Raw genomic sequence first — 57,671 nt, forward strand, 5'->3', positions numbered from 1 at the left:
GTACTCATCACGCTCTGAAGCGGCACAAGGTTCTACCCTCGACGAGTTTGCCGAAGTGTATTTTGTGCCGTTTTACTTTAGATCATAACAAAACAAGCTTTCCATTTTTACAGCTTATTTGTGGGGGCACTTTCAGCATGCAATCCGAAATAATTCCGTTCAGCTGATTGAATTTTGCCATGGCTTGGTTGTAGATTTTTATTTCGTGCAGCAATTGTTTTTCATCGCTGTCTTTATGGTAGGCAATATATTCTGTGGGACCGCCACAGGCTTTTGACCCAATCCCGATAATTTTCCAATCGCTGCTATGGTGACATACGGTGTCCATCTTTGCGAGTTTCAATAGCTTAGCTCTTTGTTTTTGCAGACTTTCTCGCGTGGGCTGTGTTTCGATGTTCGAAGATAAAATTGCTTTAGAGCTTTGGCAATTCCAGGTAATTCCCATCAAAATCAAAATTCCAATTGTATAGATTTTTTCTTTTAGCATGGCGTAAAAAAAATAGTTTTAGTTTTATTCGATAAAGATACTTATTTTTGTGCGAAAATCGAAAGGGGTGCTATTTTTTATAATGGCTGAGATTATACCCATAGAACCTGGGCAGATAATGCTGCCAAGGGATGGATTCTTCACACGTACAACTGCGCGCGTAATTTTAAATAGTTCAACGTGTCCCTTTCATATTATAATTTAATTTTTTATTATGAAAAGGTCGATTATTTTAGTGTCTTTATTAGCACACGCTTTGCTTCAGGCTCAAGAACAAGACAGCATTGAAGCGGATTCTATTCAACTCGAAACGGTGAGTATCATCGAAAAACTACCAATTTCGGTCGAAAAAATTTCTAAATCAAAACTCAACGAACGTAATCTCGGGCAAGACATTCCGTCGTTATTGGGAAATGCGACATCGGTTTTGCATTCGTCTGATACGGGTAATGGAATCGGGTATTCTACCATTCGCGTAAGAGGTCTTGGCGAGTCTTCGATCAACGTTACACTCAATGGTGTGCAGCTGAATAATAGCGAATCGCAAGGCGTTTTTTGGGTCAATTTGCCAGATTTGGCTTCGTCTACTAGTGCCATTTACATTCAACGAGGTGTAGGAACCTCGACTAATGGTATGGCGACTTTTGGTGCGAGTGTCAACATCGAAACACAAAATCCATCCCCAACTGCTTACGGAGATTTGGCTTTGTCGTATGGGAGCTTCAATACTCAAAAATATACCCTACAAGGCGGAACTGGTAAAATTCTCGACAATCGTTTGCAACTAGATCTTCGTTTGTCGCATTTGGCTTCAGACGGATACATCGATCGCGCTTGGAGTGATCTTTGGTCTTATGATGTGAATGCGTTATACGAGCTGAACTCCAAAACATCTTTCCGTTTCCAGAATATGTTTGGTAAAGAAAAAACCTACCAAGCATGGTATGGGATAGACCGTGAAACTTATGAAAAGGATAGAAGATACAACCCTGCGGGAGCAATTTATCACGAGGATGGTCGAATTACGTTCTACGATAACCAGACCGATAATTATCAGCAAAATCATTACTTTTTGATTTGGAATCAGAAGTATAACAACGATTGGAAATCTCGTTTTACGCTTCATTATACCAAAGGAAAAGGATATTATGAAGATTACCGTCAAAATGATCGCTTGTCGAAATATAAATTGGAACATTTGGGAAGCCGAGCAGATTTAATTCGGCAGAAACACCTCGATAATGATTTTTATGGTGTGAATATCGATGTGGAGAATCAGCGATTAGGTCTATTTAAATTTTTTGCAGGATTATCTGTAAATCAGTACGTTGGAGATCATTTTGGAAGAGTTAAGTGGATTCAGAATATAGACTGGAACGATCTTAAATATAATTACTATTTGAATAGAGCAACCAAAAATCAGCTTTCGTCTTATGTGAAATTGATGTATACGGTTGATCAATGGGAGTTTTTTGGAGATGTACAATATCGAATGGTAGACTACAAGACGAAATATTTACCAAATGGCGAAAACGACAGTGATGATTTCAGACCTTTCGAAGCGCAACATCATTTTGTAAATCCTAAAGTCGGAATCAATTTCAATATCGACCCTTACCAACAATTGTATGCGTTTTATGGGATTTCGCAACGCGAACCTAAGCGAGTAGATTACGAAGGAATTACCGATGAAAAAGACAATCCGAAGGTAGAAAAATTGAACAACGTAGAATTGGGATACAAGCGCATAGGCGATTGGAATTTCACAGCAAATGCTTTCTACATGGGATACAAAAATCAGTTGGTTGCCACTGGACAATTGAACGATGTGGGAACAGCATTGAGAAAAAATATTGGTGAAAGTTACCGTACAGGTGTCGAACTCGATTTGCAAGTGCCAATCATCCATCAACGATTGAACGCTTTCGGAAATGTAACGTGGAGCAAAAACATCAATCAAAATTATCGATTCGAAAACGAGCAAGGCGAGTTGGTAACTAAAGATACCCAAACGGCATATTCGCCCGAATGGATCAGTGCTGTTGGCTTGTCGGTAATGCCGTTCAAAAACTTCAATATCGTGTTGAACAACAAATTTGTGTCTGAACAATACCTATCGAACGAGGAGCCAGCAGACGGGCTATTGGATTCGTATTGGGTAACCGATGCCATGTTGAAGTATAGCGTATCAACAAAATGGCTCAAAAATCTAGAATTTACATTGCTCTTGCAGAATCTTTTCGACAAAGAATATGTGTCATACGGTTCGTACTACGGAGAACCTTATTATTTTCCGCAAGCTGGATTCAATTTTATTGGTGGGATGAATTTTAGATTCTAATCAGAAAATTGAAAAATAATGAAAAAATGCCGCTCCTTTGAGTGGCATTTTTTTAGAAATTTTTTTCAATCATTTATAACTATGAATACAAAAAATGAAAGTCGATTTAATGCATTTAAAAAGCGACTACCTTATTTGGAGTCGCTTTTTTACTTATTATTCTATAAAATAGATTATTTCACAAAATCTTCCACTTGCTTCAATGCTGCATCCAATCCGTTTGCATCTTTTCCGCCCGCAGTCGCCAAGAATGGTTGTCCGCCACCGCCACCGTTGATGTGTTTGGCGATTTCTTTCACGATATTGCCGGCGTGCAAACCTCTTTCTGTCGCCAAATTTTTGGCAATAGCAATGGTAAGAGATGGTTTTACCGCGTCATTAGTTCCGACCACGATGAATGCGTTTTGGATTTCGTTGCTCAGATCAATTGCGTTTTGTTTCGCAGTGTTGGTGTCTAAATTTGTTTTGATTGCTAAGAAATTTATACCGTTGATTTCTCTGATCGCTGCTTTCCAAGTTGCTTTTTCTGCGGCTGCTTGTTGCGCCAAGAATTTTTCGACTTGTTTCTTCAATGCTGCATTTTCGTCTAGTAGCGATTGAACCGCTTTTACTGCGTCGTTTTTGGTTTTCAAGGCAACTAAAACTTCGTGGTAATTTTGTTCAGCTTTTTTCAACACATCAATTGCTTTGTTAGCAGTAATGGCTTCTATACGACGAATTCCAGCGGCAGTCGAAGATTCGGATAAAATCTTGAACAAACGGATATCGGCCGTATTTTTTACATGTGTACCACCACATAATTCAACAGACGAACCGAAGCGGATCACCCGAACTTTGTCACCATATTTCTCTCCAAACAACGCCATAGCACCTTCGGCCAAAGCCTCGTCCATGTTGCAGTCTCTTTTTTCGATCAATGGTAGTGCTTCCACAATTTTTTCGTTTACCTTTTGTTCAACAGTTGCAATTTCTTCTTCGGTCATTTTAGCAAAATGTGAGAAGTCGAAACGCAGGTAATCATCGCCTACATACGAACCTTTTTGTTCAACATGTGGACCCAAAACTTCGCGTAAAGCCTCGTGCAACAAGTGCGTTGCCGAGTGGTTTTTGGTTGTCGCGTTGCGTTTGGCAACATCTACTTTGGCTTGAAAACTACCTTCGATGTTTTCTGGTAAAGTTTCAACGAAGTGAATGATGAGGTTGTTTTCTTTTTTGGTATCAACAACTTCGATTGTTTCGTTTGGCGAAATCATCACACCTCGATCACCGATTTGTCCTCCAGACTCGGCATAGAAAGGCGTTTGATCGAAAACCAGTTGGTAGAATTCACCTTTTTTATTTTTTACTTTACGGTAACGCGTCACTTTTACTTCGGCCTCGGTATTATCGTAAGCAATTGATTTTTCGTTTCCAGAATCGTCCAAAATTACCCAATCGTCGGTCACCAATTCGGTAGCTTTTTTTGAGCGTTCTTTTTGTTTAGCCATTTCGGTTTCGAAACCAGCTTCGTCAATGGTAAATCCGTGGTCTTCTACCACAATGCGCGACAAATCGGCTGGGAAACCGTAGGTGTCGTATAGTTCGAAAACAACATCGCCCGGAACCACTTTAGAATCGCCCAATTGTTCGATGATTTGGTTCAGTCGGTTCAATCCTTGTTCGATTGTTCTCAAGAAAGAAGCCTCTTCTTCACGAATTACTCCCGTTACAATTGCTTCTTGTTTTATCAATTCTGGAAAGAAATCACCCATTTCAGCTTTCAAGATTGGATACAATTGATAGATAAACGGTTCGTCTAGTCCCAAAAAGCGGTATCCGTAAGAAATTGCTCGACGCAAAATGCGACGAATGACATAGCCTGCGCCAGTGTTCGACGGTAGTTGCCCATCTGCAATAGCAAAAGCTACAGCACGCAAGTGGTCTACCACAACACGAATGGCGATATCTGTTTTTTCTGATGCACCGTATTTTACACCAGAAATTTCTTCTAATTTATGGATGATCGGTTGGAAAACATCGGTATCGTAGTTCGATGTTTTGCCTTGTAATACCATTGCCAAACGTTCGAATCCCATACCCGTATCGATATGTTTTGCGGGTAATTGTACCAATGTGCCGTCGGCTTTGCGTTGGTATTGCATAAATACCAGATTCCAAATCTCGACCACTTGCGGATGGTCCATATTGACCAATGTTTTGCCATCAATTTTGGTGCGTTCTTCGGCAGGGCGAATGTCTACATGAATCTCAGAACATGGACCGCAAGGTCCGATATCACCCATTTCCCAGAAATTGTCTTTTTTGTTTCCGAATAAGATATGATCTTCATCTACATGTTCTTTCCATAAATCTAAAGCCTCTTGATCCAACTCGGTTCCGTCTTCTCTGTCGCCTTCGAAAACCGTTACATAGAGCTGATCTTTGGGAATTCCATAAACAACGGTGAGCAATTCCCATGCCCAAGCAATGGCTTCTTTCTTGAAGTAATCGCCAAAAGACCAGTTGCCCAGCATTTCGAACATCGTATGGTGGTAAGTGTCTTTCCCTACATCGTCTAAATCGTTATGTTTTCCAGAGACACGCAAACATTTTTGAGTATCGGCTATGCGTTTACTCTTGGGAGTTCCATTGCCCAAAAAGAATTCTTTGAACTGCGCCATACCCGAATTGTTGAACATCAGCGTTGGATCATCTTTAAGTACAATGGGTGCAGAATCAACAATCAAATGCGCTCTCTGTTGAAAAAAATCTAGGAATTCTTTTCTTATCTGTTTGGACTTCATTATAGTTTATAATATTTTTATCGTTTGATTAACATATTCGCAAACACAATATTCTTTACTTTGCAAACGTTTACAAAGATAGAGAAAACTAAGAAATTAGATAAAACGAAATGGAAAATAAACAGATAGATTTAGAACCGACAAATCAAACCTATACTCAGAAAAAGTCCATCTTCAAACAACCCAAATACAAAGCTTTAGTCTATGGTTTGGCTTTTATTCTTACAGCAGTCTTATCGGGTAGTTTTACGTCTTATATTTATACCAAAAATATTTCTTTGCCCTCTGAACAACAAATGTTGACTGAGCTGAATCAAAACAAAAAAGATTTCAAAAAATTAGAAAAAGAATACAAAAATTTAGTTTCTAAAATGGCTGAAGCTCAACACGCTTTAGAAGCTTTGGTAGAGAAAGACGAAGAAATTTACCGCTCGGTTTATGGTTTAGAATCTTTGCCAAGCGAAGTGCGATTGGCAGGATTTGGAGGTAGTGATCGATATAGTGATTTACGAAAATTACCAAACGGAAAATTTGTCGCAGAAGTGGCTCAGAATATGGATGTTTTACTGAAAAAATTAGAATTCCAAGCCAAGTCGATGGCCGATATCAAAGCAGTAGCCGATGGGAAGGAAAAAGAGTATGCGAGCATTCCTGCGATACAGCCAATTGCAGACAAATCGATGTCGCGCGTAGCCTCTGGTTTTGGCGTTCGTTTTCATCCGATTCTGAAAATTCATAAAATGCACAACGGATTGGATTTTGCCGCGCCCGTTGGTACTCCAATTTATGCGACAGCAGACGGCGTAGTCAGCATGGCAGGATCTGGAAATGGCTATGGGAATATGGTAAAATTGAACCATGGCAACGGCTACGAAACTTTGTATGCACACATGAGTAAAATAAAAGTTCGCAACGGACAACGAATAAAACGCGGCGATGTGATTGGGAATGTCGGCAATACAGGAATGTCTACCGGTGCGCATCTGCATTACGAGATTCATCATCACGGAAAAGTAATCAATCCGATTGACTTTTTTTACAAAGATTTGAGTCCAGACGAGTTTGTAAAAATGTACGAAGAAACTCAAAAAACTGTCGTATCTTTGGACTAATGCATATCGAATTACCAGATAAATTATACTATTCTATTGGCGAAGTTTCACGAGCCTTTCAGGTGAATCCTTCGCTTATTCGCTTTTGGGAAAAAGAATTTGATGTGATTCAACCCAAAAAAAACAAGAAGGGAAACCGTTTTTTCACTCCAAAAGATATCAAGAATCTGAAGCTGATTTATCATTTGGTTAAAGAAAGAGGCTACACGCTAGAAGGAGCCAAAATCGCCTTGAAAGAACAAGAAGGAATTGTTGAAGAAATAGAAATCATTGCACGCTTAGAAAACATTCGAGCCGAATTGCTGAAGATAAAATCGAGTTTAGACGATACAGAAGATGAGTAGTAACTCATCTTTTTTTATGCAAAAAAAATCGTAAATTTAGACTTCCAAAAAACAAAAAAACTCCATGTACTTAATCTTTGATACAGAGACAACTGGTCTTCCAAAAGACTACAACGCACCCATTACAGACACCGACAATTGGCCGCGATGCATACAAATCGCTTGGCAATTGCACGACGAAATGGGACGATTGATCGATCATCAAGATTATTTGATAAAACCAGACGGTTTCGACATCCCGTATGATTCGGAGCGGATTCATGGAATCTCAACAGCTTTGGCAACCGAAAAAGGAATTGCACTGCAAGAAGTGCTCGAAAAATTCAATCACGCTTTGACTCAAACCAAATTTGTAGTTGGGCAAAACGTAGGATTCGATTTGAAGATTATGGGAGCAGAATTCTATCGGAATAAGGTTGAAAATCAGTTACATGAAATGCCTGTTTTGGATACCTGTACAGAGGTTACTGCCGAATTGCTGAAGTTGCCAGGCGGACGTGGAGGTCGATACAAATTGCCAACCCTTACCGAGTTACACGAATATTTATTTGGTGTGCCGTTTTCCGAAGCACACAATGCAACAGCCGATGTAGAGGCGACGACGCGTTGTTTTTTCGAGCTTGTTCGCCAAGGTGTTTTCACCCGAGAAGAATTGCAGGTAGAAGAAGATTATTTTGATCGATTCGAACAAGAAAATCCAACGCAGATCAGCTCGCTTGGGCTGAATCATGTCAACCTGAAGCAAGCCTCGCAAGCCATTGCAGAGCAACAAGCGAAAGATTCGCCCGCTACCGATGTACCCGAAATTTCTCAAGAAGTTGTTATTCAGTTTCAACAAGCAAAATTTGCTCATTTGCACAACCATTCGCAATTTTCTGTATTACAATCAACCATATCTGTAAAAAATTTAGTGGCAGCTGCTGCTAAAAACAAAATGCCTGCTGTGGCGCTTACCGATCATGGAAATATGATGGGCGCATTCTTGTTCAATGCAGAGGTGCAGAATTACAATAAAGTAGTTAAAGCAAAAAATGAAAGCTTGGTCGCAGAAGGCAAAACACCAACCGAAGTTCCGATCAAGCCCATTATTGGAGCCGAATTTTTTGTGTGTGAAGATCATTTAGACAAAACCAAAAAAGACAACGGTTATCAAATCGTTTTTTTGGCAAAGAACAAAAACGGTTACCACAATCTCGCCAAAATGGCTTCTATCGCCTATACCGAAGGCTTTTATTATGTACCACGAATCGATAGGCAATTGGTCGAAAAATATAAAGATGACCTCATCGTTTTGTCGGGAAATCTGCAAGGCGAAGTGCCAAACAAGATTCTCAACCTCGGAGAAAAACAAGCAGAAGAAGCCTTGCTTTGGTGGAAAGAAATGTTTGCCGATGATTTTTATATCGAACTGATGCGGCATCAACAAGAAGATGAAAACAGAGTCAACCAAACGCTAATAGAATTTTCTCGAAAACATCAGATTAAAACCATTGCAACCAATAATACCTACTATGTAGACCAAGAAGATTCCAACGCACACGATATTTTGTTATGCGTGCGCGACGCCGAAAAACAATCGACACCCATCGGGCGAGGTCGAGGTTATCGTTTTGGTTTGCCAAATCAAGAATATTATTTCAAGTCGGAAGATCAGATGAAAGACTTGTTCAAAGATCTTCCAGATGCCATCATCAATATACAAGAAATCATAGACAAGGTAGAAGAGTATACTTTGTATCGAGATGTACTGTTGCCAAAATTCGATATTCCGACAGAATTTATCAATCACGAAGACGATTTAGACGGCGGAAAAAGGGGCGAAAACGCCTATTTGAGATACCTCACTTACGAAGGTGCAAAAAAACGGTATGATGAATTGACAGACGAAATTCGAGAACGCCTCGATTTTGAATTGGCAACGATCGAGAAGACAGGTTATCCAGGTTATTTTTTGATTGTGCAAGACTTTATTGCAGAAGCCAGAAGACGCGGTGTTTCAGTTGGTCCAGGTCGAGGTTCAGCGGCGGGTTCTGCCGTTGCCTATTGTTTAGGAATTACCAATTTAGACCCTATTCAGTACGATTTGCTTTTCGAGCGCTTTCTGAATCCAGACCGAGTTTCCATGCCCGATATCGACATCGATTTTGATGATGAAGGCCGTTCTTTGGTCATGGATTATGTAATCGATAAATATGGAGCCAATCAGGTAGCGCAAATCATTACATACGGAACGATGGCTGCAAAGTCTTCGATAAAAGATACAGCTCGTGTACTCGATTTGCCGTTGTACGAAGCCAATCGTATTGCAGGTCTTATTCCGAATATGAAACTTTCTAAAATCTTCTCTTTGGATGACCAAGCCTTGAAAGGAGCGCTCCGAACAGAAGAATTAGAAGCGGTTCAAGAACTGAAACGCTTAGCCAGTGGTTCGGATCTTGCCTCACAGACCATTCGCCAAGCTCAAGTGCTAGAAGGCTCGGTTCGTAATACTGGAATTCACGCTTGTGGGGTAATCATCACACCAGACGATATTACGAATTTTGTACCCGTCACCACAGCAAAAGATTCGGATTTGTATGTGACACAATTCGACAACTCTGTTGCAGAAAGTGCAGGTTTACTGAAAATGGACTTCTTAGGGTTGAAGACGTTGACTTTGATTAAAGACACCGTGAAATTGGTGAAAATGCGTCATGGTATTGATTTAGACCCAGACAACTTCCCGATAGATGATGTCAAAACCTACGAACTCTTCCAAAGGGGCGAAACCATCGGCGTCTTCCAATACGAATCTCCTGGCATGCAAAAATACATGCGCGAACTGAAACCAACGGTATTTGCCGACCTCATTGCCATGAATGCGCTGTATAGACCAGGACCATTGGAATATATCCCGTCTTTTATCCGTAGAAAAAATGGAGAGGAAGAAATTACCTACGATCTCGAGGCAATGGAAGAATATTTGGCAGAAACTTACGGTATCACGGTCTACCAAGAACAGGTGATGTTGTTGTCGCAAAAACTAGCAGATTTCTCTAAAGGCGATGCCGATGTATTGCGAAAAGCAATGGGTAAAAAACAAAAAGATGTTTTGGACAAGATGAAACCAAAATTTGTTGATCAAGCAGCAGCAAAAGGTCATGATCCCAAAATTTTAGAGAAAATCTGGACCGATTGGGAAGCCTTTGCATCCTACGCCTTCAACAAATCGCACTCGACTTGTTATGCTTGGGTAGCCTATCAGACGGCCTACCTCAAAGCTCATTATCCAGCAGAATACATGGCAGCAGTATTGTCGAATAATATGAACGATATCAAGCAAGTGACTTTCTTTATGGAAGAATGCAAACGCATGGGCTTGAAAGTGTTGGGTCCAGATGTAAACGAATCGATTGTGAAATTCAATGTGAACGAAGATAATGCCATACGATTTGGTATGGGAGCGATAAAAGGTGTAGGAACAGCTGCCGTAAATTCCATCATATCAGAACGAGCAGAAAACGGCGCATTCCAATCCATTTTCGATTTTGTAAAGCGAGTTGATCTTCGAACAGTGAATAAAAAAACAATAGAAAATCTGATTCTTGCTGGCGGTTTCGATCAGTTCCCTTTTCATAGAGGACGCTATTTTTATATAGAAGACGGAACCAGCAGTTTGGAGAAAATTATAAAATACGGAGCAAATTATCAGGCTCAAAAAGGCAGTGCGCAGACCTCTTTGTTTGGCGATGCACTAGGCGAAGTAGAAGATGTTGTTCCTCATCTGCCAGATTGCGAAAAATGGAACATGGTACAGCAATTGGCAAAAGAAAAAGAAGTGGTCGGGATGTATATTTCGTCGCATCCGTTAGATGATTTCAAAAACGAGTTGGCTTTGGTGACCAATATGAGCCTTCAAAAATTGAAGGGGAACGAAGAAAACTTGTTGGATCGAGAGCTTTCGATTGGTGGAATTATGAGCAATGTACAACACCGAATTGCCAAAAGCGGAAACGAATACGGTAGTTTTACCTTTAGCGATTATACCGATCAATACGAATTTACCTTGTTTGGCGAAGACTACCTCAAATTCAAACATTTCTTGAGCGAAAACCGATTTCTCAACATTCGGTTGAGTTTCTCACAACGCATCTACAAAGACAAAGAAGGAAACATAAACAGCAGCCGAATGTTTACCAAAATCATCAAAATGCAACTGTTGAGTGAGATTTTAACCCAAAACACCGACAGCCTTACACTCACCGTGAAATTAGACGATCTTTCTGAAGAATTGATCGAACGTCTGATGGAGCTGATTATGAAGTATCAAGGAGACAAGAAACTGAACTTCTATATCATTGATAAAGCGTTGAAACAAAAACTCGAATTGCCATCAGCCAAGTTCAAAGTCAATATCTGTCGAGAGTTGATTCATGAGATAGACGAATATCAGCATCTGCATTATCATTTGAATTGATGATGATCGAATAAGTTTAAATAATAAGAAGAAAACCATAATTCAATAATAATTTACTACATTTGTTATCATAACAGCTAATAAAACAAAAACAAGATTATGGCATTAGAAGTAACAGATACAAGTTTTGAAAGCGAAATCATCAACTCGGGTAAACCAGCTATGGTAGATTTTTGGGCAGTTTGGTGCGGTCCATGTCGTATGGTAGGACCAGTAGTCGAAGAAATTGCAGGCGAATACACTGGAAAAGCAGTGGTGGCAAAAGTAGATGTCGACACCAACCAAGAAGTTGCAGCCAAATACGGTATCCGCAACATCCCGACGATTCTCTATTTCAAAAACGGTGAAGTAGTAGACAAAGTAGTGGGAGTAGCACCGAAAGAACAATTGGTGGCAAAACTAGAAGCATTGCTGTAAAAATATAAATCAATAAATATTTGATTTCTAAAATACTAGACAAACTCAGTTGAAAAACTGAGTTTTTTTTATGAATTTTATTAGGAAGTAACAAAAAACCGTGTATATTTGCAATCCGAAACTGATACACTGATCCGGTAGTTCAGTTGGTTAGAATACTTGCCTGTCACGCAAGTGGTCGCGGGTTCGAGTCCCGTCCGGATCGCCAAGTTTTTTTTTCGAACAAAAATATTTATAAAAATACTGATCCGGTAGTTCAGCTGGTTAGAATACTTGCCTGTCACGCAAGTGGTCGCGGGTTCGAGTCCCGTCCGGATCGCCAAGTTTTTTTTCGAACAAAAATATTTATAAGAATACTGATCCGGTAGTTCAGTTGGTTAGAATACTTGCCTGTCACGCAAGTGGTCGCGGGTTCGAGTCCCGTCCGGATCGCCATTATAATCTCAATGCGATACAAAATGCTGTGAAATTTAGATTTTACAGCATTTTTTTTCTAACATCATCAAAGAATTTCAAAAAAATTATATTCAGATCGTGACTATTTGATTTTCTTAGCCTTAACAGCAAAGCGCATAGATTTTATTAATAATCAACTTTTTGGCGAAAAATAAAAAACCGAGAATAGTATTTTTTAGATTTATAATTACCCGAAAAGCATTTGATAGGTAAAGAATTTTTAAAATAAAAGTTTGATAGTTTAGTTATTGTTTATCAAATTTCGCTGTCAATTCAGAACTTAGCCTGAATTTACAAAATAATTCAAGATGAAAACGCTTTATATCGCCAATGCTCTTGTGCTCAATCCTCGAGGCGAATTGCTGGTCGTTCGTAAAAAAGGATCAAAATATTTTCAACTGGTAGGCGGGAAAATCGAGGCAAACGAAAAACCATTCGAAACATTACAACGCGAATTTCTCGAAGAAATTAATCTCGATATCACCCAGCACCAGGTCCTCTTTTTGGGGCAACACCATACCTTGGCGGTAAACGAAAAAAACACCCGAGTGCATGCGCATATCTATCAAGTAGAATTGTCGCAAGACACAAGCATCGCGACACAAGCAGAAATCGAAGAGCTGCTTTGGTTGAATCGAACCAATTACAAGAACTACCCGTTGGCTCATTTATTGTCAGAATTTGCCCTGCCCAGATGGTTAGAAAAATTTAATCGATAAAAATTTATTGCGACACATCTTGTCGTTAAAAGAAGCTATATTTGCAAAGTAAATCAGAATTAATTTCGGTCGAATGTCGTTCAAATCAAGATATATTCTTTATTTTTACAAGAAGACCCAAAACAAAATAATTATGCTGAAAGTTGGAGATAAAGTGCCTGATTTTAAAGGTGTTGATCAAGATGGAAAAACGGTGTCTCTACAAGACTATAAAGGTAAAAGGTTGGTGGTGTTTTTCTATCCGAAAGCGAGCACGCCAGGCTGTACTGCCGAAGCTTGCGATTTACGCGACAACGAATCTGCCCTAAAAGCCAAAGGCTACGAATTGCTAGGCGTGAGTGCAGACTCGGTTACAAGACAAAAAAAATTTGCCGAAAAATATCAATTACCCTTCCCGTTGCTGGCCGATGAATCGCACGAAATAATTAATATTTTTGGCGTTTGGGGTCCCAAAAAATTTATGGGGAAAACCTATGATGGCATTCACCGCACAACCTTTATCTTAGATGAAGAAGGTGTGGTCGAAGAGGTAATCGAAAAGGTGAAAACCAAAGAACATGCAAATCAAATTTTAAAACAATAAAAAAATAATTAGAAATGAGTGATCTAGATAATAAAAAGAAAGCCTTACAATTGGTTTTAGACAAAATGGATAAAACCTACGGAAAAGGCGCAGTGATGCGAATGGGCGATAGTGCCGTAGACGATAAAATAGAAGTGATTCCGTCTGGGTCTTTAGGATTGGATTTGGCATTAGGTATTGGCGGCTACCCAAGAGGGCGAGTGATCGAAATTTACGGACCAGAATCGTCGGGTAAAACGACCTTGACCTTGCATGCGATAGCAGAGGCACAGAAGCAAGGAGGTATTGCTGCTTTTATTGATGCAGAGCATGCTTTCGATCGTTTCTATGCAGAAAAGTTGGGGGTAGATGTAGAAAACCTCATCGTCTCACAACCCGACAATGGTGAGCAAGCATTAGAAATTGCCGATAATTTGATACGCTCTGGTGCCATTGACATCATCGTTATCGACTCGGTTGCTGCACTTACGCCAAAGGCCGAAATCGAAGGAGAAATGGGCGATTCTCGTATGGGATTACAAGCGCGTTTGATGTCTCAAGCCTTGCGAAAGTTAACCTCTACAATCTCTAAAACCAAGTGTACAGCCATTTTCATCAATCAGCTACGTGAGAAAATTGGCGTAATGTTCGGAAATCCGGAAACCACAACAGGGGGAAACGCCTTGAAGTTCTATGCATCGGTTCGTTTAGACATCAGACGAGCAACGCAGATAAAAAATGGCGATGAGGTTATCGGAAATCACGCCAAAGTAAAAGTGGTGAAAAACAAAGTGGCTCCACCATTCCGTCAGGCTGAATTCGATATCATGTATGGAGAAGGAATCTCTAAAGTTGGTGAGATTCTAGATTTGGCTGTTGATAAAGGAATAGTGCAGAAATCGGGTTCTTGGTATTCTTACAACGAAAGCAAATTGGGACAAGGGCGAGACGCTGTAAAAGATGTTTTGAAAGATAACCCAGAGCTTGCAGAAGAAATAGAAGCGAAAATCGTTGAGATGATAAAAGGAGCAGAAGCTTAGTTGCAACTCGCTCAGAAAAAATAGTAAATTCCTGTTTTAGCTTTGCTAAAACAGGAATTTTTTATGGTAATTAATCGATTTTTAATTTCTGTCGATATCCAAACATGCTTCGGTCTTTGATCATTTCGGCAACAACTGGCGGGCATTCTTCTTCCCAACCCTCTTCGCCATTAGCGATCCGCTCCAGTAATCTGCGAGAATAGGTGTTGAGGTATTCTTCGTTATATTCTTCAATATCCTCTATTTTACCATTGTACAAGAAATATTTGTATAACTCGTGCAAATTCTTTTCGACCTTCAGGTTTTTAGAAGTAAGCAATTTATTTTCTTCTTTGTCGAGGTAAGGATAAAGGTAAATCTTCATGTGTTTTTTGAAGAGTTTACCAAAGGCTTCCATGATGCCACCAGGCAAATTTACGTAATAATTCTCTTTGAAAATTTCTAAGAGATTATTTACCCCCATTGCCAATCCTATTTTGGTTTGATTGCGAGTGAATTTAGAAAAATAATCGACGAGTTTGTAATATTCAGAGAAATCAGAGATGATTACATTGTAGCCCATACTCCCGATAATATCGGCCCTGTCGAGAAAATCTCGTTCGTCCAATTCGCCTTGTCCGCTCGCGGCAATCAAATTGCTCAGCGTAATTTCGAAAAGAATTTCGGTATTGCTTTCGGTTACTCCTTCGGCTTGCATAAATTTTCTCAATCCGCCTTCGAACATGTCTTTATTCACGTTCATAAATGGGCGGAAAGATCCTCGAACGGCATAAATATTTTTTTTGTAAAGCATGTCGGCTGGTAAGACATTTTTACCTTGCGGATTGAAAACTACGACATCGGCAAAACCGTTTTTTACCAATTGTAAACTCATCAATCGGTTGTCGACATACTTGAAGTGTGGCCCTCTGAAGTTGATCATATCAATTTCGATCTGATCTTTGTCGAGCGTATCGTAAAGTGATTGTATCAATGCTCTTGGATTCTCGTGCAAATAGTAAGCGCCATAAATCAAATTCACGCCCAAAACTCCCAAAGTCTCTTGTTGCAATTGGGCTGAGTTCTCTTTGAATTTTACATGAAAAACAATTTCGTCGGCTTCTTTGTCTTCAACATTCAGTTTGAAACGAAGTCCAACCCACCCATGACCTTCGTTTTTCTTGGCGTAATCAATCGTTGTTACGGTGTTGGCATAGGCAAAGAAACATTTTTCTTTGTGTTGCTCTTTGGTCAGACGCTTTTTCATCAACCTCATTTCATGATCCAGCATTTTTTTCAACCGCGTCTGGGTTACATAGCGGTTGTCATCTTCAACGCCGTAAATGGCATCAGAAAAATCTTTATCATAAGCACTCATGGCTTTTGCGAGCGTACCAGAAGCTGCACCAGCACGATAGAAAAACCGAACCGTTTCTTGTCCTGCACCGATCTCGGCAAAAGAACCATAGATTTTAGGGTTCAAATTGATGATCAGCGCCTTTTGTTTTGGCGTTAAAACTTGTTGAATCGACGTCATGAAAGTTGAAGCTTTTTTTAGAAGTTGTAAATTTATCAATTCGTAATGGGATTACAAATTAACATTAGAAAAATCGGTCTATTTTTAACAATAAAACGGTTTTTGATAGTAGATTTATACCGTAAATTAGCTATGCATGAAAGAGACAATTGTGGCTACGTTTTTAGGAACAGGCACTTCGCAGGGTGTTCCTGTTATTGGGAGTGATCATCCTGTGTGTTTGTCAACCGATGTGCGCGATATGCGTTTGCGCTCATCGTTTATGGTCGAAAAAAAATACACTCGTCTGGTGGTCGATTGTGGTCCAGATTTTAGGATGCAAATGCTTCGGGCAAAAGTAGATCGGTTGGATGGGATACTGTTTACCCACGAGCACAACGATCATGTGTTGGGCATAGACGATACGCGACCTTTGGTCTTCAAGTCGGGCAAAGAAATGCCTATTTATGCGTTAGATAGGGTGATTGAAGCCATCAAACAGCGATTTCCTTATGTTTTTACAGCAGACCGTTACCCGGGTGTTCCAAGAATTGAGGAGCATACGATAGACGAAAACCAGTCGTTGATGATAGGAGATTTGCAGATTCAACCCGTGAAAGTTTTTCATGGACAATTGCCGATACTCGGGTATATTTTCGATCAACGCTTGGCTTATCTTACCGATGTAAAATTTTTACCAGAAGAATCGAAACAACAACTGATGAATATCGAGGTCTTGGTAATAAGTGCGCTGAGGCAAGAACGAGCGCATCATGCTCATTTGTTGTTAGAAGATGCCATTGCGTTGTCTAGAGAATTGAAAGCAAAGCAAACCTATATCACGCACATTAGTTACGAAATGGGATTTTTTTCTGAGGTTAACTCGCAGTTACCCAAAGGAATAAGTTTGGCGTATGATAATTTGCAAATAAAAATGTAAAAAAATATTTGTAAAAAATAGAAACCGTATTATATTTGCAATCCCAAAAGGACGCTCGGATGGCGGAATTGGTAGACGCGCACGACTCAAACTCGTGTTCCTTTGGAGTGTGGGTTCGATTCCCACTCCGAGTACTTAAAGCCTCAACTCATTGAAGTTGAGGTTTTTTTATTTTGTACTTATTCTCCATTTATTTCAATAATGATAAATTTTAAAGACGAAGTTTGGGTTTTTACTAAAAAAAAATAAGGTCTTCATTGCCGAAGACCTTACCTAACCTAAACCTATTTAAAAAACCATATGAAAAAAAAATCTTTTTCCTCTTACGGATGTTGTTTTTTTTAAGAAAAAATATTCAGTAAGCAAATTTATTGCGAAAGATTTTTTTATTCCAAATATCACAGCGTTCTTGCAGGGATTAAATACAGTAACTAATTAATAAAAAACCGAAGAATTGGACTTAATATTGAATATTTTTGCAAGATGAAGATTCAAATTCCAAGCAAAACAAAGATTTTTCGATTTCTTGCGCTTTTCAATTTTTTGGTTTACCTATCGGGCAAAGCCTTCTATAATTATTGGATATTCGATATTTTGGCGCAATATTCTGTTTATACATTATTGTTGTGCGTGATGTTTGCCTTGTGTTATTCGTATCAAGTGCGGCATCGAACCCAGAAGTCGTTGGTGTATCCAATCATGATTATTTTTTCGCTTTATACTTTATACCAACATTTGAGTCCGTTTTATTTTGGTGCGAACGATAAAGCAGAAGAACCTAATTTCAAAATCGGGTCGATCAATATTTTTTCTCAAAATCATAAAGTAGAAGAGTTTAAAAATTATTTGGAAAAAGAGAATTTCGATGTGATTTTGATTCAAGAATTGACGCCAGCTTGGCAGAAAGCAATCGATTTTGTGCGAACTCATTATCCGTATCATCATGAAGAAGTGAGGGAAAATAATTTTGGAATTGGTTTGTACAGTAAAATTCCGTTGGATACAATTGAGGTGAAACATTATATAGACGATCAGCATCCATCGTTGTTGGCAACAGTGAGGGTCAATCAGAAAGCAGTTCAAATACTGGGTGTGCATCCTGTTCCGCCCATTCCAAATCAGCAGCGTTTTCTGAAAAGAAATCTACAATTCGAGCTGATGCGCAAAGAAATCGATCAACTCAACGCTGATTATGTGATATTTCTTGGCGATTTCAATTGCACGGTATTTTCGCCAAACTTCGAGGTGTTGAAAAGTGATCGTTTGAAAGACGCTCGAAGCGGTTACGGTTTACAAAATTCTTGGAATGCGTATATCCCTTTTTTCAGAACCAATATCGATCATATTTGGGTCTCGAAGAATATAAAAGTAACCAATTTTTACCGCGGTGACTTTATAGAATCTGACCATTTCCCGATCATTGCTGAACTGAAAATAGAATAAATTCTAGAACCGATTGGCAAGAAATTGGCTGCTTTTTCTTAGGTGAACATGTCGATTGGTAGCTAAATTTTATTCATTTAGCTTTTTGATATTGAGTGTAAATCCTCTGTGTCGGTTTACACCTCCTATATAAGAGGTAAGGATAGAGGCTCCCTGAAGATTACCACTACTATCTTTTGTTCTGAACATTTTCACCCTAACAGACGAACCAGAATCTAGTCGGACAATGGCCGTAGGAATGGTATAATTGTCTTCTAAGGGATTTGTTACTCTGAAAAAAGTTTTTCTACCGCCTGATACCGTAGTCCAAGTAGATTCCCCATTTCTTTTTATGTCGATACTAAAAGCTATATACCCGTATTTTTGGGTATCAGCTGGATTAAATAAAAGTCGAGCAGCTACAGAACTTGAAATCAAATAAACTCCATCTTCTGGGATGATTGCATTATTCGATGAGGTTGTAACTTTTAGCGTGTTTTTCTTTAGATCATCAGAATTTATTGGTAGAATATAAGGTGTACCGCTATTAAACGGACCTGGTTCTACAACATAATTTTTATCAGAAACTATAAAAGTAGCTACTTTAGTAAAGTCTGCCATACCTACCAAACCGTTTTCATCTATATAGATCGGTATAGCTTTAGGGTCGGGTATAGAATCTAGTACTCTTATTCTTACTCCGCCATTTACATCTAGACTTTCGCTTGGCAGCGTGGTGCCTATGCCAAGTTGGCCATCTGCAGTGATGACTACGTCGTTTTTTTGTTGGTCTGCAGTTGGTGAGTCTGTAGGTGGGTTGTCTATTTTACCGTCTACATGAAACAGTTGTTGCGGATTGTCGGTGTTGATCCCGACTTGTGCATATAGGCTACTTGCCACAAGAAGCACTATAAGAAGGATGATGTTTTTTCTATGCATTTTTTTATAAAAGTTTAAGTTGTATTCTATAATCCATTTATTAAAATTTTTTATTCTGTATGGATTACTTTGCTGTAAAATGTCTTGTTGTTATTAATATAGTAATCTCTACCCAGCCATCGAATAAAGAAGCTTCTACAGTATCTCATCTCTCTATAGCTTATAAATATCGAGTGTAAACGCTGGAAAACTATATAATGGACTTGAGATATGATTGATATTACTAGGTATAGTGCTTTTAGAGGTGGCTGTATTGGTGCAGTACAGCGATACTCTCACCAATGTGCCTGGCTCTAGGTCTACGATCGTGGTAGGGAAGATAGCAGTATAAAACAAATAGGTGAGATTTTTTCTCGGGTAAGCGGCTCTCCCTTCAGATATCGATGTCCAACTGGTTTCCCCCTCTTTTTTCACCTCAATATCATAGGTGATGTGTGCATATTCTTGGCCGTCATTTCCATTAAAAATCAATACGGGTAATATAGAGCCTCCTATAATGTAGGTTCCTTTTGCCGGGATTTTGGCTTCACCTTGTGTAGTAATTTCTACATGTAGGGTATTGGCATCAACAGTATAAGGATCATCATACATTTTAAATATGTAAGGATTATTTTCTTTATAAAGAAATTCATCTACAAAATATGGTTTAAGATCTTCATCAAAATTACCCTGTGAATAATATGAAAAAAACTGATGGATTTCTGCCTTGCCCAGCAAGCCATTTTCGTCTACATACAGGGGCGATACCGTTTCGCTGTCTAGCGTATTGGTGTTGCGTATTCTTGCTTTTCCGTCTATATCTAGGCTTTCGGTGGGTTCTGTGGTGCCTACACCTACACGACCGTCTTCTGTGATGACTACGTCGTTTTTTTGTTGGTCTACCGTTGGCGAGCCGGTAGTGGGGTTGTCTCTTTGGCCGTCTACATGAAATCTTTGCTGCGGGTTTTCGGTGTTGATCCCGACTTGGGCATAGAGGCTGCTTGCTACCAATAGAATTATAAGGAGAGTAAAGGTTTTAGTATGCATTTTTTTATTGAGTTTTAGGTGTTTTTTTATTTATAAAATTTTGAACTGGCATCCATCTTATAGTTTGATGATGCTGAGGGTGTACGAGGGCACATCACCCGAACCGTCGACAAAAAAGGTGCTAAAAGAACTAGTTCTAAAATTTACACGACCAAATGATGTTGGGATTTTACTGTTAAACATGGATATGGTGAAGGTGGTCCCTGCATGTAGATAGGCTATTTTGGTAGGAAAGGTGTAGGAATAAGACGCACCAGAATTCAGACTCTCTCTCGTGAAAGCTCTTCTCCCACCTATCGTGTAATAACCTTCATCATCTTGATGACCAGAACCAGACCCCGTATAACCAGAAACATTTATGAAAAAATCTATGTATCCAAGTCCATTGCCATCATTATTTAGGCTGCCCATAAAGGTTATAGAGCCAGAATACATATAATACCCATCTTCGTGTATTTGTATAGACGCAGGTTTTTTCACACCTTCTGGTGTTGTGCTTTCTGGTACATAGGTAACACCAAGTGTGTTGACCTTGACATCGTCTAGAGTTACCGGAAGATAATAATGGTTATTATGCTTATAGTCTTCAAAATTCCCTGGATTGTATTTTTTGTTGGATCCAAGGTAAGCTGCCTTAATGTTTCTAGAGCTTCTGCCCACCAGACCATTTTCGTCCACATACAGTGCCGATACTGCTGTGTTTGTCAGCGAGTCGGTATTGCGTATTCTTGCTCTACCGTCTACATCTAGACTTTCGGTTGGCGCTATGGTGCCTATGCCCAGGCGGCCTTCTTCGGTTATCACTACATCGTCTTTTTGTTGGTCTGCAGATGGTGAGCCGGTAGTGGGGTTGTCTTTTTTACCGTCTACATGAAAGGTTTGCTGTGGGTTATCGGTGTTGATCCCGACTTGTGCGTGCAGGCTGCTTGCTGCAAACAATATTATTAATAGAAGGAGGTTTTTTTTTTTCATTTTCTAAAAAAAAGTTTATTAGGTTGTTTCACAAGGTTTATATAATAAATAGATTTTTTTTGACGTGTAAAATCAATTGTACAAATATAAACAAATAATTAAAATCTGAAAATTATTTTTTGATATTTCCAAAATAGTCAAATTACAGATGTAGACAATTGTAGTCAAAAGCTATTGCATTCAAAAGCAGTTTTGGCAAGATAATAAACACAATTTCACCATTGTAGCATGTTTATAAAGGCTGTAAGTTATGTGTTATGCACAAAAAATATGCCGAAAAAGCCTTTTTTCTAACGGCAAGAAAACATAGAAAAAAGGCAATAATACTTCTATAATAGCAAAGACTAAGGAAAGAGCTTAGGGTCGCTGGCGATGAAAAAACAATATTTTTTCACTTTAATTTACTATTTTTGTAAGTCAACAAACAAAAAGGATAGAATGGAATCACAGAATATGGAAAAAATCTCCTTCGACACTTTCAAAAGTCAAATCTTGAACGACTACAAAAAAGCTTATATGTCACGAGAGGTAAGCTATTTGGGAAGAAGAGAAGTGTTGACAGGTAAGGCTAAATTTGGAATTTTTGGTGATGGTAAAGAATTGCCACAAATTGCAATGGCAAAAGTCTTCAAAAATGGAGATTTCCGATCGGGATATTATCGAGATCAAACATTTATGTTTGCAATAGAGCAAATGACCGTAAAGCAATTTTTTGCTCAGCTGTATGCCAACACCAATTTGGAGCAAGAGCCGATGTCGGGAGGTCGACAAATGACATCGCATTTTGCTACCCGCTCATTGAATGCAGACGGATCTTGGAAAAATCTCACCCAACAAAAAAATTCGAGTTCAGATATATCGCCAACAGCGGGTCAAATGCCACGCTTGCTTGGTTTGGCACAAGCTTCTTCTGTTTACCGAGCTTTAGAAAATGCAGATCCAGAACAAAAATTTTCGGTAAATGGAAACGAAATCGCTTTCGGTACAATAGGTGACGCCAGTACTTCTGAAGGGCATTTTTGGGAAACCATCAATGCGGGCGGTGTGTTGCAGGTGCCGATGATTGTGTCGATCTGGGACGATGGTTATGGTATTTCTGTACCGGCACAATACCAAAGAACCAAATCGAACTTGTCTGAATTGCTGCGTGGTTTTCAACGTACAGAAGATGAGCGTGGCTACGAAATATTTTCTGTAAAAGCTTGGGATTACCCAGCCTTGATCGACGCCTATACGCGTGCCGAAGCCTTGGCTCGCGAGCATCATATACCTTGTATTGTGCACGTGTCTGAGTGTACACAACCTCAAGGGCATTCGACTTCTGGCTCTCATGAGCGTTATAAAAACGAGACGCGCCTCAATTGGGAAAAAGAGCACGATGGAATAAAACGTTTCAGAGAGTGGATTTTAGATTTCAGAGATGATGAAAATCAATTGGCAACCGAAGAAGAGTTAGATGCTTTAGAAAAAGAAATTAAAGCGCAAGTGAAGACCGAGCAAAAACAGGCTTGGGAAGAATACCTCAATCCTATTCTTGCGCTGAAAGCGTCTGCATTAGAACTAATAGAAAATCTGAAAAAAGAATCGGCCAACGCATCTTTTATCGAATTGGAATACAACGTATTGAAGTCGAAACAAACGCCATTCAAACGTGATGTTTTTGCTGTGGTGCGAAAAGTTTTGCGTTTGGTGAGAGCAGAAAATTTGGCAGCCAAATCATCGCTCATCACTTGGTTACAAACGCATTTAGAAATAGAGCAAGAGGCTTATAATTCTAAATTATACAGCGATAGTGCATTGGCAAACGAACATGTGAAAAATATAGCGCCTACCTATTCAGATGAGGTAGGAGAAGAAGACGGACGCGTGGTGGTTCGTGATAATTTCGATAAAATTTTCGAGAAATATCCCAACGTTCTCGTATTTGGAGAAGATTCAGGAAATATTGGAGATGTAAATCAAGGGCTAGAAGGCCTACAAGAAAAGTACGGAAAAGTACGTGTAGCCGATACAGGAATTCGCGAGGCAACCATTTTGGGGCAAGGAATCGGAATGGCAATGCGTGGCTTGCGACCGATTGCCGAAATACAATATCTAGATTATGTATTGTATTGTTTGCAAGGAATTTCAGATGATTTAGCAACTGTTTTTTATCGTACCAAAGGCGGTCAAAAAGCTCCTTTGATCATACGAACGCGCGGGCATCGATTGGAAGGGATTTGGCACTCTGGATCACCTATGGGCGGTATTCTTTCTTTGGTAAGAGGGGTAAATGTTCTGGTGCCTCGTGATTTGACAAGGGCTGCTGGATTTTACAATGCGTTATTGCAGACAGACGAACCAGGAATTGTCGTAGAAAGTTTGAATGGATACCGACTGAAAGAGAAAATGCCGACCAATTTGGGCGAATTTACCACGCCAATCGGAGAGGTAGAAATCACCAAAGCAGGTAAAGATGTTACGATCTTGACGTATGGCTCTACTTGGCGAATTGTAACGGAGGCAACAAAAGAATTAGCTAGCCTTGGTATAGATGCCGAAGTAATCGATGTGCAATCCTTGATTCCGTTCGATTTGAAACACGATATTGCCCAATCGCTAAAAAAGACCAACCGATTGGTAATTGTAGACGAAGATGTGCCAGGAGGTGCATCGGCTTATATGCTGCAAAAAGTCTTGGAAGAGCAAGGAGCATACTTTAATCTAGACAGTGCACCACTCACAATCACTGCCAAAGAACATCGTCCGCCATACGGTACAGACGGTGATTATTTCTCCAAACCATCGGTAGACGAAATCGTTGAACGTGTTTATGATTTGATGCATGAAAGCAATCCAAATCAATTCCCGAAAATTTATTAATAAAAAGTTAAATTTTTATACAATAATCCTAAAGTGTCTGCGTTAAATTTTAGCCAGACACTTTTTTATGCGCGTATTTTTACATTTGTTACTGAGTTTTGTATTGTCTATACTGATTTGTATTTTGCTCTATTCTGCACATCAGTCATGGTTCAGTAATATGGTAGATGATGTGACCAATTGTCAACTCTCCAGGTCATCCATTGGGTTGTATTTCATCGTGGTTTTTAGCCTGTTGTTTTTGGTCTCTTTTTCTCAATTCAATGTGTTGATGAGCCTATTTATCGCAACAATCGCCTTGTTGCATTTTGCCTCTTCGCTCGAATCTCAGAACGTTTTTGAAATTGGTTATAGCGTCTTCTCGAAATTTGTTTGGTATAATTTGTTGTTAAAACCTAGTTTTGTGCTGATATTTTTATTAATATTAGGCATGATAAGTGCGATATGTTTAACGTTCAATAAATTAAAACCTCGATTTTTTGATGAAGTGGTCTAATTTTTTAGTGCTAGGTTTATACTTGTTGAGTTGCTTTACGATGGCTCAATTCGAAGAAGTGACACCTCCAAAAAATATCAAATCATTACAATTATTCAATCCCAATTCCAACGACAACACGCCTGTAATTGCGATGGGACAGTATTTAATAATTTCTTTTGATGATTTGAATGCTGGTTACAAACGTTATCAATACAAAATAGAACATCGCAATGCCGATTGGTCGGAATCCAATATTTTCCAGTCAGAATTTTTAGACGGATACAATTCAGATTATATCAGAACGCACAAAAATTCTTTCAATACCTATCAGCGATACACCAATTATCAATTGCAAATTCCAAACAAAGAAATGCGCTTGAAATTGCCAGGCAATTATGTGCTGAAGGTTTATTTGGACAACGATGAAAAACCGCTTTTTACCAAAAGATTCGCCGTGTACGAAAGCAGGGCCGATGTTGGCGTTTTAGTTAATCGTTATGTGAATCCGAAAGACGAATGGTTCAACCAACGAATACAAGTGCAGGTGGTGAGTGGCGAACTGAATTTGACCGAATCGCCAGATGGCGCCCAGTTGTTCATCATGAAAAACAATAATTGGAACGATCATATCTCGAACGTTCGGCCGACTTTTTCTCGTACAAATCAGCTTACTTACAATTCGTTGAATTTGTTGAAAGAAGGCGGAAGCGAATACAATTGGTTCGATACCAAGAATCTCGATGTGCCAGCACTTTCTACCGAAAAAACATTTCGACAAGACAGTGTGTATTACACTTTTTTGCGTCCGCATGAGCCTCAGTATCAATTTGTTTATAATGATTATCCTGATATCAATGGTAATTTTTACATTCGCACCCTACGATTGGGAAATGAGCTGAATGCCGCTTCCGAAGCAGATTATACTTGGGTAAATTTTGCACTCGATCGCTTCGATGACAAAGCTGGGCAACTCGAAGTGTATGTCGTAGGCGCTTTTAATAACTGGGCGATTGTCGAAGAGAATAAAATGCATCGAGCCGAAAGCGGAATGCTCGAGCTTGATCTCTACCTGAAACAAGGGTATTACAATTATCAGTTTGCTGTAAGAGACACCAAAACAGGAGCAGTTTCGCAGACCTATGTCGACGGCAGTTTTTGGCAAACCGAAAATTTGTATCAAGCCCTTTTTTACTTTAGACCTTGGGGATATCGGTACGATTTGCTTTTGGGTTACGGAGAAGGAAATTCAAGAAACTGATGGGAAAAGATTTTGTTTTAGGATGATGTAAATCATCATGAATAAAATCACAACAATTATCCTTAAATTTGCAAGACCTAATATCAACACAAAAATAATATAAATGTCAAACGCAATCATTCAAATCCCCGTAGTGGTCAACGAACCGGTAAAAGCATATGGTGCAGGATCGCCAGAACGTATCGCTCTACAAGCAGCATACCAAGAAATGTATAATACCGTTACCGAAGTTCCGCAATACATTGGGTCGGAAGAAGTTTTTAGCGGAAATAAAATGGAAATAAGACCACCGCACGATCACCAAAAAGTTGTGGGATATTACCATAAAGGAACTCAAGAAGATGTAAAAAAAGCCATTGCAGTAGCTTTAGAAACTCGTAAAACCTGGGCTCAAACGCCTTGGCAAACACGTGCAGCAATCTTTTTGAAAGCGGCAGATTTGATCGCGGGACCATACCGTGCCAAAATTAATGCAGCAACGATGATTGGGCAATCTAAAAACGCCATGCAAGCCGAGATTGATTCAGCTTGTGAGTTCATCGATTTTCTACGTTTCAACGTGAAATTCATGACCGAGATTTATGCAGATCAGCCCGTTTCATCACCAAACGTTTGGAACAAAGTAGAATATCGTCCTTTAGAAGGATTCACATTTGCCATCACACCGTTCAACTTCACCGCAATTTCGGGTAACTTACCGTCTTGTATGGCATTGATGGGGAATGTGGTGGTGTGGAAACCGTCTGACAAACAATTGTTGTCTGCCAAAGTTATCATGGAGGTTTTCAAAGAAGCAGGTTTACCAGATGGGGTGATCAATATGGTACTTACTGGTGGTGCAGAAACAGCCGAAACATGCATCAGCCACCCAGATTTTTCAGGATTACATTTTACAGGTTCTACACAGGTTTTCAAAGATTTGTGGAAAAAAATAGGAAGTAACATCGATATTCACAAAACGTATCCGAGAATCGTAGGAGAAACAGGAGGCAAAGACTTTGTTGTTGCACACCAATCGGCAAAGGCCAAAGATGTCGCAATTGGCTTGGTACGAGGAGCATTTGAATACCAAGGTCAAAAATGTTCGGCAGCATCAAGAGCATATATTCCATCGAGTTTATGGGGCGAGGTAGAGAAAGAAATGAAGGGAATGTTGGCGTCGATTACAGTAGGTTCGCCAGAAGATTTTACCAACTTTGTGAACGCTGTAATTGACGAAAAAGCATTTGATAAAATCTCGGGTTATATCACACGTGCCAAAGAAGCAAGCGATGCTGAAGTGATAATGGGTGGAAATTTCGACAAATCAAAAGGATATTTCATCGATCCGACGGTGATCAAAACTACCAATCCAAAATACGAGAGTATGGTAGAAGAAATCTTCGGACCAGTACTTACCGTTTATGTTTACGAAGACGATCAATACGAAGAAACTTTGCAGTTGGTAGACCAAACTTCAGACTACGCGCTTACTGGAGCATTGTACGCGTTGGATGCTGACGCCTTAGCTCTTGGATACAAAAAACTCGAAAATGCAGCGGGTAATTTCTACATCAACGACAAGCCTACGGGAGCTGTTGTGGGGCAACAACCTTTCGGTGGAGCAAGAGCTTCTGGTACAAACGACAAAGCAGGTTCGGCAATGAATCTTCTGCGTTGGACGTCTGTTCGTACCGTAAAAGAGCAATTTGTTCACCCAACAGATTATCGTTATCCATTTTTAGAAAAATAATTTTTATAAATTTGAACCTCACTTCGGTGAGGTTTTTTTTATTATGAGCACATCTTCAACGAGCGAAATAGCGATAAAAGCGTCTGTCTTTAGCATTTTTGGAAACCTGATATTAGCCTTGATCAAAGGAATAGCAGGTTACTTTGGTAATTCTTACGCCTTGATCGCCGATGCTATAGAATCGACTACCGATGTGTTTTCTTCTATTTTGGTGCTTTTCGGACTCAAATATTCTGCCCGACCAGCAGACGACAATCATCCCTATGGGCATGGTAAAGCAGAGGTGATTGTTACTTTTCTTGTTGTGCTTTTTCTCATGGTTTCTGCGGTAATTATTGCGGTAGAAAGCGTTCAGAACATTACAACGCCGCACGAAACTCCAAAACCTTTTACCCTCATCGTTTTAGGAGGCATCATCGTATTCAAAGAATTATCATATCAATATGTAATCCGAAAGAGCAAAGAGAGCAATAGTTCTTCGCTCAAGGCAGATGCGTGGCATCATCGCAGCGATGCTATTACATCGATGATGGCGTTTATCGGAATTTCGTTTGCGCTCATTTTAGGTCCAGGTTGGGAGGCTGCAGACGATGTTGCTGCACTCATCGCTTCTGGGATCATTGTGTACAACGCTTATAGAATCCTTCGCCCAGCTTTAGGCGAAATGATGGACGAGCATTTGTATGGAGAAGAGTTAGAAAAAGTTATCGAGTTTACACATAGGGTTCCTGGGGTTTTAGGTACCGATAAGGCAAACATCAGAAAGTCTGGAATGCGGTATTTTGTAGATTTACACGTGATTGTGAGCCAAAACCTATCGGTAGGCGAAGGACATGAAATCGGACATTTGGTAAAAGATTTAATCATGGCAAAGATGCCACAAATCGCAGATGTGCTGATTCATATCGAACCCGATAATCTGCTTCAAACCTCCTATCAAGAAAAGTTAAATGATCTAATCAATTTAGAATAATGCTTTCATAATAAAAAACTCAATTTAAAATTATAATTTAGCGAAGCAAAAACACACAAAAATGAAATATTTAGAAAACGAAAATTTAAAACTCATTGCACAATCTGCAAAAGACTTTGCACAACAACATATCCAACCCAATATCATGGATTGGGACGAGAGCCAGACTTTCCCGGTAGAAGTATTCAAAAAATTGGGAGAGATGGGCTTTATGGGAATTTTAGTTCCAGAAGAATTAGGCGGTAGCGGTTTGTCTTACGACGAATATGTAACAATCGTAGATGAAATTTCGCAAGTAGACCCATCGATTGGTTTATCGGTTGCGGCGCATAATTCATTGTGTACCAATCATATCTTGACTTTTGGGAATGAAGAACAAAAGAAAAAATGGATCCCGAAATTAGCAACAGCCGAATGGATTGGCGCTTGGGGACTTACCGAGCACAACACAGGTTCTGATGCTGGAGGAATGTCGACCACAGCAGTAAAAGATGGCGACGAATGGGTGATCAACGGAGCCAAAAACTTTATTACGCACGCCATTTCGGGTGATGTTGCCGTTGTGATGACACGCACTGGAGAGAAAGGTGCAAAAAATAACGCAACAGCTTTTGTTATCGAGAAAGGAACGCCAGGATTTACTTCGGGTAAAAAAGAAAATAAATTAGGAATGCGCGCCTCGGAAACCGCAGAACTTATTTTCGATAATGTGCGCGTTTCAGACGCCAACCGTTTGGGAGAAGTTGGAGAAGGATTCAAACAAGCGCTGAAAATTCTAGATGGCGGACGCATATCGATTGCAGCATTGAGTTTGGGTATTGCCAAAGGAGCCTACAAATCGGCGTTGAAATATGCAAAAGAAAGAGAACAATTCGGGCAACCGATTGCGAATTTCCAAGCCATCAATTTCAAATTAGCAGAAATGGCAACCGAAATCGAAGCTTCTGAATTGTTGATTTACAAAGCTGCCTACCTCAAAAATAAAAATCTCCCGATGTCGACCGAAGGAGCGATGGCGAAATATTATGCCTCAGAGGCTTGTGTGCGCATTGCCAACGAAGCGGTTCAAATCTTCGGAGGTTATGGTTATACCAAAGATTTCCCAGCAGAGAAATTCTACCGAGATTCGAAATTGTGTACCATTGGCGAAGGAACCACCGAAATTCAAAAATTGGTCATCGGTAGAAATATTATAAAAGATTAAGAGAAAAGTATTTGTATAATAATATAAAGCGTTATATATTTGCAAACTCAAAATATAGAAACAAAAAGAAATAGATAGATTATGTTAATCATTCCAGTAAAAGACGGCGAATCAATCGAAAGAGCCCTTAAAAAATACAAGAGAAAATATGATAGAACAGGAGTATTGCGCCAGCTAAGAGCACGTCAACAATACACCAAACCATCTGTTCTTAAACGTCAAAAAATGGGTAGAGCAATCTACAAACAAGCTTTGCTAGCTCAAGAAGAAGCTTAAGCAAAAGAAATAGTTTACAATAAATTTGTACAACCTATTCGTTGAAGTTTTATAACTTTGGTGAATAGGTTTTTTTATGGATTATATTCAGAAATTTCTCGATTATTTATTGCTCGAAAAACGGTATTCGCAACATACGGTGAAAAATTATGCGATAGACCTTCGAGATTTTAAAGACTTTTTCTTCGAAGAAGAATTGACCTACGAAATTGAGCACGCCACAAAAAATCACATCAGAGCATTCGTTATGCGACTTTCGCAAAACAAGCTTTCAGACAGAAGCATCAATCGTAAACTCACGACGCTGCGATCTTTTTATAAATTTTTGATGAAAATAGGGCTAATCTCTACCGCACCTACCAGTCAAATCAAATCACTCAAGACCAAAAAAGAAGTGCTGGTTCCTTTGACAGAAACTGAAACCCAAAAACTTTTCGAATACGAAGGCTTGTTCCCGAATACTTTTGAAGGAATAAGAGACCGATTGATTTTGAATTTATTTTACCAAACCGGCATGCGTCGATCTGAGCTTATTCAGTTGAAAACAAATCAGATAGACTACCATCAAAAAACAATCAAAGTAATAGGAAAGCGAAACAAAGAACGCCTTTTGCCAGTTGCAGATCAATTGCTAGAAGAATTGGCACGATACCAAAAATTGCGTTCCGAAGTCGCTCTCGAAGGCGATTTAACATTTTTTATAACCACTATAGGAAAACCTTTGTACGATAAATTTGTTTACAATCTGGTAAAATATTATCTTAGTCATATTACAAACAAGAAAAAGAAGGGGCCGCATGTATTGAGGCATACCTTTGCTACACAGTTGTTGGAGAATGATGCAGATCTGAATGCGGTAAAAGAATTATTAGGGCATTCGAGTTTGTCTTCTACACAAATCTATACACACAGTAGCATTCATATTTTAAAAAAAGTGTTTAACCAAGCTCACCCACGTGGGCGTAAAAAAGAAGAACTATGAAAGTAAAATTTCAAGCGGTTAATTTTAATGCGAAACAAAACCTAGAAGAGTATTTAGAGCAGAAGTTATCTAAGTTAGACAATCTGACCGACCAGATTATTGCGGCAGACGTCACGATGAAATTAGAAAACACATCGGAAAAAGATAACAAGTTGATAGATGTAAGATTAGAAATTCCGGGCGACGATATTTTGGTCAGCAAAAAAGGACAATCGTTCGAAGAGTGTATCGATTTATCCATGGATACCTTGAAACGCTTAATCATCAAACGCAAAGAAAAAATTGCAGACCGATAAATGGGATTAAAAAATATTTCAAAAATTTGGATTATAAAAAAATCTATGTAAATTTGCAGTCCGTTAAAACAACAGTTAACGGACTGTTCTTTGTAAGAGAAGTAGAAAATTGCCGATGTAGCTCAGCTGGCTAGAGCAGCTGATTTGTAATCAGCAGGTCGTGGGTTCGAGTCCCTCTATCGGCTCTTTTTTTTTGAAATTTGTGTTGGGAAGATACTCAAGCGGCCAACGAGGACGGACTGTAAATCCGTTGGTTTTCACCTTCGCAGGTTCGAATCCTGCTCTTCCCACTTTATAATTTTTTCGTTCTGAATTATAAGAAAAATAAAATAATTTTTTACCTTTGCAAGGTTTTAATTCAGAATTGTAAAAAACAGAAAGAACAGGCGGGAATAGCTCAATTGGTAGAGCGTCAGCCTTCCAAGCTGAATGTTGCGGGTTCGAGTCCCGTTTCCCGCTCTATTTCTTGCCGATGTAGCTCAGGGGTAGAGTGCTTCCTTGGTAAGGAAGAGGTCGCGGGTTCAATTCCCGTCGTTGGCTCACGTTTTTTTTCTTGTGATTTATTATAAGAAAAAGTAGTATTTTAGAATCTTTAGATTAAGTATAACATAGAAATTAATAAAAAGTAAAATGGCAAAGGAAACTTTTAATCGTAATAAGCCGCACTTGAACATCGGTACTATCGGGCACGTTGACCACGGTAAGACTACATTGACTGCTGCTATTACAAAAGTATTGGCTGACGCTGGTTATTCAGAAGCGAGAGCTTATGACTCAATCGATAACGCTCCAGAAGAAAAAGAGAGAGGTATTACAATTAATACATCTCACGTAGAGTACGAAACTGCTAACCGTCACTATGCACACGTTGACTGTCCTGGTCACGCGGATTACGTGAAAAACATGGTTACTGGTGCTGCTCAAATGGATGGTGCGATCTTAGTAGTTGCTGCTACAGACGGACCAATGCCACAAACTCGTGAGCACATCTTATTGTGTCGTCAGGTAAACGTTCCACGTATCGTTGTTTTCTTGAACAAAGTGGACATGGTTGATGATGCAGAGTTATTAGAATTAGTAGATATGGAGGTAAGAGATTTGTTATCTTCTTATGAGTACGATGGTGATAACACGCCAGTAGTACAAGGGTCTGCATTAGGAGCATTGAATGGTGAGTCAAAATGGGTAGAGACAGTTCTTAACTTGATGGAGGCTGTTGATACTTGGATCGAGCAACCAGTACGTGACCAAGATAAACCATTCTTGATGCCAATTGAAGACGTATTCTCAATTACAGGACGTGGTACTGTAGCGACAGGACGTATCGAAGCTGGTGTAATCAACACAGGTGATCCAGTTGATATCGTAGGTATGGGTGAAGAAAAATTAACTTCAACTGTAACTGGGGTAGAGATGTTCCGTAAAATATTAGATAGAGGAGAGGCTGGTGATAACGTAGGATTGTTGTTACGTGGTATTGAGAAAACAGACATCCGTCGTGGTATGGTTATCGCAAAACAAGGATCTGTAACTCCACACAAAAAATTCAAAGCTGAGGTGTATATCTTGACTAAAGAAGAAGGTGGACGTCACACGCCATTCCACAACAGATACCGTCCTCAATTCTATGTACGTACAACAGATGTAACAGGAGAAATCCATTTACCAGAAGGAGTAGAGATGGTATTACCTGGGGATAACTTAACTATCGATGTTGAGTTGTTACAGCCAATTGCATTGAACGTAGGTTTACGTTTTGCTATCCGTGAAGGAGGTAGAACTGTAGGTGCGGGACAGGTAACAGAAATTTTAGATTAATATTATTTAATATAAAATTATAAAAAAAAGATGGTAGTCGATTCCAGACTACCATTTTTCTACGGGCATAGTTCAATGGTAGAATAGCGGTCTCCAAAACCGTTGATCAGGGTTCGAATCCTTGTGCCCGTGCAAATTAGAAAAGCGATATGAAAATCGTAAACTTTATAAAGGAATCGTATGTAGAGTTCAAGGATCATGTAACATGGCCAAATTCGACGACGCTTCAGAAAGATACCATTACTGTAACTATAGCAACTGTTGTGTTAGCTATATTTTTGTATTTGGTAGATTCTGCATTTGCGAATATACTGTATTCGATTTATGAAACATTGAGATAAAAATTATTTAATCCGTTAGTCAAGTTAACATCATGATTGATAAAAAATGGTATGTAGTAAAAACCGTAAGCGGACAAGAGCTTAAGGTGAAAAACTATATTGAGAACGAAGCACAATATCAGAACCTAACCGATTATATTGGTCAGGTGGTTGTGCCTATGGAAAAAGTCATTCAACTTCGCAACGGAAAAAAATATCAAAAAGAAAAAGTTCACTTCCCAGGATATGTAATGGTAGAGGCTTCTTTACAAGGAGAAGTGCCACACCTAATCAAAAATATCCCAGGCGTGATCAGTTTTTTAAGTGCAACCAAGGGCGGTGATCCTGTACCAATGCGTCAGAGCGAGGTCAACAGAATGCTCGGGAAAGTAGATGAATTGGCAGAAAATATCGAAATCAACACCATGGCATTCACCATAGGAGAACCGGTACGAGTTGCAGATGGCCCATTCAAAGGCTTCGATGGTGTAGTTGAAACCATCTCAGAAGATAAACGCAAGTTGGAGGTTATGGTCATGATTTTCGACCGTAAGACACCATTAGAGTTAAACTTCTCTCAAGTAGAAAAAATTTAGGCTGCTTCCACATAACGCTTAATTTTAAAATATAAAAATGGCAAAAAAAATTGAAAAAGTTGTAAAACTTCAAGTAAAAGGAGGGCAAGCAAACCCTTCGCCACCTGTAGGACCTGCATTGGGTGCTGCTGGGGTAAACATCATGGAGTTTTGTAAGCAATTTAACGGACGTACACAAGAAAAACAAGGGCAAGTGTTGCCAGTTGTAATTACCGTGTATCAAGACAAATCTTTCGATTTTGTGATCAAAACTCCACCAGCTGCAGTACAGTTGATGGACTTAGCAAAATTGAAAAAAGGTTCTGGAGAACCAAACCGTCAAAAAGTTGGTTCAGTAACTTGGGATCAAGTAAGAGCGATTGCTGAAGATAAGTTGGCAGACATGAACTGCTTTACTGTTGAATCTGCTATGAAAATGGTTGCTGGAACTGCACGTTCTATGGGTATAACTGTAAAAGGTGGTCAAGCTCCAGAATAATTAAAAACATTTAGACATGGCAAAATTGACAAAAAAGCAAAAGGAAGTTCTAGCTAAAATAGATAAAACAAAACTTTACAGCTTAGAAGAAGCTTCTTCATTAGTAAAAGAAGTAAACTATGCTAAATTCGACGCATCGGTAGATGTAGCTGTACGTTTGGGTGTAGACCCTAAAAAAGCGAATCAAATGGTGCGCGGGGTGGTCTCTTTACCACACGGTACAGGGAAAGATGTACGAGTATTGGCATTGGTAACTCCAGATAAAGAAGCAGAAGCTAAAGAAGCAGGCGCAGACTATGTAGGGCTAGATGAGTACTTACAAAAAATCAAAGAAGGTTGGACAGATGTAGACGTTATCGTAACAATGCCAGCCGTAATGGGTAAATTGGGACCATTAGGACGAGTTTTAGGACCACGTGGATTGATGCCAAACCCAAAATCAGGTACTGTAACTTTAGAAATTGGCAAAGCAGTTTCGGAAGTAAAAGCAGGTAAAATCGATTTCAAAGTAGATCGTTACGGAATCATCCATGCAGGAATTGGTAAAGTATCATTTGATGCTAACAAAATTCAAGATAACGTGAACGAGTTAGTACAAACTTTGATAAAATTAAAACCAACGGCTGCCAAAGGTACGTATGTAAAAAGCATCACGCTTTCTACAACACAATCAGTTGGAGTGCCAGTTGATCCAAAAAGTGTTAACGCATAAAAGTAGAATATTATGGCAATGACGAGAGAAGAAAAAGCAACCATGATAGAAGATTTACAAGGAGTTTTACAAGACTCTAAAGTAATCTATCTTGCAGATATCGAAGGATTAAACGCTGTTAATTCTACCGAATTAAGAAGAGCATGTTTCAAAGGAGACGTCTCTTTACGCGTTGTGAAAAACACTTTGTTGAAAAAAGCAATGGAGAACATCGAAGATAAGAACTTCGAAGAACTTTACGATTCTTTAAAAGGAAATACCGCTTTGATGGTCGCAGAAAAAGAAAATGCACCAGCTAAAGTAATCGAAGCATTCAGAAAAAAATCTGATCGCCCAATCCTTAAAGGAGCATGGATCGACAACGTAACCTACGTAGGAGATGATCAATTGACAACATTAGCAAACTTCAAATCTCGTGAAGAATTGATCGCAGACATCGTAGCATTGTTGAAATCACCAATCCAATCTCTACTTTCTCAATTAGAGAACAAAGGAGAAGCAACAGCAAAAGCAGAAGAAACACCAGCAGCAGAAGAAGCACCAGCAACAGACGCTACTGAAGAAGGACCTGCAGCGGAATAAGACGCACTCAATATCTAAAATAAAGTTGTAAAACAAAAAAAAATTAAAATGGCAGACATTAAAAAATTAGCTGAAGAGTTAGTAAACTTAACAGTTGTAGAAGTTAACGAATTATCAACAATCTTGAAAGACGAATACGGAATCGAGCCTGCTGCAGCAGCAGTTGTAGTTGCTGGAGGAGGAGCTGGTGAAGCTGCTGAAGAGCAAACTGAATTCGACGTAATCTTGAAATCAGGAGGAGCTAACAAATTAGCTGTTGTAAAATTAGTTAAAGATTTAACAGGTAAAGGATTGAAAGAAGCAAAAGACTTAGTAGATTCTACACCTGCTGCAATTAAAGAACAAGTTTCTAAAGACGAAGCTGAAGCTTTAAAGAAACAGCTTGAAGAAGCTGGTGCTGAAGTTGAGTTGAAGTAATTTTTATTACTCCAAAATATAGGTTTAGACCTTCACCAAGGCGTGAAAGGTCTAGGCCTTTTTAAGCATTAAGATATTATCTAATCCAAAATTCGTTCGAAATTGGCTACAACAACAAACAACACAGCTGCGAAAAACGAAAGATTGAGCTTCGCTTCTACCAAAACGATAGCTCAGTTCCCAGATTTCTTAGACATTCAAATCAAATCTTTCGAAGATTTTTTCCAGTTAGAAACTAGACCAGATCAACGTAACAACGAAGGTCTTTTCAGAACTTTTGCCGAGAATTTCCCAATTACAGATACTCGCAATCAGTTTGTTTTAGAATTTCTGGACTACTTTGTAGATCCGCCACGTTATACCATCGATGAATGCATCGAACGTGGACTCACTTACAGTGTGCCCCTAAAAGCACGCCTCAAATTATATTGTACCGACGAGGAACATGAAGACTTCGAAACCGTTGTACAAGACGTATACCTAGGTACTATACCTTATATGACGCCTTCAGGTTCTTTTATTATCAATGGTGCAGAACGTGTGATTGTATCGCAATTGCACCGCTCACCAGGTGTATTCTTCGGACAATCTTTCCATGCCAACGGGACCAAATTATACTCGTCTCGGATCATCCCATTCAAAGGATCATGGATCGAATTTGCAACAGATATTAATAGCGTAATGTATGCCTACATCGACCGTAAGAAAAAATTACCACTTACGACTTTGTTGCGTGCAATAGGTTACGAAAGAGATAAAGATATTTTAGAAATTTTCGACCTTGCAGAAGAGGTGAAAGTCTCAAAAGCTACTTTGAAAAAAGTAGTTGGTCGCAAATTAGCAGCTCGTGTCTTGAATACTTGGCACGAAGATTTCGTTGACGAAGATACTGGAGAAGTAGTATCGATCGAACGTAACGAAATCATCCTAGATCGTGAAACCATTATCGAAAAAGATCACATCGATCAGATTGTAGATTCTGGTGTCAAAACGATCTTGTTACACAAAGAGGATAATAATTCTGCAGACTATGCCATTATCCACAACACCTTACAAAAAGACCCTACCAATACAGAAAAAGAAGCGGTAGAATATATTTACCGTCAATTGCGTAACGCAGAACCACCAGATGAAGAGACCGCTCGTGGTATCATCGATAAGTTGTTCTTCTCAGATCAGCGTTATTCTTTAGGGGAAGTAGGGCGTTACCGTTTGAATAAAAAATTAGGTTTAGACATTTCAGAAGATATCGAAGTCTTGACCAAAGAAGACATCATATCGATTATTAAATATTTGATCGAATTGATTAATTCAAAAGCAGAGGTCGATGACATCGACCACTTGTCTAACCGTCGTGTACGCACCGTAGGCGAACAAATGGCTGCACAATTTGGTGTAGGTTTGGCTCGTATGGCACGCACCATACGCGAACGCATGAACGTTCGTGACAACGAAGTGTTTACGCCAATCGATTTGATCAATGCCAAAACTCTATCATCGGTAATCAATTCGTTCTTTGGAACCAACCAATTATCTCAGTTCATGGATCAAACCAATCCGTTGTCAGAGATTACTCACAAGCGTCGTTTATCAGCCTTAGGACCAGGCGGTCTATCTCGTGAACGCGCAGGTTTCGAGGTACGTGACGTGCACCATACGCACTACGGAAGACTTTGTCCGATCGAGACTCCTGAAGGACCAAACATCGGATTGATTTCTTCTTTGTGTGTCTTTGCTAAAGTCAATAATTTAGGATTCATCGAAACGCCATACCGCCAAGTTGCTGATGGTAAAGTCGATATGAATTCTGAACCAATCTATCTATCGGCAGAGGAAGAAGAAGGAAAAATCATTGCGCAGGCAAATATTCCGATGAAGGATGACGGGTCGATTGACACAGAACGTGTAACCGCTCGCGAAGATGGTGACTTCCCTGTGGTTGAACCACAAGAGGTAGACCTCATCGACGTGGCACCTAACCAAATTGCTTCGATTTCAGCATCATTAATTCCATTCTTGGAGCATGACGACGCCAACCGTGCATTGATGGGGTCGAACATGATGCGTCAGGCAGTACCGTTGCTCAAACCAGAAGCACCTATCGTCGGAACAGGATTGGAAAAACAAGTAGCAAAAGATTCACGAATCTTGATCAATGCAGATCGTGCAGGTGAGGTTGTCTATGTAGATGCAAACCAAATCACCATCAAATACGACCGTTCAGAAAATAAAGCTTTGGTAAGTTTCGATACCGATGAAAAGACCTATCCGTTAACCAAATTCCGTAAAACGAATCAAGGGACTACCATTACATTGAAACCAATTGTAAAAGTTGGTGATCGTGTAGAAAAAGGACAAGTGCTTTGTGAAGGTTACGCAACAGAAGAAGGCGAATTGGCTATTGGTCGCAATATGTTGGTTGCTTTCATGCCATGGCAAGGATATAACTTCGAAGATGCAATTGTAATCTCTGAAAAAGCAGTTCGTGAAGACTGGTTTACCTCTATCCACATCGACGAATATTCATTGGATGTACGCGATACCAAATTGGGAATGGAAGAGTTAACTTCAGACATCCCGAACGTTTCAGAAGAGGCTACAAAAGACTTAGACGAAAACGGTATGATTCGCATCGGGGCAGAAGTAAAACCAGGCGATATCTTAATTGGAAAAATTACGCCGAAAGGAGAATCAGATCCTACACCAGAAGAAAAATTGTTACGCGCAATCTTTGGTGACAAGGCAGGCGATGTAAAAGATGCTTCACTCAAAGCCTCACCATCATTGCGAGGAGTTGTAATCGATAAGAAATTATTCTCACGTAGCATCAAAGATAAACGCAAACGCTCGCAAGAAAAAGCGATCATCGAAAGCGTAGAAGCTGAATTCGATGTGAAATTCAACGAGTTGCGCGAAGTCTTGTTAGAGAAATTATACACCCTACTCAACGGAAAAACTTCACAAGGTGTTTACAACGACCTGAAAGAAGAAGTAATCAAAAAAGGGGTAAAATACACACAGAAAATCCTTTCGAATGTTGAAGATTTCTTGAATTTGAATGGTGTAGATACCGTTTGGACTACCGATGAAGATAAAAACGAATTGGTAAAAGAATTGTTACACAATTACAAAATCAAATACAACGACCTTCAAGGAGCATTGAACCGTGAGCGTTTCACGATTTCGGTTGGAGATGAATTGCCAGCAGGTATTGTGAAATTGGCCAAAATCTACATCGCCAAAAAACGTAAATTACGCGTTGGAGATAAGATGGCAGGACGCCACGGAAACAAAGGTATCGTAGCACGCATCGTACGTGACGAAGATATGCCGTTCTTAGAAGATGGAACACCAGTAAACATAGTACTGAATCCGCTTGGGGTACCTTCTCGTATGAATATCGGTCAGATTTACGAAACCGTATTAGGATGGGCAGGAATGAAACTGGGCAAGAAATTTGCTACACCAATCTTCGATGGAGCAGAAATCGACGATATCGACAACATCACCGAAGAAGCAGGATTACCAAAACACGGAACTACCTATCTATACGATGGTAATACCGGTGAGCGTTTTGCTCAGAAAGCAACCGTTGGGGTGATCTATATGTTGAAATTAGGACACATGGTAGACGACAAGATGCACGCTCGTTCTATCGGACCATATTCATTGATTACACAACAACCATTAGGAGGTAAAGCCCAGTTTGGTGGTCAACGTTTCGGAGAGATGGAGGTATGGGCATTAGAGGCATTCGGTGCAGCTAATATCTTACGTGAAATCTTGACAGTGAAATCGGACGATGTTGTAGGACGTGCGAAAACTTACGAATCTATCGTAAAAGGAGAACCAATGCCAGAACCTGGTATACCAGAATCATTCAACGTATTGTTGCATGAATTACAAGGTCTTGGATTAGACATCAACTTGGAAGAATAATAGGCAAGCCTATTATTCCTCCAATTCGTTATTTATAAAAATTGTTAGATACATTTCTATATGTCAACAAAAAATAAAACAAGTCAATTTTCTAAAATTCGTATCGGTTTAGCTTCGCCAGAATCTATTCTACAAGAATCGAAAGGTGAAGTTTTGAAACCAGAAACGATCAACTATAGAACACACAAACCAGAGCGCGACGGATTGTTCTGCGAGCGTATATTCGGACCCGTAAAAGATTACGAATGCGCCTGTGGGAAATACAAACGTATCCGATACAAAGGCATTGTGTGCGACCGTTGTGGAGTAGAGGTTACCGAGAAAAAAGTACGTCGCGAACGCATCGGACACATCAATCTTGTTGTACCTATTGCACACATCTGGTACTTCCGTTCTTTACCCAACAAAATTGGGTATATCTTAGGTTTACCGTCTAAGAAATTGGACATGGTAATCTATTATGAGCGTTATGTGGTCATCCAACCAGGTATAGCAAAAGGACCAGAAGGAGAAGAATTGAATAAATTAGATTTCTTGACAGAAGAAGAATATTTAGATATTTTAGAAACCCTTCCACAAGAAAATCAATATTTAGAAGATACAGATCCAAACAAATTTATCGCAAAAATGGGTGCTGAGGCATTAGAAGACCTTTTGTCGAGAATCGACCTCGATGAATTGTCTTACGAATTGCGTCACAAAGCACATCACGAAACTTCTAAACAAAGAAGAACAGAAGCTTTGAAACGTTTGCAAGTAGTAGAATCTTTGCGCGAATCAAACGAGCGTTACGTAAACCGTCCAGAGTGGATGGTAATGCGCGTGATTCCAGTAATTCCACCAGAATTACGACCATTGGTTCCGCTAGATGGTGGGCGATTCGCTACCTCAGATTTGAACGATTTGTATCGTCGTGTAATTATCCGTAACAACCGTCTGAAACGTTTGATCGAAATCAAAGCTCCAGAAGTAATTTTACGTAACGAAAAACGTATGTTGCAAGAAGCAGTAGATTCATTGTTCGATAATACCCGCAAAGCATCAGCCGTAAAAGCAGATGGAAACCGTCCGTTGAAATCACTTTCAGACTCGTTGAAAGGTAAACAAGGTCGTTTTCGTCAAAACTTATTAGGTAAACGTGTCGATTATTCGGCTCGTTCGGTAATTGTTGTAGGACCAAACCTGAAATTACACGAATGTGGTTTGCCAAAAGATATGGCAGCAGAATTGTACAAGCCATTCATCGTTCGTAAATTGATCGAACGCGGAATTGTAAAAACAGTAAAATCTGCCAAAAAAATCATCGACCGTAAAGAACCAGTTGTTTGGGATATCTTAGAAAACGTAATCAAAGGACATCCAGTTCTTCTGAACCGTGCTCCAACCTTGCACCGTCTTGGTATCCAAGCTTTCCAACCGAAGTTGATCGAAGGTAAAGCAATTCGTCTACACCCATTGGTGTGTACAGCTTTCAACGCCGATTTCGATGGTGACCAAATGGCGGTTCACTTACCATTAGGACCAGAAGCAATCTTAGAAGCCCAATTGTTGATGTTGGCTTCTCAAAATATTTTGAACCCAGCGAACGGATCTCCAATCACAGTACCTTCTCAAGACATGGTATTGGGTCTTTATTATATGACCAAAATCCGTCGATCTACAGAGAATGTAAAAGTAAAAGGAGAAGGTTTAACTTTCTATTCAGACGAAGAAGTTCAGATCGCATACAATGAAAAAGCAGTAGAACTGAACGCTCCAATCAAAGTTAAAGCAAGAGTTCGTAAAGGAGAAGAGTTGGTAGAAGAATTGATCGAAACCTCGGTAGGACGTGTTTTGTTTAACAAAATCGTACCAGAAAAAGTAGGTTTTGTAAACGAAGTATTGACCAAAAAGTCGTTGCGTACAATCATTACCAACATCATCAAATTGACCGACTTCCCTACGACCGCTAAATTCTTGGACGATATGAAGAATTTAGGGTACCGTAACGCATTCGAAGGTGGATTATCTTTCTCCCTAGGCGATATCATCATTCCAGAAGAGAAAAAGATATTGATCTCCAATGCTATTGACCAAGTAGAGAGCATCAAGATGAACTACAACATGGGACTTATTACCAACAATGAGCGTTACAACCAAGTGATCGACGTTTGGACCAATACCAATGCAACGCTTACCGAAGTGGTAATGAAACAAATGACCGAAGACGACCAAGGATTCAACTCTGTATTCATGATGTTAGATTCGGGAGCGCGTGGTTCCAAAGAGCAGATTCGTCAGCTTGCTGGTATGCGCGGATTGATGGCGAAACCTCAAAAAGCAGGTTCTTCTGGAGGCGATATCATCGAAAATCCGATTGTATCCAACTTCCGCGAAGGCTTATCAATCTTAGAATACTTCATCTCTACGCACGGTGCTCGTAAAGGTCTTGCCGATACAGCATTGAAAACTGCCGATGCAGGATACTTAACTCGCCGTTTGGTAGACGTAGCACAAGATGTGATCGTCATGAGTGAAGATTGTGGCACTCTGAGAGGTTTGGAAGTTTCAGCATTAAAGAAAAAAGAAGAAATCATCGAAAGCTTGGCGTCTCGTATCTTAGGACGCTCAGCGCTGAATGATGTTTACAATATCGATACAGGTGAACTCATCATTGAAGCTGGCGAATTGATTACAGAAGAAATTGCAAATGCTATAGAAGCCGCTGGAATCGAAACTGTAGAAGTTCGCTCTCCATTGACATGTGAGGCGAAAACAGGAATCTGTGCTAAGTGTTACGGACGTAACCTTTCTACTGGTAAATTGGTTCGCAAAGGGGAATCTGTCGGAGTTGTAGCAGCTCAATCAATTGGTGAGCCTGGTACACAGTTGACCTTGCGTACTTTCCACGTTGGGGGTACAGCAAGTAACGTATCCGAGCAATCTTCTATCGTTGCAAAAATAGACGGAATTGTTGAATTTGATGATTTACGTACCGTAAAATCAGAAGACGAACAAGGAAATGCCGTAGATATTGTGGTTTCGCGTTCAACAGAGATGAAGTTGATGGACGAAGCGGGTAACGTAAGACAAACGACAAACATTTCGTATGGTACAATCCTCAAAGTAAGCAACGGAACCAAAGTGAAAAAAGGTGATGTCATCGCTTATTGGGATCCATACAATGGAGTAATCATTGCCGAAGCTCCTGGTAAAGTAGAGTACGAAAACTTAGAACAAGGGATGACTTACCAATTGGAGATCGATGAACAAACTGGTTTCCAAGAAAAAGTAATCTCAGAATCTCGTAACAAAAAATTGGTACCAGCATTACGTGTCATCACCAAAGATGGAGAAGAGAAAACCTATAACTTACCACTTGGTGCACACCTTATCGTAAACGATGGTGAGAAAATTAAGGCAGGTAAAGTCTTGGTGAAAATCCCACGTAAATCTGCAAAATCTGGAGATATTACGGGTGGTCTTCCACGGGTAACCGAATTATTCGAGGCGCGTAATCCATCAAATCCGGCAGTAGTTTGTGAGATGGACGGAGTGGTTTCTTTTGGAAAAATAAAACGTGGTAACCGCGAGTTGATCGTTGAATCGAAAAATGGTGAAATTCGTCGTTATTTGGTGAAATTATCTTCTCAAATCTTGGTTCAAGAAAACGACTTTATCCGTGCAGGTGAACCATTATCAGACGGAGCAATTACACCAGAAGACATCCTGAAAATCAAAGGACCTACAGCTGTACAAGAATATTTAGTAAACGAAATTCAAGATGTTTACCGCTTACAAGGGGTGAAAATCGACGATAAACACTTCGAAATCATTGTACGCCAAATGTTACGCAAGGTACGCATCGTAGATTCTGGAGATACTCGTTTCTTAGAAGATAGCTTAGAACACAAAGACGACTTCATGGAAGAAAACGACAAGTTGTTTGGTAAAAAAATAGTAGAAGACGCAGGAGACAGCGATGTTTTACGCCCTGGTCAGTTCATTACTGCACGCGAGTTGCGTGACGAAAACTCTCGTCTTAAACGTGAAGATAAACAATTGGTAACCGCACGTGACGCAATGCCTGCGACTGCAGAAGCAGTGTTGCAAGGTATCACCAGAGCATCGTTACAAACCAAATCGTTCATGTCGGCTGCATCATTCCAAGAAACAACAAAAGTATTGAATGAGGCTGCAGTAGCTGGTAAAATAGATGGTTTGAACGGATTGAAAGAAAACGTTATCGTTGGACACTTGATACCTGCAGGTACAGGTCTCAAAGAATACCAAGATATCATCGTAGGTTCTAACAAAGAATATGAAGAATTAATTAACGCAAAACAAGAATTATAATGTCAGAAAATCAACAAAACGAAGGATTAAACATCGAGTTAAACGAAATGGTAGCTCAAGGTGTATACGCAACAGGAGCAATCATCAACCACTCACCTTCAGAGTTCGTGGTAGATTTCATTCAATTTATGCCAGGTGCTAGACCAAGCGTAAAATCAAGAATCATTTTATCACCTTTACAAGCTAAAGCTTTGGTTAAATCTTTAACCGAAAATGTTAGCAATTATGAGAAAAACTTTGGAGAAATTGTTGAGCCAAAACAAAACTTAACAGCAAATTTTGAAGCTTAATCTCTGGATTAAATCATAAATGTTAAAAACTCCTACCAAGCGGTGGGAGTTTTTTTGTTATTTCTAAAATGATACGATGTTTTTTTGTGATTTTGTAATAATCAGCTTTCAATTATCAGCCCAATTGTAAGGTTGGTAAAATCTAAGCATAGCATTCGAAAAAATTGACAAAATTTGTTTAGTTTTGTATCACATCAAATTCACACAAAATGGCCGATTATAAATTGATTTTACCTTCGATGGGCGAAGGAGTAATGGAAGCAACGGTAACCAACTGGTTGAAAAATATAGGAGATGCAATCGACGAAGATGAATCGGTTGTAGAAATTGCCACAGACAAAGTAGACTCAGATGTTCCGTCTCCAGTTTCAGGAACGTTGAAAGAAATCTTGGTCGATGTAGATGGAATAGCAAAAGTAGGCGAGCCTATTGCCATATTGGAAATCGAGGGCGAAGCAAATCAGACCGAGGATATTTCTACAGATGCAATCATGGCAACACCAGAGGTAGAAGCTGTTGCAGCTAAAATCGAAAGCGAAATCAACTCCATCACTCCATCAGAAACCTTGAGTTCTGAAGATCGATTTTATTCACCATTGGTACGCTCGATTGCCAAAGAAGAAGGCATTTCTCAAGCAGAATTAGATCAAATTCCGGGTTCTGGATTGGAAGGAAGATTGACAAAAGACGATCTTAAAAATTATTTGCAAAACAGATCGAAATCGGAGACTGTACAAACTCCTACACCACAAATCCCTACACCAGCACCAACGCCTGCGACAAGCGCAACACCAATTGCGGTTTCTGGTGACGACGAAATCATCGAGATGGATAGAATGCGCAAAATTATTGCTCAAAACATGGTGGCGGCCAAACAAATCGCTCCGCACGTAACCTCGTTTGTAGAGGCCGATCTTACCAATATTGTTTTGTGGCGAGAGAAAAATAAAAAGGCTTTCGAAGCGAAATATGGCGAGAAGATTACCTATATGCCTATTTTTATCCAAGCCATTACCAAAGCAATTCAAGATTTTCCGTTGATCAACGTTTCGGTAGATGGTGATAGAATTATCAGAAAGAAAAATATCAATATCGGAATGGCAGCAGCATTGCCGTCTGGTAATCTAATTGTACCGGTGATAAAAAATGCAGATCAATACAGTTTGGCAGGTTTGGCAAAACAAGTAAACGATTTAGCAAAACGAGCACGCGAAAACAAATTGATGCCGGCAGAAATACAAGGAGGCACGTATACCATTACCAATATCGGAAGTTTTGGAAATGTATTGGGGACGCCAATTATCCCACAACCTCAAGTGGCAATTATGGCAGTTGGCGCTATTGTGAAAAAACCGGCGGTAATCGAAACTCCACAAGGCGACATGATCGGAATTCGCCACAAGATGTACCTATCCCACGCCTACGATCACCGTGTTGTAGACGGTGCACTTGGCGGAATGTTCGTGAAACGAGTAGCAGAATATTTAGAAAATTTCTCGTTGGATACAGATTTTTAAAACGAAAACATAGAAAACCTTTGAGAAGCTCAAAGGTTTTTTTATTTTTATCTAAAATTAGTTTATGCCAGATTTCATCATTCCGATTCTGATTTTCATTGGGTTTTTGGTATTGCCAGTAGGAATTTTGTTTGCGATTGCTTACCAAGATGCCAAAAAGAAAGATTTTTTACAATTGCAATTACTTCGAGAACTTCCAGAACACATCGAGCTGAAAGCAATTGTAAAGTTCAATATCGGTCGTCCGCAAGGTCGATTTCTGAAAGAAAAAAAGTTTCAAGGGTCTGGCGTGTTGTATGCTTACAACAATCAGATTTTTTTCAAAGATAATTTCCATCAAGAAGATACGGTTTTCGAATTGGATAAAGTGGAAATCAAATGGCACGATGAAACGCACGATCAATCCATTCAGAATTCATTGAGTTTGAGCGATGGAAAAGAAAAAATCTTTTTTTATGTGGATAGTGCCAAATTTATTTTCAGCAATGTCAATCAACTCACCGATACTTATCAGCTTTATTTAGACCTCAAAAATTATCAATCGGCAAAGAGTTGAGTCGGAAGATGAAAGGTGAGTCCGAATCGCAATCCATCCATCGGTTTGAAATTGTCGAAATCTCGGTATTGGAAAGCGTAACCAGCGTTGAATTCGATTATACTTAATATTGCAATTCCAATTTCGGGCGAAATTGTCCAAGGCGAAACATTGGCGCCTAGGGTATAAAATGCAGACCGAAAATTTCTACTATACGGATCGGCAGCTTTGTGGTAGAAATTGAACATATAACCTAAAGAAACCTCAGGAATCAGTACAAACTTATCGCGCATATAGCCCAGGTTGGCAATAGCCGAAAGATCGATGATGTTGTCGTTTTGCTGTACCAAATAGAGATCCATACCCAGTTTGCCGAAATTACCATTCCAATTGGTGTAACCAGCATTGATTAGGAAATAAGAGGTTAATTTATCTTGCGCTTTTGCTGCAAAAGAGCAGAGGAGTAATAGCAGAATGATTCGATGTTTCATGGCTACAAATTTAGGATTTTATGCCGATTAAAAGTGCAAATCGAGCGAAAGAAAAAGAGGCGGTCTCCAACGCCAATTTGTCGTACTTTGATTGCCTTGGTGTCGAAGTTTTGACACTCCGACGAACTTTGGCAGATTGGCTCGACAAGAATTAGCACTTGTGAGACGGCCTCTCCTTTGGATTATTGAGGTTTATTAATCCATATTAAATCCGCGGGTATAAATTTGTCCGTAATAGTCGATGAAGTTGATCGATACACGACCTTTGTGATTTTTCAGAATTTTGTTGATATCTTCAGCGTTTTTTACTTCTTTGTCGTTGACTTTTAAGATGATGAAATCTTCTCGAATACCTGCTGTGGCAAGCTTCCCTTGTTTCAGGTTTTTTACAATCACACCATAATTCAACCCGAAATTATCTTTTTGTCTTTCTGTAAGCGGTTCGAAATCAGCTCCTAATATTTCTGTTGGAGTGAGGTCTGCTTTGCTTCGCAATTCGGTATTACCTTTTGCATCTCGTAAGGTTACCGATAGGCTGCGAGTTTTACCGTTGCGATTCAATGTCACATTTACTTTATCGCCAGGGCGTTTGCTACCAATGATGAAGGTAAGATTCGTCATCGAACCAATTGGTTTACCGTCTACTTCGGTAATCACGTCACCCACTTCTATACCAGAACCTTTGGCTACAACATCGGTTACATAGACTCCGTTTCCAGATTTTACCGATTTGTTGTAACGTGAGTTGTATTCTTTTACTGCATCGTTATTCGACAAGTCGAACCCTTGAATACCCAAATAACCACGCTGAACCAATCCGTATTTTTTGATGTCTTCTACTACCTTCTTCACCAAATTAGACGGAACTGCAAATCCGTAACCCGCATAGGTGCCTGTAGGCGAAGAAATAGCGGTGTTGATGCCTATCAAATCTCCATTTACATTTACCAAAGCGCCTCCAGAGTTACCCGGATTGATAGCAGCATCGGTTTGGATAAAAGATTCTACTGGCGAATCTGAGTTTTGTCTGAGGATGTTGATGCTTCTACCTTTCGCAGAAATAATACCTGCGGTAACCGTCGAATTCAATCCGAAGGGATTTCCTACTGCCAATACCCAATCACCAACATTGATGTTGTCTGAATCGATAAATTTTACATACGGCAAACCTTTTTCTTCGATTTTCAGCAAAGCGATATCGGTGCTTGGATCGGTGCCGATCAAATCAGCCGTATAAGTTTTTTGATTGTTGAGTTTTACCTCGATTTTGTTGGCACCTTTTATCACGTGATTGTTGGTCACAATGTAGCCGTCTGCCGATATAATTACACCAGAACCAGAGCCTGCTGGTTGATTTTCTTGCTGGCGTTGTTGACGCTCATTCGGAAAACCAAAAAAGAAATCAAAAAACGGATCGTTTGATCGTTGTCTGGTCTGATTTTGATAATTGTTGATCGCCACTACTGTATTCACCGATCTGTTCGCAGCTTCTACAAAGTCTGGAGCATTGTAGCTATAATTACCGCTGTAATCGACAAATTTGAATCCGTTTGCATCCTTATTCGATGCGTTGGTTACAATAGTAGAGCCGTCATCTTTTAGATTATTTATGGTGTAAAATCCTCCTAGTGTAGTCACCGAACTCACTAATCCTACAAGTAAATAATTCGTGTATTTTTTCATCGTTTGTTATATATTTCGTTTAAGAATAATCAAATTTATAACCAAAGAATTTAACATTTAAATGGTTTAACCACTTTTTAACACTCCTTAGCTATAATTTACCAAATGCATCTTAGTAGAATTTACACTAAATTTGTACCAAAATACATTTTCTTGAAGATACGATTTTTCAAATATCAGGGAGCGGGAAACGATTTTGTGATGCTAGACGAACGAAATATTCGTTATGATCTTGATCAAGCTCAGATTGCAAAAATTTGTAATCGACATTTTGGAGTCGGAGCAGATGGATTGATTTTGTTGCGACAAGACGAGCAGGCAGACTTCAGAATGGTGTATTATAATGCAGACGGAAGAGAAAGCACCATGTGCGGTAACGGAGGTCGCTGTATTGCCCAATTTGCTTACGATTTGCAGGTCGTAAAATCGAGCGATATGACGTTTTTTGCGATAGACGGTTTGCATCATGCCAAAATACTAGACCATGCAGTTGCGTTGCAGATGGTTGACGTTGGTGAAGTTCAAAAATATCCAACCCATTATTTTCTGAATACAGGTTCGCCACACCATGTCGCATTTGTAGAGGCTTTGGATGAGCTCGATGTGAAGACCAAAGGCAAACAAATACGGTATGGTGCTCCATATTTCGAAAACGGTTCGAATGTAAATTTTGTAGAAATTCAGGATAATATACTGGTGATTCGAACTTACGAACGTGGCGTAGAAGACGAAACTTTGGCTTGTGGCACAGGAGTTACTGCAGCTGCAATTGTCGCTTATGAGCAGCAACTGATTACAGATTTACCGATCAAAGTGAAGGCTTTGGGTGGTAATCTTGAAGTAAATTTCGAGAAAGTGAATCAAACCTATCGAAAGGTTTGGCTCACGGGACCGGCGAAATTTGTATTTGAAGGAATTATTGATTTAAACAATGAAAATTAAAATGAAAAACCATAAGCTATTTCCTTTTTTGGCGATGGTGACCTTGCTGAGTTCTTGTAACTTTATCGATGGGATGAAGCGCAATACCATCAAAGAAGGTTTTGTCTATATCCCACGCGGAGCCAATTTCGAACAGGTGATGGATTCGTTGACTCCTTTTTTGAAGGATGTCGCCATGTTTCGTAGAGTTGCAGAGGCAGAGGATTATCCTTCGACCATCAAATCAGGAAAATATAAAATCAATGCAAATGATCAGAACAAAGCTTTGATTTCTCGTTTGCAGTCGGGCGAACAAGTCGAGACAAAATTGCAAATAAGAAATCATCCTACGCTGTTTCATATGGCGGGCGCAGTTTCGAAACAGATCGATGCCGATTCGATCTCCATTGTACAAGCGGTGATGAGTTGGGCTCACGCAAAAGATTCTACGTTGACCGAAGAAACCGTGAAACAATTTTTTATACCCGAAACTTATTTTGTGTATTGGAATCTCACGCCAAAGGCTTTTGTAGAACGGATGGAGAAAGAGTACAATAAAATCTGGACAAGCGAAAGGTTAAACAAAGCCAAAACCTTAGATTTTACGCCATTAGAAGTGGTTACCTTGGCTTCGATTGTGCAATTAGAATCATCTGACAACTACGAAGAACAGCAAAAAGTAGCCAAAGCTTATATGAATCGCCTAGACAAGGGGATGCGATTGGAGGCAGATCCTACGGCGATATATGCGTATAAATTGCAAAATGGATTCGACCACAAAATTCAGCGGGTATATTACAAGTGGTTGAATTCTGCTAGCGAATACAACACCTATCGAGTGACAGGATTGCCGCCAGCGCCGATATGTTTGCCCAATATGAGAGCTGTAGATGCTGTGCTGAATCCGGCTGATCATCAATTTGTATTCTTTTGTGCCGATCCAGACAGACCAGGTTTTCACAATTTTACCAATAGCTATCAAGAACATTTGCAAAACGCAGCCAAATACAGGGCTTGGGTGAAAGCAAATAATATACAATAATGAAAAAGCCGTTCTGTGAAAACGGCTTTCTTTTTTATTAATAAAATATTAATTTTTCAATCGTACGATACGAGCGGCATCGTTCACATACGCCTTATTATTTCCCATGCGTTTGTAACTGAAACGACTCGATAATTGCGTGTTTTCTGCCGAAAGATTATTGGTAAAATCGCCTTTGTGGTTCATTCGGCTGATGATGTCATACGTAACATCGTAACCCAATTGTTCTACAGAGCCAGGCTCTTCGCAAAAGGCATCTTTGAAAGATTTCAAAATATCTTGTTCATTTTTACCGTAGATATTCATCAGTCGAGTTGTGCTGTAGGCAAAGCCTATTTCTTTCAGCTTGTCTATATTCGATTTGTTGCGAGCGCTGAAGATGTCGTAGACCGCCGGAGCTTTTATCCCAAACGCCTTTAAATTGTCGTAATCGAAGGTTTTGATTTTGTTGAAATAATCCATCCCCAATTTATCATTATCCGAAACCAAAACGGTTACAATTGGCGTTACATAGCGCTCTGTACCCACGGTTTCTGTTGGTTGAATGATTTGGTTGGCTTCGGTTACAATGGTTACCTTGGCTTTGAGTTTACTCTCTAATTGCGTTTTGGTATAATTGGCTAAATCTGAGTGTTTATCATCGGTCAGCAAATAGACTTGTTCTTTGTTGTAGTTCTTCTTCAACTCGTCGATGATCTGATCTGCCAATACCTCTTCTGGCGGATTGGCTATGACGACATTCGAAAAGTTGAACAGGTTGCTTGCGTTGGCAAACGGAGAAACAATCGGGATGTTGGAGTTCTCTAACATGATTGCAATTTGCTCAACACTCGATGCAAAAAATGGTCCGATGATAGCATCGGCCTTGTTCAGGTTGTATTCTTCTGTTACGGTAAGAATTTTATTCACATCTCGCTCAGAGTCGATTACTTTTACGTTGACATTTTTGCCTTCTTGAGATAAACGATCCAAAGCAACTTTGGCTCCCGTAAAGAATTGCATCGCCGTATTGGTCTTCATGTTGGTAGATTTGCCCAAGTCGAAAGGGAAAAACAATACCACGTTTATTTGATCGTCATTTACTCTTTTTATCGATTTTGGAGCAGTATAGGTTGTAATTTTTGCTCCCTCTTGTAGCGGAATTCTGATGATGCTTCCTTCCTTCAAACCGGTTGATGCTAAAGACGGATTGGCATTCAAAATTTCTGCCATCGTCACTTGGTATCGAGTGGTAAGCCCATATACCGTTTCGCCGCCTTTTACTGTATGTTCGATAAAATTGTCTTTGATGACTACATTGGCTGTAGATTTTTTTGGAATGTTGAGGTACATTCCTTCTTTCAGTCCGGCTGTCTGTAATTCTGGATTGGAAGCATAAAAATCTTCTACTTTGAAATCGTATTTCTGAGCAATGCCGTAAAGGGTTTCTCCTTTTTGGACCAAATGCATGCCTGCTGGTACGCTAATGGTTTCGTTTTCTTCTTGCTTCGTTTTCGGAAGTCGAATGATATCACCTGCTTTCAGTCCTTTTTTTATTTGTGGATTGAGCGTGGTTAGGGTCGCTTCGCTAATGTTATATTTGCGTGTCAGCGAATACACCGTTTCTTTTGGTTCGATGTAAACATAGGTATAATTGGCATCATCTTGCGGTAACTTTGGTGTTTCCAAACCGCTTATTTCCTTCACTGGTGTTGGAGTTGTTTTGCCTTTGCTAGGAATGCTGAGTACATCTCCAGGCTGAATTCCTCTTGCGATAATGTTGGGATTTGCTTTGGTTAATTCTTCTTGACTCACCCCGTATTTTTTCGAAATTCCATAGACCGTTTCTTTCGGCTGTACGGTGTGTGTTTGCTGGGCAAATAGGGTAAAGCCAGTCAGTAGAAATGTAAATCCTAAAATCTTTTTCATAGTTTAAAGTAAACTTTATTTGTGAACAAAATTAATCAAATTACTTGATATTAAAGGGTTTTTATCTGAATACCAAAAGAAAAAGGTGCTATGCTTTGGTAAACATCCTCTATCCAAGCACTGCCATAATTGAGCCAAAATGTAGAAAAATTATCGTGTCGCTCTTGAAGTTGCTGTTGAGGAAACAATTCATTTTTCAAAACTATCACTTGTTGTGCTTTTTCTTGCATTATTTTGGTCTCGGCTTTCAGCAATCGTTTTTGCAGTTTTTCCATTCCTTTCAATTGCTTTGCGCGTTGGGCTTGCACCATATTGGCAAAGGTTTTATCGGTTTTCGATGCAATGTTTTCCATCTCATCAAACCATTCAATCAATTGCTGATGATACGGCTCGAGCTCTTTCAGAAGTTCAGACTCTTTTTTTACCATGGTTCTAATGATTTCATCTGTAGGTCTGAAAAGTTCTGCATCGTCAAGTCGAAGTTTTTCTTGTTTTTGTTGTTGTTTAATCGTTTTGTACAACAGCGAATTTCGTAAAAACAACAAAGGGAAATCGATCGAAAAGGCTTCGAAATTCGATTTCAGTTGTAACCAATAGGCGATTTCACCTCCGCCACCAATATAAGCAACATTGGGCAAAATTGTTTCTTGGTACACTGGACGCAACACCACATTGGGCGAAAAGCGTTCGGGATGCGCATACAATTCTTTGACGATTTCTTCTTGATCGAAAGCCCAATTGGTGTTCAAAATATGATAGCGATTATTCTCGAAAACAATTCTTTCTCTGTGGTTTTCGGTGAGATAAAATAAATTGATTTCTCGCGGATGCACCTGAACATTGTAGCCCAAATCTTCTAATTTCGAATTCGTTTCTTCAATTGCATCGAAACTTATTCGCTGGGTCAGTTCTTTCTCGAATACAGGAATCATCAAGCGTTTCAGTGCTAAATCATCTCCATCCAACGTGAGAAGTCCGAATTCGCCAAACAATTGCTGAACCAACATACGTGTAGCTTCTGCGAGATTATTTGCCTTTGCATAACTGTTTTCAATCAGCTTTGCGAGCTCGTTTTTACGTTCGCTTTTCGGTAATAAATGTAGAAATGATTCAAAAACCTCTTCCAATCCGTCCAAATTTAATTTTCCGACAGCACCACCATGCGTACAATTCCAAACCAATTTGCGATTGTCGTAATAAAAATGATTGATTTCATCGAAATCGTGATCCTCCGTTGCCATCCAATAGATGGGAACAAAAAAATAATCAGTTTGCCGATTGTTCAATTCATCACACATTTTGATGGTTTGCAAAATTTTGTAAAAAAAGAAAACCGGTCCCGTAAACAAGTTGAGTTGGTGCCCTGTGGTGATGGTTACCGTGGTTCGTTCTTCGAGCTTTTCGAGGTTTCGTGTTTGTTTCGGAAAAGGTGTTGATGTACCCAATTGGGCTTGAAGTACCGATCGTAATATAGAACGATGCGTAAATTGCGCCGACCGTGTTTTTGCAAAATTCAACAGATTCTGCTCGTTAGGATATTCGGCGTAGAAAGGTTTGAGTTCTTTTTTACCCGCCAAATAATCTTTTATGAATGTCGAAAATATCGGACTTTCCTCTATAGAAATATGATTGTTTATCATTATTTGTTCACTGATTTTAATACTTCTAACGGCCTATCGGTTGCAAAAATATCGATTCCTTTCTGAGCATGCTGCACGTACAAATGATCGCCACGAGCCTCTGCTTGCTTGTCCAAGTTACCCAATGTTCCCAAGATCACCATGATATTGTGTTGGTGTATAGCCTCATACAATTTAGGGTCTGATAATCGGGTTCCTGTAAATGCAACCATGCGATTTTTAGGAATTTCTGATTGGATGTGTTCCTTCATTTCGCGTTCGTTTCGCATCGAGACCGATAACATCATTTCGGGTGCCAATCGATGCAATTTTTTTGCCTGACCAATGGTGTAAGAAACCAAAACACACTGATTTTCCATTTGGTGTTGTCTGATCAGATCAATCAGTTCTTTATAATCGACATTGTTTTTGATGTCGACCATGAAGTACAAATTTTTTCCTTTTGCCCATGCAAGGGTTTCGGCTAGGGTAGGAACTTTGAATTTGGTTTCATTCCCAAAATCATCAACCAAAAAATAGGTTTTCAGCTTCTGCAAATCAATCTGATTCACGTCTTGCCTACCCGTTGTAGTGCGTTGCAAAGAATTATCGTGCATCAACACCATTTTTCGATCTCGGGTAAGGGCGACATCAATCTCGAATATGCTAATGCCTTTGGCATAGAGGTACTCCATGGTTTCGATTGCATTTTCTGGATAATGTTGCAAACCGCTTCCGCCACGATGTGCACTCACAAGGGTTTGATTTTTCTTTGCATAAGAAAAGTAACGTTCAGAATTTGGTACGATATTTTCTGTAAGAAGTAAAGTTGAGGGTGCATCTTTACATTGCCAAAAAATCATCAAGACAAGTAAAGAAATAATTTTGAAATAGGCTTTCATACAATTTTATTGAAGTACAAAATTAATTGATTAATTACAAAAAAAACTAAAAATGGGATTAAGATCAAGATGGAGAGAATTGCTCAGCGATGCAGCGGGAGATTCGAACAATATATCGCAGCGTTTGGAAGGCTTACGCCTCGAATTATCGAAATTGGCAATCGACCTTGCTATCGAAGGAATCAACCTTTCGCAAAAAGCACTGAATCGTCTAGACAAAACAACCATCGAGGTGATCGATGAAACGAAAGAGCGAGTAGAAAAGGTAAAAGACGAAATAAAGGAAGAGACCAAAACCATTTGCGAAGTTTCGAAAGAGCAGTATCAGAAAACCAAAGATTACATTCACGATAAGCTGAAAGAAGAAGCAAACGCCGATACGTCGAAAGACGAAAAACCATTGGCAAATGCAATTGGCGAGATTGTCGAAAATGTAAAAAATCATTCAAAAAAGGGTGATCAAAACTCGAAAAATCAAAACTAAAATATATCAAATCAGGACTAATAAGATAAAAAGTGTTTAATTTGCAGGCGAATTGAACTAATTTTTTTGAACGAATACAATTTCGTTAAAGATTATAATGGACAATAGTTTAGAAAATTTGAAGCATAACAAAACGAGTAAAAGAGACATCGCCATTTGGGTTTTGTCTATTTTGCTTTTAATGAGTATCGGGTATATCATTTACCAAAACATCAATTATAAGAACCATAGCACTGCCCTGACGATAGATGCCAATGATATTGAACGCAGTCGCGAGATTCTGAAACAAGAATTGAGAGTATTACGGTCTGATTATGAGGATGTAAAAAAAGTGGCGAAAAAACAAGACTCCACCATCAACGAGCGAGATTTGGTGATTTTCGAAAAACAAAAACAAATTCAGAGCATTCTCAACCACAAAGAAATTTCGGAGGGCGAGCTCAATCGTGCTCGAGTGCTCATCATTTCGTTGCAAGATGATATCAATGATTATAAAAAGCAAATTGCCAAGCTCATCTACGAAAACAAAGCGTTGAATGCCTCTAATTTGGCACTGAATCTTCAGAAAGATTCGATCATCGTGGAGAAACAAACGGTCGAAAAAAATCTAAAAAACAGCCAAGAAAACTTCGATAAACATCAAGAAAGCGTAAATTCGACCTTGTCTTTGTCTAATTATAGCATCAAAGGTTTGTCGGTAAAAAATAGCGGGAAGGAAGTTGAAACAACGCGTGCAAAAAGAATCGACAAAGTCCGTGTAACCTTTGATTTGGACAACAACAATGTTGCTTCGGGCAAAAAGACTCTTTATATCGCCATCCACAAACCAGACGGTTCTTTAGGGATTTTCAAAGACGCAGAGTTTGGCGATTTGAAACTGCGCAACGGCAACGAGGTGAAATATTCTGACGTGATGTTGGTAAATTATGTAAGCGGAGAAGCACAAACCGTAAGTTTCGATTGGGTCGATTATGATTTTCCGAAAGGAAAATACGAAATTGACGTTTACGAAAACGGATTCAAAATTGGACAATCGAGCATCGAATTGAAATAGATTTTGATTAAAGACGAATGTTATAAACGATAAAGGAGAAGAAAAGATTCTCCACAAAAAAAGAGGCTGTTTCAAACTACAGCCTCTTTTTTATGAAGTTCAGAATTCAGATTAGCCTGCAGATGCCGCCATCATCTCTTCTCCACCCATCATTTCGTCTCCGTCTTGACGCTGTCTTTGGTCATGATCTCGAGTGCTTTTGATTCGGTAAGTAAAAGACAGGTTGAAAGATCGCACAGACCAACGCATGCTGTTGAAATTGCTGCTTGTCAAATTCCCAGCGTCGTCTCGGTAATAGGTCGTCACTTCGCGTTTTCTAGAGTCGAACACATCTCGAATGTTGAACGAAATAGTTCCGTTACCATTCAGTATATCTTTCGACAAAGAAAAATCCATCGAGAGATTATCTTCAATTTTTTGTTGTTTTGTTTCCATTGGACCTCTGTACGATACAGC

Annotated in this window: 48 protein-coding genes and 9 tRNA genes (1 of these 57 running past the window's edge); 45 read left to right on the plus strand and 12 right to left on the minus strand. The window is 39.5% G+C overall.

The window, feature by feature from the left end; all coding sequences use genetic code 11:
• Positions 1-82: 82 nt before the first annotated feature.
• Positions 83-487 (minus strand): hypothetical protein, encoded by a 405-nt coding sequence (locus BN8061_RS05745; protein ID WP_068597281.1) that lies wholly within the window; start codon positions 485-487, stop codon positions 83-85.
• A 214-nt stretch (positions 488-701) separates the two neighbouring features.
• Between BN8061_RS05745 and BN8061_RS05750 the strand changes: the two genes are divergently transcribed.
• Positions 702-2,828: a TonB-dependent receptor gene (locus BN8061_RS05750; protein ID WP_068597283.1), complete on the plus strand. Its 2,127-nt coding sequence runs from the start codon at positions 702-704 to the stop codon at positions 2,826-2,828.
• 173 nt (positions 2,829-3,001) lie between these two features.
• Here the strand turns inward: BN8061_RS05750 and alaS are convergent, their stop codons facing one another.
• Entirely contained in the window at positions 3,002-5,611 is a 2,610-nt protein-coding gene (gene alaS / locus BN8061_RS05755) for an alanine--tRNA ligase (RefSeq protein ID WP_068597286.1), read from the minus strand.
• Positions 5,612-5,721: 110 nt separating this feature from the next.
• On the opposite strand from alaS, the gene BN8061_RS05760 reads away from it, so the two are divergent.
• The 10 genes from BN8061_RS05760 to recA all read left to right on the plus strand — a co-directional run bounded on the left by BN8061_RS05760 (position 5,722) and on the right by recA (position 14,717).
• Positions 5,722-6,723, plus strand: coding sequence for a M23 family metallopeptidase (locus BN8061_RS05760; protein WP_068597288.1), 1,002 nt, complete (start codon positions 5,722-5,724; stop codon positions 6,721-6,723).
• The gene (locus BN8061_RS05765; RefSeq protein WP_068597290.1) at positions 6,723-7,067 is read left to right on the plus strand and encodes a MerR family transcriptional regulator; all 345 of its coding nucleotides are present in this window, start codon (positions 6,723-6,725) and stop codon (positions 7,065-7,067) included. Before BN8061_RS05760 ends, BN8061_RS05765 begins: the two co-directional genes overlap by 1 nt.
• 64 nt (positions 7,068-7,131) lie before the next feature.
• Positions 7,132-11,523: a DNA polymerase III subunit alpha gene (gene dnaE / locus BN8061_RS05770; protein ID WP_068597291.1), complete on the plus strand. Its 4,392-nt coding sequence runs from the start codon at positions 7,132-7,134 to the stop codon at positions 11,521-11,523.
• A 99-nt stretch (positions 11,524-11,622) separates the two neighbouring features.
• Positions 11,623-11,940 (plus strand): thioredoxin, encoded by a 318-nt coding sequence (trxA, locus tag BN8061_RS05775; RefSeq protein WP_068597293.1) that lies wholly within the window; start codon positions 11,623-11,625, stop codon positions 11,938-11,940.
• A 131-nt stretch (positions 11,941-12,071) separates the two neighbouring features.
• A tRNA-Asp gene (locus BN8061_RS05780) sits at positions 12,072-12,148 on the plus strand.
• Positions 12,149-12,185: 37 nt separating this feature from the next.
• Positions 12,186-12,262: transfer RNA gene (locus BN8061_RS05785), tRNA-Asp, on the plus strand.
• A 36-nt stretch (positions 12,263-12,298) separates the two neighbouring features.
• Positions 12,299-12,375: transfer RNA gene (locus tag BN8061_RS05790), tRNA-Asp, on the plus strand.
• A 329-nt stretch (positions 12,376-12,704) separates the two neighbouring features.
• Positions 12,705-13,115 carry an NUDIX hydrolase gene (locus BN8061_RS05795; RefSeq protein WP_068597295.1) on the plus strand — a complete coding sequence of 137 codons (411 nt, stop codon included), beginning with the start codon at positions 12,705-12,707 and terminating at the stop codon, positions 13,113-13,115.
• Between the two features lie 127 nt (positions 13,116-13,242).
• On the plus strand, positions 13,243-13,698 hold the full coding sequence (bcp, locus tag BN8061_RS05800) for a thioredoxin-dependent thiol peroxidase (protein ID WP_094745900.1): 456 nt from the start codon (positions 13,243-13,245) through the stop codon (positions 13,696-13,698).
• A gap of 14 nt (positions 13,699-13,712) precedes the next feature.
• Complete coding sequence (recA, locus tag BN8061_RS05805) at positions 13,713-14,717, plus strand: recombinase RecA (protein ID WP_068597297.1); 1,005 nt, start codon at positions 13,713-13,715, stop codon at positions 14,715-14,717.
• Between the two features lie 70 nt (positions 14,718-14,787).
• Here recA and BN8061_RS05810 read toward each other — a convergent pair whose 3' ends face one another.
• Positions 14,788-16,233, minus strand: coding sequence for a nicotinate-nucleotide adenylyltransferase (locus BN8061_RS05810; RefSeq protein WP_068597299.1), 1,446 nt, complete (start codon positions 16,231-16,233; stop codon positions 14,788-14,790).
• A gap of 136 nt (positions 16,234-16,369) precedes the next feature.
• On the opposite strand from BN8061_RS05810, the gene BN8061_RS05815 reads away from it, so the two are divergent.
• The 3 genes from BN8061_RS05815 to BN8061_RS05825 all read left to right on the plus strand — a co-directional run bounded on the left by BN8061_RS05815 (position 16,370) and on the right by BN8061_RS05825 (position 18,595).
• Positions 16,370-17,152, plus strand: coding sequence for an MBL fold metallo-hydrolase (locus tag BN8061_RS05815; protein WP_068597301.1), 783 nt, complete (start codon positions 16,370-16,372; stop codon positions 17,150-17,152).
• 53 nt (positions 17,153-17,205) lie between these two features.
• Positions 17,206-17,286 (plus strand) — tRNA-Leu (locus BN8061_RS05820).
• 349 nt (positions 17,287-17,635) lie between these two features.
• Positions 17,636-18,595 carry an endonuclease/exonuclease/phosphatase family protein gene (locus BN8061_RS05825; RefSeq protein WP_068597303.1) on the plus strand — a complete coding sequence of 320 codons (960 nt, stop codon included), beginning with the start codon at positions 17,636-17,638 and terminating at the stop codon, positions 18,593-18,595.
• Positions 18,596-18,664: 69 nt separating this feature from the next.
• On the opposite strand, the gene BN8061_RS05830 is transcribed toward BN8061_RS05825, so the two are convergent.
• The 3 genes from BN8061_RS05830 to BN8061_RS05840 all read right to left on the minus strand — a co-directional run bounded on the left by BN8061_RS05830 (position 18,665) and on the right by BN8061_RS05840 (position 21,511).
• Positions 18,665-19,513 (minus strand): hypothetical protein, encoded by an 849-nt coding sequence (locus tag BN8061_RS05830; protein WP_068597305.1) that lies wholly within the window; start codon positions 19,511-19,513, stop codon positions 18,665-18,667.
• A 153-nt stretch (positions 19,514-19,666) separates the two neighbouring features.
• Entirely contained in the window at positions 19,667-20,539 is an 873-nt protein-coding gene (locus tag BN8061_RS05835; RefSeq protein WP_154662266.1) for a hypothetical protein, read from the minus strand.
• A gap of 57 nt (positions 20,540-20,596) precedes the next feature.
• On the minus strand, positions 20,597-21,511 hold the full coding sequence (locus BN8061_RS05840) for a hypothetical protein (RefSeq protein ID WP_068597308.1): 915 nt from the start codon (positions 21,509-21,511) through the stop codon (positions 20,597-20,599).
• 438 nt (positions 21,512-21,949) lie between these two features.
• On the opposite strand from BN8061_RS05840, the gene BN8061_RS05845 reads away from it, so the two are divergent.
• From BN8061_RS05845 to BN8061_RS05965, 26 genes are all read left to right on the plus strand, one after another.
• Entirely contained in the window at positions 21,950-24,373 is a 2,424-nt protein-coding gene (locus tag BN8061_RS05845; RefSeq protein ID WP_068597310.1) for an alpha-ketoacid dehydrogenase subunit alpha/beta, read from the plus strand.
• Positions 24,374-24,440: 67 nt separating this feature from the next.
• On the plus strand, positions 24,441-24,869 hold the full coding sequence (locus BN8061_RS05850) for a hypothetical protein (RefSeq protein WP_154662267.1): 429 nt from the start codon (positions 24,441-24,443) through the stop codon (positions 24,867-24,869).
• Entirely contained in the window at positions 24,856-26,109 is a 1,254-nt protein-coding gene (locus tag BN8061_RS05855; protein ID WP_094745869.1) for a type IX secretion system plug protein, read from the plus strand. Before BN8061_RS05850 ends, BN8061_RS05855 begins: the two co-directional genes overlap by 14 nt.
• A 103-nt stretch (positions 26,110-26,212) precedes the next feature.
• Positions 26,213-27,841: an L-glutamate gamma-semialdehyde dehydrogenase gene (gene pruA / locus BN8061_RS05860; protein WP_068597317.1), complete on the plus strand. Its 1,629-nt coding sequence runs from the start codon at positions 26,213-26,215 to the stop codon at positions 27,839-27,841.
• Between the two features lie 43 nt (positions 27,842-27,884).
• Positions 27,885-28,814, plus strand: a complete 930-nt coding sequence (locus BN8061_RS05865) for a cation diffusion facilitator family transporter (RefSeq protein ID WP_068597319.1) — start codon at positions 27,885-27,887, stop codon at positions 28,812-28,814.
• Positions 28,815-28,875: 61 nt separating this feature from the next.
• Positions 28,876-30,018 (plus strand): acyl-CoA dehydrogenase family protein, encoded by a 1,143-nt coding sequence (locus BN8061_RS05870; RefSeq protein ID WP_068597320.1) that lies wholly within the window; start codon positions 28,876-28,878, stop codon positions 30,016-30,018.
• 81 nt (positions 30,019-30,099) lie between these two features.
• Positions 30,100-30,294 (plus strand): 30S ribosomal protein S21, encoded by a 195-nt coding sequence (gene rpsU, locus BN8061_RS05875; RefSeq protein WP_068597323.1) that lies wholly within the window; start codon positions 30,100-30,102, stop codon positions 30,292-30,294.
• A gap of 76 nt (positions 30,295-30,370) precedes the next feature.
• Positions 30,371-31,276 (plus strand): tyrosine-type recombinase/integrase, encoded by a 906-nt coding sequence (locus BN8061_RS05880; protein ID WP_068597324.1) that lies wholly within the window; start codon positions 30,371-30,373, stop codon positions 31,274-31,276.
• The gene (hpf, locus tag BN8061_RS05885; RefSeq protein ID WP_068597326.1) at positions 31,273-31,572 is read left to right on the plus strand and encodes a ribosome hibernation-promoting factor, HPF/YfiA family; all 300 of its coding nucleotides are present in this window, start codon (positions 31,273-31,275) and stop codon (positions 31,570-31,572) included. Before BN8061_RS05880 ends, hpf begins: the two co-directional genes overlap by 4 nt.
• 111 nt (positions 31,573-31,683) lie before the next feature.
• Positions 31,684-31,757, plus strand: a tRNA-Thr gene (locus tag BN8061_RS05890).
• 22 nt (positions 31,758-31,779) lie between these two features.
• A tRNA-Tyr gene (locus BN8061_RS05895) sits at positions 31,780-31,862 on the plus strand.
• Between the two features lie 96 nt (positions 31,863-31,958).
• Positions 31,959-32,031: transfer RNA gene (locus BN8061_RS05900), tRNA-Gly, on the plus strand.
• Between the two features lie 9 nt (positions 32,032-32,040).
• Positions 32,041-32,112, plus strand: a tRNA-Thr gene (locus BN8061_RS05905).
• 90 nt (positions 32,113-32,202) lie between these two features.
• Complete coding sequence (gene tuf / locus BN8061_RS05910) at positions 32,203-33,390, plus strand: elongation factor Tu (RefSeq protein ID WP_068597328.1); 1,188 nt, start codon at positions 32,203-32,205, stop codon at positions 33,388-33,390.
• A 61-nt stretch (positions 33,391-33,451) separates the two neighbouring features.
• A tRNA-Trp gene (locus tag BN8061_RS05915) sits at positions 33,452-33,522 on the plus strand.
• A gap of 17 nt (positions 33,523-33,539) precedes the next feature.
• Positions 33,540-33,731: a preprotein translocase subunit SecE gene (gene secE / locus BN8061_RS11755; RefSeq protein WP_094745870.1), complete on the plus strand. Its 192-nt coding sequence runs from the start codon at positions 33,540-33,542 to the stop codon at positions 33,729-33,731.
• A gap of 32 nt (positions 33,732-33,763) precedes the next feature.
• A complete protein-coding gene (gene nusG, locus BN8061_RS05920) occupies positions 33,764-34,306 on the plus strand; it encodes a transcription termination/antitermination protein NusG (protein ID WP_068597330.1) in 543 nt (180 codons plus the stop codon).
• A gap of 37 nt (positions 34,307-34,343) precedes the next feature.
• Positions 34,344-34,784, plus strand: coding sequence for a 50S ribosomal protein L11 (gene rplK, locus BN8061_RS05925; protein WP_068597331.1), 441 nt, complete (start codon positions 34,344-34,346; stop codon positions 34,782-34,784).
• A 16-nt stretch (positions 34,785-34,800) separates the two neighbouring features.
• Positions 34,801-35,496 (plus strand): 50S ribosomal protein L1, encoded by a 696-nt coding sequence (rplA, locus tag BN8061_RS05930; protein ID WP_068597333.1) that lies wholly within the window; start codon positions 34,801-34,803, stop codon positions 35,494-35,496.
• Positions 35,497-35,508: 12 nt separating this feature from the next.
• A complete protein-coding gene (gene rplJ, locus BN8061_RS05935) occupies positions 35,509-36,078 on the plus strand; it encodes a 50S ribosomal protein L10 (RefSeq protein WP_394330293.1) in 570 nt (189 codons plus the stop codon).
• Positions 36,079-36,126: 48 nt separating this feature from the next.
• Positions 36,127-36,495: a 50S ribosomal protein L7/L12 gene (rplL, locus tag BN8061_RS05940; protein ID WP_068597336.1), complete on the plus strand. Its 369-nt coding sequence runs from the start codon at positions 36,127-36,129 to the stop codon at positions 36,493-36,495.
• A gap of 102 nt (positions 36,496-36,597) precedes the next feature.
• The gene (gene rpoB, locus BN8061_RS05945; protein WP_068597337.1) at positions 36,598-40,434 is read left to right on the plus strand and encodes a DNA-directed RNA polymerase subunit beta; all 3,837 of its coding nucleotides are present in this window, start codon (positions 36,598-36,600) and stop codon (positions 40,432-40,434) included.
• A gap of 60 nt (positions 40,435-40,494) precedes the next feature.
• Positions 40,495-44,769, plus strand: coding sequence for a DNA-directed RNA polymerase subunit beta' (gene rpoC, locus BN8061_RS05950; protein ID WP_068597340.1), 4,275 nt, complete (start codon positions 40,495-40,497; stop codon positions 44,767-44,769).
• On the plus strand, positions 44,769-45,059 hold the full coding sequence (locus tag BN8061_RS05955; RefSeq protein WP_068597342.1) for a DUF3467 domain-containing protein: 291 nt from the start codon (positions 44,769-44,771) through the stop codon (positions 45,057-45,059). The genes rpoC and BN8061_RS05955 overlap by 1 nt, the downstream gene beginning before the upstream one ends.
• A 209-nt stretch (positions 45,060-45,268) precedes the next feature.
• A complete protein-coding gene (locus tag BN8061_RS05960) occupies positions 45,269-46,576 on the plus strand; it encodes a dihydrolipoamide acetyltransferase family protein (RefSeq protein ID WP_068597344.1) in 1,308 nt (435 codons plus the stop codon).
• Positions 46,577-46,640: 64 nt separating this feature from the next.
• Positions 46,641-47,132, plus strand: coding sequence for a hypothetical protein (locus BN8061_RS05965; protein WP_068597346.1), 492 nt, complete (start codon positions 46,641-46,643; stop codon positions 47,130-47,132).
• Here BN8061_RS05965 and BN8061_RS05970 read toward each other — a convergent pair.
• The gene (locus BN8061_RS05970) at positions 47,114-47,602 is read right to left on the minus strand and encodes a hypothetical protein (protein ID WP_068597348.1); all 489 of its coding nucleotides are present in this window, start codon (positions 47,600-47,602) and stop codon (positions 47,114-47,116) included. The two genes, BN8061_RS05965 and BN8061_RS05970, sit on opposite strands and share 19 nt — an antisense overlap.
• A 20-nt stretch (positions 47,603-47,622) precedes the next feature.
• On the opposite strand from BN8061_RS05970, the gene BN8061_RS12285 reads away from it, so the two are divergent.
• Positions 47,623-47,757 (plus strand): hypothetical protein, encoded by a 135-nt coding sequence (locus BN8061_RS12285; RefSeq protein ID WP_262509369.1) that lies wholly within the window; start codon positions 47,623-47,625, stop codon positions 47,755-47,757.
• 40 nt (positions 47,758-47,797) lie between these two features.
• On the opposite strand, the gene BN8061_RS05975 is transcribed toward BN8061_RS12285, so the two are convergent.
• Positions 47,798-49,285 (minus strand): Do family serine endopeptidase, encoded by a 1,488-nt coding sequence (locus tag BN8061_RS05975; protein WP_068597350.1) that lies wholly within the window; start codon positions 49,283-49,285, stop codon positions 47,798-47,800.
• Between the two features lie 153 nt (positions 49,286-49,438).
• Between BN8061_RS05975 and dapF the strand changes: the two genes are divergently transcribed.
• Positions 49,439-50,227 (plus strand): diaminopimelate epimerase, encoded by a 789-nt coding sequence (dapF, locus tag BN8061_RS05980; protein WP_068597975.1) that lies wholly within the window; start codon positions 49,439-49,441, stop codon positions 50,225-50,227.
• Between the two features lies 1 nt (position 50,228).
• Positions 50,229-51,248 (plus strand): endolytic transglycosylase MltG, encoded by a 1,020-nt coding sequence (gene mltG, locus BN8061_RS05985; RefSeq protein ID WP_068597977.1) that lies wholly within the window; start codon positions 50,229-50,231, stop codon positions 51,246-51,248.
• Between the two features lie 48 nt (positions 51,249-51,296).
• Here the strand turns inward: mltG and BN8061_RS05990 are convergent, their stop codons facing one another.
• The 3 genes from BN8061_RS05990 to BN8061_RS06000 are packed head-to-tail and all read right to left on the minus strand — an operon-like array spanning position 51,297 to position 55,677.
• Positions 51,297-53,156 (minus strand): amino acid ABC transporter substrate-binding protein, encoded by a 1,860-nt coding sequence (locus BN8061_RS05990; RefSeq protein WP_068597352.1) that lies wholly within the window; start codon positions 53,154-53,156, stop codon positions 51,297-51,299.
• 50 nt (positions 53,157-53,206) lie between these two features.
• Positions 53,207-54,796: a bacillithiol biosynthesis cysteine-adding enzyme BshC gene (gene bshC, locus BN8061_RS05995; protein ID WP_068597354.1), complete on the minus strand. Its 1,590-nt coding sequence runs from the start codon at positions 54,794-54,796 to the stop codon at positions 53,207-53,209.
• On the minus strand, positions 54,796-55,677 hold the full coding sequence (locus BN8061_RS06000) for a glycerophosphodiester phosphodiesterase family protein (protein ID WP_068597356.1): 882 nt from the start codon (positions 55,675-55,677) through the stop codon (positions 54,796-54,798). Before BN8061_RS06000 ends, bshC begins: the two co-directional genes overlap by 1 nt.
• 52 nt (positions 55,678-55,729) lie before the next feature.
• Here BN8061_RS06000 and BN8061_RS06005 point away from each other — a divergent pair, with 52 nt between their 5' ends.
• Entirely contained in the window at positions 55,730-56,161 is a 432-nt protein-coding gene (locus BN8061_RS06005) for a hypothetical protein (RefSeq protein ID WP_068597358.1), read from the plus strand.
• A gap of 97 nt (positions 56,162-56,258) precedes the next feature.
• On the plus strand, positions 56,259-57,215 hold the full coding sequence (locus tag BN8061_RS06010; protein ID WP_068597360.1) for a coiled-coil domain-containing protein: 957 nt from the start codon (positions 56,259-56,261) through the stop codon (positions 57,213-57,215).
• A 111-nt stretch (positions 57,216-57,326) separates the two neighbouring features.
• On the opposite strand, the gene BN8061_RS06015 is transcribed toward BN8061_RS06010, so the two are convergent.
• Positions 57,327-57,671, minus strand: the 3' end of a protein-coding gene (locus BN8061_RS06015; protein ID WP_068597362.1) for a TonB-dependent receptor. 2,220 nt of this gene lie beyond the right edge of the window; the window shows 345 of its 2,565 coding nt (coding positions 2,221-2,565); its start codon lies off the right edge, out of view; it ends in the stop codon at positions 57,327-57,329.

Origin of the sequence: Vaginella massiliensis (genome assembly GCF_900089075.1) — a bacterium.
GTDB classification, from domain to species: domain Bacteria; phylum Bacteroidota; class Bacteroidia; order Flavobacteriales; family Weeksellaceae; genus Weeksella; species Weeksella massiliensis_A.

What these genes read in the sequence shown, in the direction of transcription:
- BN8061_RS05880 (WP_068597324.1), top strand. Translation starts at nt 30,371, where the DNA reads ATGGATTATATTCAGAAATTTCTCGATTATTTATTGCTCGAAAAACGG.
- BN8061_RS05855 (WP_094745869.1), top strand. Translation starts at nt 24,856, where the DNA reads ATGAAGTGGTCTAATTTTTTAGTGCTAGGTTTATACTTGTTGAGTTGC.
- BN8061_RS05845 (WP_068597310.1), top strand. Translation starts at nt 21,950, where the DNA reads ATGGAATCACAGAATATGGAAAAAATCTCCTTCGACACTTTCAAAAGT.
- mltG (WP_068597977.1), top strand. Translation starts at nt 50,229, where the DNA reads ATGAAAAACCATAAGCTATTTCCTTTTTTGGCGATGGTGACCTTGCTG.
- BN8061_RS05745 (WP_068597281.1), bottom strand. Translation starts at nt 487, where the DNA reads ATGCTAAAAGAAAAAATCTATACAATTGGAATTTTGATTTTGATGGGA.
- rplL (WP_068597336.1), top strand. Translation starts at nt 36,127, where the DNA reads ATGGCAGACATTAAAAAATTAGCTGAAGAGTTAGTAAACTTAACAGTT.
- rpoC (WP_068597340.1), top strand. Translation starts at nt 40,495, where the DNA reads ATGTCAACAAAAAATAAAACAAGTCAATTTTCTAAAATTCGTATCGGT.
- BN8061_RS05830 (WP_068597305.1), bottom strand. Translation starts at nt 19,513, where the DNA reads ATGCATAGAAAAAACATCATCCTTCTTATAGTGCTTCTTGTGGCAAGT.
- rplA (WP_068597333.1), top strand. Translation starts at nt 34,801, where the DNA reads ATGGCAAAATTGACAAAAAAGCAAAAGGAAGTTCTAGCTAAAATAGAT.
- BN8061_RS05870 (WP_068597320.1), top strand. Translation starts at nt 28,876, where the DNA reads ATGAAATATTTAGAAAACGAAAATTTAAAACTCATTGCACAATCTGCA.
- BN8061_RS05825 (WP_068597303.1), top strand. Translation starts at nt 17,636, where the DNA reads ATGAAGATTCAAATTCCAAGCAAAACAAAGATTTTTCGATTTCTTGCG.
- BN8061_RS05850 (WP_154662267.1), top strand. Translation starts at nt 24,441, where the DNA reads ATGCGCGTATTTTTACATTTGTTACTGAGTTTTGTATTGTCTATACTG.
- BN8061_RS06010 (WP_068597360.1), top strand. Translation starts at nt 56,259, where the DNA reads ATGGACAATAGTTTAGAAAATTTGAAGCATAACAAAACGAGTAAAAGA.
- BN8061_RS05975 (WP_068597350.1), bottom strand. Translation starts at nt 49,285, where the DNA reads ATGAAAAAATACACGAATTATTTACTTGTAGGATTAGTGAGTTCGGTG.
- BN8061_RS05810 (WP_068597299.1), bottom strand. Translation starts at nt 16,233, where the DNA reads ATGACGTCGATTCAACAAGTTTTAACGCCAAAACAAAAGGCGCTGATC.
- BN8061_RS05960 (WP_068597344.1), top strand. Translation starts at nt 45,269, where the DNA reads ATGGCCGATTATAAATTGATTTTACCTTCGATGGGCGAAGGAGTAATG.
- nusG (WP_068597330.1), top strand. Translation starts at nt 33,764, where the DNA reads ATGATTGATAAAAAATGGTATGTAGTAAAAACCGTAAGCGGACAAGAG.
- alaS (WP_068597286.1), bottom strand. Translation starts at nt 5,611, where the DNA reads ATGAAGTCCAAACAGATAAGAAAAGAATTCCTAGATTTTTTTCAACAG.
- BN8061_RS05795 (WP_068597295.1), top strand. Translation starts at nt 12,705, where the DNA reads ATGAAAACGCTTTATATCGCCAATGCTCTTGTGCTCAATCCTCGAGGC.
- BN8061_RS05990 (WP_068597352.1), bottom strand. Translation starts at nt 53,156, where the DNA reads ATGAAAAAGATTTTAGGATTTACATTTCTACTGACTGGCTTTACCCTA.
- BN8061_RS05815 (WP_068597301.1), top strand. Translation starts at nt 16,370, where the DNA reads ATGAAAGAGACAATTGTGGCTACGTTTTTAGGAACAGGCACTTCGCAG.
- BN8061_RS12285 (WP_262509369.1), top strand. Translation starts at nt 47,623, where the DNA reads ATGCCGATTAAAAGTGCAAATCGAGCGAAAGAAAAAGAGGCGGTCTCC.
- BN8061_RS05970 (WP_068597348.1), bottom strand. Translation starts at nt 47,602, where the DNA reads ATGAAACATCGAATCATTCTGCTATTACTCCTCTGCTCTTTTGCAGCA.
- BN8061_RS05965 (WP_068597346.1), top strand. Translation starts at nt 46,641, where the DNA reads ATGCCAGATTTCATCATTCCGATTCTGATTTTCATTGGGTTTTTGGTA.
- rpsU (WP_068597323.1), top strand. Translation starts at nt 30,100, where the DNA reads ATGTTAATCATTCCAGTAAAAGACGGCGAATCAATCGAAAGAGCCCTT.
- bshC (WP_068597354.1), bottom strand. Translation starts at nt 54,796, where the DNA reads ATGATAAACAATCATATTTCTATAGAGGAAAGTCCGATATTTTCGACA.
- BN8061_RS05750 (WP_068597283.1), top strand. Translation starts at nt 702, where the DNA reads ATGAAAAGGTCGATTATTTTAGTGTCTTTATTAGCACACGCTTTGCTT.
- BN8061_RS05955 (WP_068597342.1), top strand. Translation starts at nt 44,769, where the DNA reads ATGTCAGAAAATCAACAAAACGAAGGATTAAACATCGAGTTAAACGAA.
- BN8061_RS06005 (WP_068597358.1), top strand. Translation starts at nt 55,730, where the DNA reads ATGGGATTAAGATCAAGATGGAGAGAATTGCTCAGCGATGCAGCGGGA.
- dnaE (WP_068597291.1), top strand. Translation starts at nt 7,132, where the DNA reads ATGTACTTAATCTTTGATACAGAGACAACTGGTCTTCCAAAAGACTAC.
- BN8061_RS05840 (WP_068597308.1), bottom strand. Translation starts at nt 21,511, where the DNA reads ATGAAAAAAAAAAACCTCCTTCTATTAATAATATTGTTTGCAGCAAGC.
- recA (WP_068597297.1), top strand. Translation starts at nt 13,713, where the DNA reads ATGAGTGATCTAGATAATAAAAAGAAAGCCTTACAATTGGTTTTAGAC.
- rplK (WP_068597331.1), top strand. Translation starts at nt 34,344, where the DNA reads ATGGCAAAAAAAATTGAAAAAGTTGTAAAACTTCAAGTAAAAGGAGGG.
- tuf (WP_068597328.1), top strand. Translation starts at nt 32,203, where the DNA reads ATGGCAAAGGAAACTTTTAATCGTAATAAGCCGCACTTGAACATCGGT.
- BN8061_RS05865 (WP_068597319.1), top strand. Translation starts at nt 27,885, where the DNA reads ATGAGCACATCTTCAACGAGCGAAATAGCGATAAAAGCGTCTGTCTTT.
- secE (WP_094745870.1), top strand. Translation starts at nt 33,540, where the DNA reads ATGAAAATCGTAAACTTTATAAAGGAATCGTATGTAGAGTTCAAGGAT.
- pruA (WP_068597317.1), top strand. Translation starts at nt 26,213, where the DNA reads ATGTCAAACGCAATCATTCAAATCCCCGTAGTGGTCAACGAACCGGTA.
- rplJ (WP_394330293.1), top strand. Translation starts at nt 35,509, where the DNA reads ATGGCAATGACGAGAGAAGAAAAAGCAACCATGATAGAAGATTTACAA.
- BN8061_RS06000 (WP_068597356.1), bottom strand. Translation starts at nt 55,677, where the DNA reads ATGAAAGCCTATTTCAAAATTATTTCTTTACTTGTCTTGATGATTTTT.
- hpf (WP_068597326.1), top strand. Translation starts at nt 31,273, where the DNA reads ATGAAAGTAAAATTTCAAGCGGTTAATTTTAATGCGAAACAAAACCTA.
- BN8061_RS05760 (WP_068597288.1), top strand. Translation starts at nt 5,722, where the DNA reads ATGGAAAATAAACAGATAGATTTAGAACCGACAAATCAAACCTATACT.
- BN8061_RS05835 (WP_154662266.1), bottom strand. Translation starts at nt 20,539, where the DNA reads ATGCATACTAAAACCTTTACTCTCCTTATAATTCTATTGGTAGCAAGC.
- trxA (WP_068597293.1), top strand. Translation starts at nt 11,623, where the DNA reads ATGGCATTAGAAGTAACAGATACAAGTTTTGAAAGCGAAATCATCAAC.
- BN8061_RS05765 (WP_068597290.1), top strand. Translation starts at nt 6,723, where the DNA reads ATGCATATCGAATTACCAGATAAATTATACTATTCTATTGGCGAAGTT.